The organism is Ruegeria sp. YKSF131, assembly GCF_059612645.1.
In genome coordinates, this window is the sequence record NZ_JBXWQZ010000023.1 from 1 (window position 1) to 53506 (window position 53506).

Here is a 53506-nt window from a genome sequence, read left to right on the forward strand (position 1 = left end):
TTTGGGCCGCCGATCATCATTGCGCGCGCATTCCGATTGCAGCACGTCAGCTGCAAGTTTGGTCTTTCTTGTATTAGCGAGTCTTCCGATCAAAGTCTTAAGTGGCATTGCGGACGTCCCGTTTCCAGTAACCGTGCCACTGCGGGTCGAGTTCGAGCTCCGAGGGGGTCTAGCTCTTGAACATTGAGGTTCAACGTGAGTGGTAACCCGCAGCGACAGGGTGTGGCTAAAGGTATTTCCCGTCACAAGTAGGGGAAAACACGCGGCCTTTGATCGTTTTTGACGCCTCAATCAAGAAAAACTCTCAAAAGCACATAATTTCCTAACGTCACTATTCGACCCGACTTTGCCGGGACTGGGAAAGCTGGGGCCGAAGCTGCGGGAAACCCGCCGTCAGCAGTCGAATCATGCCTGACATCAAACGACCGGATTTGAGGCTGCATCACGACCTTGACCGATTGGGTGTTGCCTGCTCAGGCGTTCCACAGTCGAAGGTTTTATCCGGCGGCAAGCCAAGCCCTGGCGTTCTCGTACTCTTCGGACGGGAAAAACTGTGTCCGGGTCCCTAACACATGGCTGGCGACCTTCTGCGCCATGCGCTGCCAGCTTTTGTCCCCAACGATGGCAGCTCGGTCCAGTTGTCCGATATGTCGGCTGGCCAACCGAAAATGCGCCGCAAGCGCTGACAGCCCTTGCCAGCCGTCAAACTCCCTGAGGTCTATCAGCAGGCGAAACCCTAGCCGGTCCTGTAACACTGCATCCAGATCACGTTCTGCCTGTTTGTACCATTCAGGGTCCAGCTTGCCCAATAGGCTGATCTGAACACATGGACCGCTCAGGTCAGTCACGTGGATCGACCCAAGGGACTCGCGCATCCAGCGTCGGGCCGCCTCAAGCTCGGCCAGATCAAACACCTGAACCGGACAGGGCAGGATGGGGGCCGCCAGACGAACGCTTGTCTGCACCCAACCCTGATCAGCAACAACTGCGATCCGGTCGAAACCGCGCCAATGGCTTAACCCCAGCTTGGTGTCGGACCAGGCTGCGCCCAGATCATACCCCTGGAATTCAGGTTGTATTATCGCCAGTAGCCGAACCGTGTCGTGTTCCGTTAGCGCAGACTCGATGGCGGGAACCAGAGTATTGGTGTAATCGGCGCTGGTCACTTGCCCCGACAACTCGACTTCTATGAGTGCACCGTCAGAATTCGTATGAACCGTCATCATCGGTCAAAACCTCCAAAGCCAAATAATGACAGGACGTTAGGCGGATTCGATCCATTCGGCTACTCCACCGGCGCATTCGGGGCGGAAATAGGCGATCATTCGACCATCCTGCCCCGCCGTCGCCCCTTCGGCCCAAGGAGCAACGCCGTGCAGGCAATGGCGGTGAAGCAAATAGGCCTCTCCCGGCTTTGCAGGCAACTCGATCCTTGGGCAGGTCGCAAACACCTCGCGACGGGCGGATTGGTAGATGTCGGTTATGTCTACTTCGTGCAGGACCTCAGGTGGCATCCCTTCAAGCGCCTGCCTGAACGCGGTCCGCAGAATGTCATGACTGCCGTCCCACACCACCATCGGAGACGCGTCTGAGCTGGCCTCAGTCAGTGGAATGCCCAGAATCCAGGCATGAGGTTCATCAACCCGGCGGCGGCGATCCTGCCCTGTCGGGCGCAAACCGTCCACATGGGCCGCATCCCTGTTTCGACGGTACCGGGTGGCCGCTTCATTCTCGCCCCGGCGCGGGCGCGGATAACCCGGATAAACAACCGAAACCTGCCCCTTGTGCAGCGGTAAATCTCCAAAGTGTTTGTCGATGAACGCCATGGCCTTTCCGGTCAGAGGCCCGGACTGCCCGACCCTGCCCTTCGTGTCATTGGATAGTGCGTCGACACCGATGAACCACGTACCTTCGCAATCCAACCATTCCGCGTGGGCCGGGTCCGTTGTCGACGCCCGTGCGGCAGGCAAAGCGTGGTTCACCCATTCGGCCAAAACCGGATCATACGGGAATTTCACCCAGCCCCGGGCAGAAAAATCGCTCATAAGCCCACGGCCTTGCGCAGCATGTTCAGCGCGACCAGCGTCAGGAACACGGCGAAGACACGTTTCAACGGTTTTGGGTCCATCGCATGGGCCAGCTTTACCCCCCAGGGCGCGGTGATCATTGTCATTGCGACAACGATCCCGAAGGCCACAAGATTAACCGCGCCAATGGTCAACGGGGGGCGATGCTCGGGCGCGATATCTACAAACAAGAACCCAATGACCGAGGGTACGGCGATGATCACGCCAAACCCGGCCGCGGTCGCGACCGCGCGGTGGATAGGGGTGTTATAGAGGCTCATCAGCGGCACACCGAAACTGCCTCCACCGATGCCCATCAGAACGGAAAGAAACCCGACCAGAGGGGACAGGACGGCCCGCTTGATTCCGCCGGGCATTGCGTCGCCCAACCGCCATTCTGCGCGACCCAACCCAAGATAGGCACCGATCACCATGCCCAGAATTCCGAACAGTGCCTGCAAGGCCTCGGTCCGCAGCGCCGATGCGACCAGCACTCCGACAATTGCGCCGACGACAATACCCGGACCCCAACCGCGCAGGATATCCCAATCCACGGCACCCTTCTTGTTGTGGGCTAGAACAGACCGCATCGACGTTACAATGATCGTGGCCAGCGACGTCGCCAGACAAAGCTGCATCAGTTGCGGGCCGCCATAGCCAAGCGTCTGAAACGCATAGAAGAACGCGGGGACCAAAACGATACCGCCGCCCACTCCCAACAGCCCGGCAAGCACACCGGCCAGCGCGCCGATCACAAGCAAAAGGCCCATCATCTGGGCCAGCAACACTGTCTCGGGCATCGTCCCCCCCTTGCCGTTTAAACCTCGACCATCGGCGCAATATGGTCCAGGGCCTGTAGCATGACTTCTGGCCCGGCCCCTTCATGCACGGCCCCTTCGGACAAGGCGCGCCGCCATGCCCGCGCACCGGGGCGCCCCGCGAAGAGACCCAGCATATGCCGCGTGATCTGGTGCAAACGCCCGCCATTGGCAAGGTGCCTTTCAATATAGGGCACCATTTCTTGAACAACCGTCAGCGGATCGCGAACGGTTCCAACGCCAAAGATGCGCCGGTCGGCATCTGCCAGGATATCACCGGGCTGATGATAGGCCGCCCGACCAATCATGACACCGTCAAGACCCGCGTCCAGATGTGCTGCTGCTTCATCCAAGCTGGCGATACCACCATTGATCGATATATGCAGATCCGCAAACGCGGCTTTCATCCGATGCACAAGGTCATAATCAAGCGGTGGAACATCGCGGTTTTCCTTAGGGCTCAGCCCCTGCAACCACGCCTTGCGCGCATGGATCGTTACTCTTTGACAGCCCGCCGCACTGATCTGCTCAAGAAACGCAGGCAGAACTTCTTCGGGCTCTTGGTCATCCACACCGATGCGGCATTTGACCGTGACATCTACATTCGCCGCTTCGCGCATTGCTGCGACGCATTCTGCAACCCGTGCCGGATCTTTCATCAGAACCGCCCCGAAAGTACCAGACTGCACCCTGTCCGACGGGCATCCACAGTTCAGATTGATCTCATCATATCCTGCATCAGCACCCAAACGCGCCGCTTGCGCCAGCTCCTCCGGATCGGACCCACCCAGCTGCAAAGCCACGGGATGTTCCTGCGGTGAATGATCCAACAGATGCAGCGCCCCTCCTCGGACAAGCGCCGGTGCCGTTACCATCTCGGTATACAGCAAGGTTTCCGTGCTAAGCAGCCGATGAAAATACCGACAGTGGCGGTCGGTCCAGTCCATCATGGGGGCAATGCTCAGAGTAGCATGGTGTTGAATGTTATCTCTTCCACGTGCAGTCAACTCAACCATCCTCAAGAATACGAAACCCGCAGCTATCATAGAAAAATCGCCAAAATAAGCCAATTCTTGAGGACTTGGCAAACGAAGCTGATTTGCGGGTTCGGACGTCGTATCAAATCCGATCGCCGCGCTTTCAACACTGGGAAAATCCAGCCGCTCTCTGACTTGCCGCAGACAACGCCATTGGAGAATATGATCAATGGCTTAACAGATGTTTCCGTGATGTTTTCACTGAAGGAAACGCAAGGCGCGAGCTTTGACAGCAAGACCAATTTCGTACTCGCCCAAAAACTATGCCGAGCAGTCACATCTGTCCCAAATATCAAAATTTGATCAAATTTGGTGACAAATCTGATCCATTGAAGTACATCACGGGGAAACAGAATTGACGGAGCCCCCAATGGACCTGAGCGCCTTGCACAGTTTTCGCGTGACTGCATGTGACCTGAACGGTCAGATGCGGGGCAAACGCGTGCCCCCTGAGTATGCGGGCAAGCTGGAGAAAGGCGCCGTGCGCATGCCGTTCTCGGCACTCAATGTCGATCTCTGGGGCGCGGACATTCACGGCAGCCCGCTGGTGTTTGAAACCGGCGATGCGGATGGCGTGCTGCGCCCAACCGACCGGGGCCCGGTGCCTGTGCCCTGGCTTCCGAAAGAAACGGCGCTGGTTCCGATGAGCTTGTATGACGATGCAGGTACCCCGTTTGCGGGTGATCCGCGCCACGCTCTGTCTGCCATTCTTGACCGTTATGCCAAACGCGGCTGGTCGGTCGTTGCGGCGACTGAGTTGGAATTCACACTAATCGATGCTTCGGGTGCGCAACCGCAACCTCCGTTGAACCCGATCACCGGGCGCCGCCTGCTGCATGAATCCGTTCTGTCGGTCGCTGAAATGGATGCGTTTGAGGATTTCTTCACAGATCTCTACGATGGCTGCGCCGCCATGGATATCCCCGCGCAAACCGCCATCTCGGAAAGTGGCGTTGGCCAATTCGAGATCAACCTGAATCATCAGGATGCCATGCGCTGTGCCGACGATACGTGGCTTTTCAAGGCGTTGACACGTGGCCTGGCGCGCAAACACGGGTTTGCCGCAACATTCATGTCGAAACCCTATGCAGATGATGCAGGCAATGGGATGCATGTGCATTTCTCGGTGCTGGACCATCGGGGGCGCAATGTGTTTGACAATGGCGGGCCTGAAGGGACCGGCATTCTGCATTCCGCCGTCGCGGGTTGTGTGGCGGCCATGCCAGGCAGCACGTTGATTTTTGCGCCCCACGGCAACTCTTACACCCGGCTTGTACCGGGTGCGCATGCCCCGACCGGGGCCTGCTGGGCCTATGAGAACAGAACTGCCGCAATTCGCATCCCGGGCGGGGCAACCGCAGCGCGGCGCATCGAACACCGCGTCGCAGGTGGCGACATCAACCCCTACCTGATGCTGACCGCGGTTTTGGGTGCAGCCCTTGCCGGGATCGAAGACGGTCTGCGGCCCCCTGCCCCGATCACAGGCAATGCCTACGATATCGAAGACCTGCCTCAACTGATGCCAGACTGGGCGGCCGCAATTGACAGATTTGAGACCGACCCCCTGGTCGCCCGGCTTTTCCCGGCGGATCTGATCCAGTACCTGATCATGACCAAGCGACAGGAAATTGAACGATTTGAGCGTATCGCTCCTGAAGATCACTGGCTGAGCTATCTCGAAGCGGTTTGACCCCCCTTGCCGCCTCATTCGGACTCAGCTAGAGTTAATTTGATCAAATTTGGTGACACATGAAAATCGGCATATTACAAACCGGCCACACACCAGATGCGTTGCATGGCGAATTCGGCGACTATGATGAGCTGTTTCCTGCACTTCTCGGTGGCAACGGATTTGAGTTCCAGACCTTCGCCGTGGTCGACGGCATATTCCCAAGCGGCGCGGATGACGCAGATGGCTGGGTCATAACCGGTTCGCGCCACGGCGCGTACGAAGACCTGCCGTGGATCGCCCCGCTGGAAGACTTGGTCAGAGAGATACAGCAAAGCGGAAAGCCACTGATCGGCGTATGCTTTGGGCATCAGATCATCGCGCAGGCACTGGGCGGCAAGGTCGAGAAGTTCAAGGGCGGATGGGCCGTCGGACGCACTGAATACGAGTTTGACGGCAACACAGTCTGGCTGAATGCCTGGCATCAGGATCAGGTTGTCGAGTTGCCCGAAGGCGCGCGCGTTCTTGGTCAGAACGCATTTTGCGAAAACGCGATGCTGGCTTATGGAGACACGATCTGGACGGTTCAGGCCCACCCTGAATTCACCAATGGTTTTGTCGCGGGCCTGATGCGCACACGGGGAAAAGGCGTCGTCCCCGAAGACCTGATGCGCGAGGCCGCAAATCGCGAAACCGCCCCGGATGACAACGCCACAATCGCGCGCCATATGGCCGAGTTTTTAAAGAAAGAGAGAGCCTGATGGCTGATTGGACTGATAAACTGCCGGAAGCCGCCAAAGCCTATTTCCACGGACAGCGGCTGGACGAGGTTGAATGTATCATCTCGGACCTTCCCGGAATTGCACGTGGCAAGGCCGTGCCTGCCACGAAATTCGCCAAGCAATCCTATTTTCACCTGCCTGACAGCATATTCTTCCAGACCATCACGGGGGACTGGGGTGAAGCCGCAGGTGACGACGGGTTCATCGAAAAGGACATGATCCTGAAGCCCGACTATTCGACGGCTTCAGCCGCACCCTGGACAGGGGACTGGACGCTGCAAGTGATCCACGACGCCTATGACCGGGATGGTGATCCGATCCCTTATAGCCCCCGTAACGTGTTGAAACGCGTGGTCCAGCTGTATCACAACCGAGGCTGGAAACCGGTTGTTGCGCCAGAAATGGAGTTCTTTCTGGTCGCCCCCAACGTCGATCCCGCACAGGAAATCAAGCCGATGATGGGGCGTTCTGGCCGCCCAGCTGCGGCGCGGCAGGCGTATTCGATGACCGCGGTGGACGAGTTCGGCCCGGTCATCGACGATATCTATGACTTTGCCGAACATCAGGGGTTCGAAATCGATGGCATCACCCAGGAAGGCGGTGCGGGCCAGTTGGAGATCAACCTGCGCCACGGCAACCCGGTCAAACTTGCTGATGAGGTATTCTACTTCAAACGCCTGATCCGCGAGGCGGCGTTACGGCACAATTGTTTTGCAACCTTCATGGCCAAACCGATCGAGGAAGAGCCGGGTTCGGCCATGCATATCCATCACTCGATTATCGACATGGAGACCGGCCAGAACATCTTTTCGGGTCCGCAGGGCGGCGAAACGGACGCGTTCTATCACTTCATTGCCGGGTTGCAGAACCATCTGCCCGCCGGTCTGGCCGTGATGGCACCTTATGTGAACTCGTATCGTCGCTACGTGAAAGACCACGCCGCGCCGATCAATCTGGAATGGGCTCGCGACAACCGCACTACAGGCATTCGCGTTCCACTGTCCGGACCTGAATCGCGCCGTGTCGAAAACCGCATTGCCGGTATGGATTGCAACCCGTATCTGGGCATCGCCCTGTCGCTGGCGTGCGGCTATCTGGGTCTGGTTGAACAAGAACGCCCGCGTCGTCAATTCTATGGTGACGCCTATGAAGGCGAAGGGGATATCCCCCAGGTCATGGGCGATGCGCTGGATATGTTTGACGAAGCCACAGCCCTTCACGAAATCCTTGGCCCCGAGTTTGCCCGCGTCTATGGCATCGTGAAGCGGGCCGAATATGAAGAATTTCTGCAGGTCATCTCTCCGTGGGAACGGGAACATCTGCTGATCAACGTCTGAGACTTTTCGTGAATCTGCTCTATTCCAATGACCGCAAGGGCGAATACCCTGCCAGCTGGTATGCCGCGACGGCGAACCCAACGGAACGCTTTCCTGTTTTGGCCGAAGATATTACGGCGGATGTCTGCGTTGTGGGCGGTGGCTACACAGGCCTGTCCGCAGCATTGCATCTGGCCGAGGCGGGGTTCGATGTCGTTCTGCTTGAAGCCCACCGTGTCGGATTTGGTGCCTCGGGGCGCAATGGTGGCCAGCTGGGCAGCGCGCAGCGGATGGATCAGGAAGACCTCGAGCGTCTTGTTGGCGACCCGGATGCTGCAAAGCTGTGGGACCTAGCCGAAGACGCCAAGGATCTGGTCAAATCACTGATCTCCAAGCACCAGATCGCGTGCGACCTGCAACCCGGCGTCGCGGTTCTGGGTCTGTCAGCTTCAGAACGAAAAGAGCTGCACACCCATGCAGGCCATCTGTCCGACCGTTATCAGTATGACCAGATCAAGCTGCTGGATGAAGACGAAGGCCACAAACTGTGCCCCTCGCCCGCTTACAAGGGCGGGTATCTGGACATGGGGGCCGCTCATTTGCACCCATTGAATTTTGCGCTGGGGTTGGCACAGGCGGCGGCCAAAGCGGGTGTTCGCATTTTTGAGGGCACCGAAGTCATCGATATTGACGAAACCCGGCCTGCACTGATCCGGACCGCCAGGGGGAACGTTAGGGCCGACCATGTTGTGCTGGCCTGCAATGGCTACCTTGGCAATCTCAACCGGACCGTCGCGGCCCGTGTCATGCCCATCAACAACTTCATCGCAGCGACTGAACCCCTTGGCAGCGAGGCCGCGCGGGTCCTGACTCAGGATGTCGCGGTCGCGGATACCAAGTTCGTGGTGAACTATTTCCGCCTCAGCGCCGATGGCCGGCTTCTGTTCGGTGGCGGCGAAAGTTATGGCTATCGTTTTCCTGCGGATGTCGCGGCGAAGGTCCGCAAGCCGATGACCGAAATCTTCCCACATCTGCGCGATGTCAAAATCGACTACGCATGGGGTGGGACGCTGGCCATTACCATGCGGCGGATGCCTTATCTGGTGCGTATCGCACCCAATATTCTGTCTGCTTCCGGCTATTCCGGTCATGGTGTAGGCACCGCGACCCATGCAGGGCAATTGATGGCACTGGCCATTCAGGGCCAATCGGAAGGGTTCGATACAATGGCCCGCGTGCCAACCCTGCCCTTCCCCGGCGGCTCCACCCTGCGCAACCCGCTGCTTGTGCTGGCAATGACATGGTTCGCCATGCGGGACCGGCTTGGGATCTGATCCACGTTACTTGTGACATATTGGTGAATTTCCGCTGGCGCGGCGATTGAGGGCTTGGATTGCCGCCTGAATAGCTTTATCTTTACCAAAGATAGAATTCGGGAATTCCAAATATGACGCTTCCACCAAACGTTCATGACGCCGAACCCATCCCAGAAGCAGCAAAAGAAGCCATCGACGCCCTGATGCAGTCGGGCGACTTGTTTCGCTATACCGCCCCGCAAGATGCCCCGGTGGCTTTGCTGGAGGCTGAGTTTGCCGAACTTCTGGGCACAAAATACGCTCTCGCTGTTTCATCCTGTTCTGCTGCGCTGTTTCTGTCGCTCAAGGCACTGAGTCTGCCGCGCGATGCGCGCGTCCTGATCCCCGGCTTCACATTTGCCGCGGTTCCCTCGTCGGTCATTCACGCGGACTGCATCCCGGTTCTGTGCGAAGTGGGTGAGAATTATCGCATCGACATGGCCGATTTCGAGGGCAAGCTCGACAGCGTTCAGGCGGTGATCATCAGTCACATGCGCGGCCACACATCTGATATGGACGCGATCATGGCGCTGTGCGACACGCGTGACATCCCGGTGATCGAAGACGCTGCGCATTCGCTGGGCACGACCTGGCATGGCAAAAATATAGGCACCATCGGCAAGGTCGGCTGTTTCTCGTTTCAGTCCTACAAGATGATCAATGCGGGCGAAGGCGGTATTCTGATCTCAAACGATGCTGATCTGGTGGCCCGTGCCGTCATCATGTCGGGCGCGTACGAACATAACTGGAAGAAACATAAAGGACCGCACGGCGACAACTCGCCCGAATTGGAAGAGGCCTTCGCCCGCTGGCAGAACAAGTTGCCACTGTATAACCTGCGCTTGAACAACCTGAGCGCCGCTGTGATCCGCCCGCAGATCCCGGAACTGGCCCGTCGTGTCCGCGATGGTCTTGCGAATCACGACTACGTTGCCGGGCGCTTGAATACCTCACCCCATATCAATGTGCCCGCGCCCTTGCCCCCCGAGCAGCGCGCGCCGGATTCTATTCAATTCAATCTGGTTGGGTTGCAGGAACACGAGATTCGCGCATTTGCCGCCGCATCCGAGGCACGCGGTGTCAAAGTTCAGGTCTTTGGCCTGAGCCAGGACAATGCACGCGCTTTCTGGAACTGGCAATTTCTGCCGGAAACGTTCGAGCTGCCGCAAACACGTGACATACTGATGAAAGCGTGTGACGTCCGACTGCCCGTACGCCTGACACGCGCAGAGCTGGACGTGATCGCCGATATTCTGCTGGCCGCGGTCGGCGAAGTGACCGGCCCAATGCCGGTCTACGGCACCTGAGATTAGAACTGACCCACTAAAATGGTGGGCCTTTTCCTCAGGCTCACCTTAATTCAGTTTTGAAAGCTTCTGTTGAAGTTCGGCCAACTGTTTCTTGATATCGTCAAGATCCTCTTTCGGCTCTGACTTCTCGCTTTCCTTCTCTGGCGAGGACCATCTGCCAGACAACCCACCAGTCATAGCCTTCAGAAAGGCCTGCTGCTGTGCTTTCAACGCTTCAAAACCCGGCATCTGGGACATCGGGTTCATGGCGTTCATGTTTTCCATCATCTTGCTTTGGCTTTCGCGCAGCATATCGAACGAGCTTTGCAGGAATTGCGGCATCATGCCCCCGCCAGGCAGCATGTAACTGCGCACAAGATCGTTCAGAACATTGACAGGCAGCACATTCTCGCCGCGGCTTTCATGTTCAGCAATGATCTGCAGCAGATACTGCCGCGTCAGGTCGTCGCCGGATTTCAGGTCGATGATTTGTACTTCGCGCCCGTCACGGATGAATCCCGCGATATCTTCGAGCGTCACGTAATCGCTGGTCTCGGTGTTATACAGCCGACGGCTGGCATAGCGCTTGATCAGCAGCGGTTTTTCTTGGTCCGACACCGGGTACCCTCCCCAAGGATGATGCGTTGCAGCACAGGTTATGCGAGTGCAGCACAAAAAGAAAGGGCAGGTCAATGGACCTGCCCAACGCGATTGCACCTATAGGGAGGGTCGGGTGCGTTTCGCTGACTTTTCTTACTTCGCAGCAGCAGCTTTTTTAGCGGCTGTGGTCACGTCGTTGGTTGCTTTTTTAACAGCGGCGGATGCTTCTTCCGCAGCTTCTTTACCAGCAGCCATCAGCAGTTCGACGGTTTCGGTCTGAACTTTTTTCGCGATTTCTGCGAAAGCGGCCATGTTCTCGGCTGCAACTTCAGCAGACGCGCTTGCGAAATCGGTTGCTGCTTTTGCGTAGTCGGCAGGCTCTGCCTTGGCTTTCGACATCTCGGTCAGTTTGGCCAGCGTGTCTTTGGTCCATTTGCTCGAGATTTCTGCCGATTTCTCTGCTGCTTCCAGAGCAACGCCCGACAGCTTTTCATTCAGCGAAGCGGTCGATTTGAATGCGCCTTCCATTGCGGTTGTGTCCACGGGGAATGCACCCATCATGTCTTTCATGATCGCGGTAAAGTCTTGGGTCTTAGCCATTGTCATAATCCTTTTAGCCAGTCCGGGCCCACCCCGGGTTTCATCAGCTTGAGGACAATATGATTGCTGCAGCGCAGCATTGCAAGTTTTTTCTTGCTGCGCTGCAGAAAAAATCAAGTTTCAGAATGAAATCAGGCGTTTGGTTTTGCCACTACATACGTTCCGGGTGCAGCACCCAGGCTCGGGTGCTTCGAATCGCCAGGTTCACGGGCCGGTACCTGCTTGCCCGACTGTTTCTTAAGCCAGGCATCCCACATGGGCCACCAAGACCCTTCATGAAAATCGGCTTCCTTTAACCAGGTGGCGGCGTCTGTTTTCAAATCCGGGTTGGTGTAATGCCCATACTTTTTCTTGCTGGGCGGGTTCACAATGCCCGCAATATGACCCGACTCGGAAACCACGAAAGTTTTTGATCTCGAGCCCATCTTTTGCACACCGCGATAGCAGTCTTTCCACGCCGCGATATGATCGGTTTCGCATGTGATGGCTATCAGGGGCACATCAACGTCACCGAGCTTCAGCTTATGCCCCAGTACCTCAAAGCCATCGGTCGCGAATTCATTGCGCTGGCATAGCCCACGCAAGTACTCCACCGCCATTTTCGCAGGCAGGTTGGCTCCGTCACCGTTCCAGTACAGCAAATCAAAGGCCGGGGGCACTTCCCCCATCATGTAACTGCGAATGGCCGGGCCATAGATAAGGTCACGTGATCTCAAGAATGACATTGTGCGCGCCATGATCCACGACCGCAGAACACCTTCCTTTTTCACTTCTTCTTCGATTCCGTCGATAAAATCGTTTTGTAGGAAAGGCGTGAACTCTCCCTGATCGGAAAAATCCGTCAATGCGGTGAACAGGGTCGCCGATTTGACCGACTTGTCTCCTCGCTGTTTCAGCAGAGACAGCGTCAGGCTCAGGGTGGTACCTGCAATGCAATACCCCACCGCGTTGACCTGTTTGACCTTGCAAATCTTCTTGGCCGCCTCGATCGCGGTCAGGAAACCGTCCTGAATGTAGTCTTCCATGCCGGTTTCGGCATAGCTTTCGTCCGGATTGACCCAGCTCACTACAAACAGGGTATATCCCTGCTCGGTGATCCATTTGATCATGCTGTTCTGGGCTTTCAGGTCCAGAATATAGAACTTGTTGATCCAGGGCGGGAACAGGACAATCGGTGTCTCACATACAGTTTCGGTCGCCGGCTTGTACTGGATCAGTTCCATCATCCGGTTACGATAAACCACCTCCCCCGGCGTCGTCGCCAGGTTACCGCCGACCTCAAAGGCACTCTCATCTGCCAGTTTGACGACCAGCTCGCCATTGTTGGCCTCAAGATCTGACACAAGGTTTTCCAACCCCTTGATCAGTGACTGGCCCTCGGTTTCGACCGCTTTTTGTAATGCATCCGGATTGGTCGCCAGGAAGTTTGTCGGCGCCATCATATCGACGATTTGCTGCGAGAAATATTGCAGCCGCCTTTTGTCCTTGGCATCCAGATCGTCCACGGACGCAACAGCCTGCGCGATCGCTTGCGCATTGGTCTGGTATTGCTGGCGGATCAGTCGGAAATAGGGATTGGTCTCCCAAAGGGGGTTCGAAAATCGCTTGTCTTCTGTTTTGGGGGCTTCGCCTTCCGCGTCAGACGCAGTCAGCGCTTTCTGCGCCTCGGCAAAGTTCAGCACTGACTTGCCCCAGAATTCTATCTGCTGTTCCAGTAGTTTGGCGGGATTTTGCCAAGCCTCCGCCCAGTAGGCACTTGCTGCTCGTGCGAAAAGCTCTTGATTCGGGCCGTCCAGCGCGGGTGTGTGCGGCCGTTTTACAGCCATGACCTCAATCAGGCGCTTGGACAGCTTCTCGACCTTTTCCATATTTTCTTTAAGGCGTTCAATATGTTCTTCGGATACGTCTGGCATGTGGTCTTCACTAGTTGTCATTTTAACAATTCCCCCCTAACCTCGCTGCTATGCAGAATAACGTCGTGGGTGCTGGGGGGCAAAGCGACGAATGGTCCGAACTCTCAGGCTGACACTCAGGAGGCCCCATTTATGCGCTACATGATGACCTACGACCTGATGGAAACTGCGCGAAACACCAACCAGTGGCTTGGTGCAACCGCCAGCGCGATGGCGTCTTATCCGATGTTTTCCATGGTGCCGAACCCCGCATTCAACTGGATGGCCGCCTGGGGTGAAGTGACCGAGCGTACGTTCCAGCGGATGGTTGCAAAGCCCGATTGGGGTATTCGCACGTTCACCTGCGAAGATGGCAAGGATCATCTGGTTGAAATCACGACCGTTCTGGAACGCCCTTTTGGTGATCTGGTACATTTCCGCATCAATGGCCGAAAAGAACAACCGCGCAAAGTGCTGTTGGTTGCCCCGATGTCCGGTCACTATGCAACGTTGCTGCGGTCGACAGTCAAAAGCCTTCTGGTCAATTGCGAAGTCTACATCACCGATTGGCATAATGCGCGCGATATCCCTGTGTCTGCAGGTAAATTCGATGTCGAAGACTACACGCTCTACCTTGTAGATTTTATGAAAGAGCTTGGACCGGACACCCATGTTGTTGCCGTTTGCCAGCCTGCGCCTCTGACCTTGGCCGCAACGGCATACCTGGCCGAGATTGAACCCAAAGCTCAACCAAGCACCCTGACGCTAATAGGTGGCCCCGTCGACCCGGACGCAACGCCGACCGATGTGACAGACTTCGGTCGTCGCGTCACCATGGGCCAGTTGGAAGAAACAATGATCCAGCGTGTTGGCTTCAAGTACAAGGGCGTTGGACGTATGGTCTATCCGGGTCTGCTGCAATTGGCCTCGTTCATGTCCATGAACGCAGATCGTCACTCCAAAGCGTTTTCCGACCAGATCCAGCGCGTCATGCGGGACGAGGCCTCGGACCAGGATGCCCATAACCGTTTCTATGACGAATACCTGGCCGTGATGGACATGACAGCCGAGTTCTATCTTTCGACGGTCGAGCGGGTCTTCAAAAATCGAGAGATTGCGAGAAACGAGTTCGTGGTCGCGGGTCACAAGGTGGACATCAGTAAGATTACCGATGTTGCGGTGAAGACTGTCGAAGGTGCAAATGATGACATCTCCGCACCCGGCCAGTGTATTGCCGCGCTGGATTTGTGCACCGGCCTGCCGGACAGCAAAAAGGCAAGCCACGTCGAACCCGGTGCCGGTCATTATGGTATCTTCGCAGGCCGCAGCTGGCGCGACAACATTCGCCCTCTTGTGATTGATTTCATGAACGAAAACGCGCGAAAACCAAACCGTCGCGCGGCCAACTCCAACAAGGTAGCCTAACCGACATGAGCGGGTCAGCGCAAAATGGCCTCGCCTTTTCCTGTCTATGCGGCAACTTGCAGGGACGTATTTCAACCCGCGGTGTTAGGCAAGGCACACATGTTGAGTGTTTCTGCAATGATTGCCGAGCCGCTCAACTGTATTTCAAGCAACCGGACCCCGCACCCGGACCTGTCGGGATTTTTCAGATCGCACCGGATGAGATCGAAATCAGCACAGGAAGTCAGTATCTTGCGGCGATGCAACTCAGCCCCAAGGGCATGCTGCGTTGGTACGCCAGTTGCTGTAACGCACCTTTGGCGGCAACGCCCAAAACCGCGAAACTCCCGTTTGCTGGCGTTATCGTCGGCCGGGTTGCGGGTGGTGCTTCGGCGCTAGGACCCGTCACGACACGCGGGTTTGTTCCCCAACCAAACGGAAAGCAAAAGCACGAAAATCCCGGCGCCGCCATTTTTGGCCTGTTGCGCAGGGCCGCCGGATCGCGCCTGTCCGGGCGGTGGAAGTACACACCGTTTTTCGACCGGAATACCGGTGAGCCCGTGGTTATGCCAACTGTCATTTCAAAGACTGAACGCGCGACGCTTTACCAATAATCAAACCGTTGCTGGGCGTCCAACCAGGTTTGCAGCGCCTCATTGACGATGTCGGGCGTCTCCAGTGTCGGCAAGTGACCAGCCTTTTCAATAACCAGCAGTTCCGCTCCGGGTATGAGCTCTGCCATGAAAGAATGCCGTTTGACCGGTGTCATAGTGTCATGCGCACCTCACAGAACCAACGTGGGCACCTTGATGCGACGCAATGCGGCTTGTTGATCCGGGCGGCGTTGCAGAGCACGCATCTGACGCACGAAGGTTTCAACACCCAAATCCTGTGCCATTGCCAACAAGCCGTTCAGGATGGGAATACGCTGCGGGCCCGGTGCCAGCGTGTCGGACCCCACAAGTTTCCGCATGACCTCCTCCAACCGGCCACCCTGCGCGCCAATGATCAGGTCTTCGCGACTGGCAGCCATTTGAGGCGTGTCCGCCTGTGCATCAGTGGCCATCAGGCACAGGCGTGACACACGTTCCGGCGCCCGGCGGATCAGCTCTAACGCCACCACACCACCCATGCTTAATCCAGCCAGTGCAAACCGATGTGGAAGCTGGTCCAGCAGACCCGAGGCGATCTCTTCGATACGCTCACCTGCGGAAATCGGCGCAACGGTTACGGGTCGCGTCCGCGAAATCACCTCGATCTGAGGGCGATACAGTCGGGCATCACACATCAGTCCAGGTAGCAGTACCAGCGGCTCGATCACACGGGGCCTCCATGCGCTCGGTATTCCGAGCCTTTGGGTTTGTAGTCAGGTTGAGAGTTTATCACATTCAAACCAGCGGAACGTCACGGATAGGCGATTGCCCGAAAAGCCGGAAAGTCAGCATAGCGGGACCGCCGTGAAGCTGCACTTTCCTCGGGCTCAGCGCCCGGTTTCAGCAGGCATCCGCGTGGCGCAATGTAGCTGTCAATCCGGCGCTGCGGTTTAGGGCGCCACACCAGATTGAAAGCGCAGAGTTTCGGAAAAAACCAGATCTCGGAGTAATCCAGGTGATCATGCATCCACCATGCCAGATCCCGCCAATCCCTGCCCTGCGCATACTGATCCGCGAACCAGGGAATTACAACAGACGCCCCGGCAATCCTCGCGTCCCCGGCCCCACGATCCCAGATGTGGCATTCCAACGGGTGATCATTTCGGGCACAGTTCAGTTTGTTTTCATTGCCAAACCTGTTTAGCGACGGTGAGCGATAGCCCGAGCGCACGGCGATCCTGCCAAAGGTCTCTTCCAGCGGGTCCAGCAGAGTTTCACAGAACGCACGTCCCGTCTCGATAGCCAGATCCGGGTTGTCTGGAATGTTCTGTTTCTGGTGAAAGTTCCCGATCTCGGAATAGAGGAAATCGCGCATGAAGAAATACCGGGACAGACGAACGCGCCCCAACGTCTCAAGGCTCCACATACTGCCCGGCTTTCGCATCGTCCCTCGACCCGAGGCCGCCATCATTCCACCCCCAGCCCTTTTAGCCAATCCAGAATACCGTCCACAGCCGCGTCGGTCTGCCCTGGAGACATCAGGCGACCGGCAATAACATGGGATGACGGATCATCTTCGGGGGCCATTGTCACCAGTTTAACGGATGCTGGCGCACCCCACGCTTTGGCGACCTCGTGGGTTCGGTCAGGGCGCACCACCTGATCGTTGTCCGAGAACCAGAACAGCACGGGCACCAGGGCATTCGAGAAATCCAGCGCATAGACTTTTTCAACCAGAACGGACATCGGCACGACCGATTCCCACGGATAGACAGTAGACCAATATTTGTTCTTCTCCGGGTCTGACCCCGATACATCGCGTTCGTCCCCCATCAGGACCGGTAACCAATCCCTTGCCCATGGCAAAGTGGGGATCCAGGCCGCAGACGTGTTGACCCCGAAATTAGGTGAGACAAAGACCATGCCGACAACATCTTTGCTGAGGCTGGCATCCAAAGCGGCGGCGGCTGCAAGCGTCGCACCGGTCGACGTTGAGATCACGATGACCTTGTCCCCAACAGCACGTGCGGCTGCCAATCCCTCGGCAGTGTCCAGCATCCAGCCCGAGGCAGTGCCTTCTGCCATGGCTGATCCGGTTCGCCCGTGACCTTGCAAGCGTGTGTAAACCAGATTGGCCCCCAGCGCGTCTGCTACAAGGTCTGGTACTGGCCGGATTTCCTCGGAACTTGCTGAAAAGCCATGGATGTAAAGAACGGAATACGGGGTGCGCCGTTCGTTAAAGCCATCCTGCCAGATCACTCGTTTTTCGACACCCGGAACGATATCGTCAAACGCGGCTTCGGTGCTTTCGAAATAAACCTGTACGCCCTCACCGAACTTGCGCGGATCAAAGCTTGGGCTCAGGTTCACCTCTTCGCGCGGACCAAACCAGTAGATAAGGCCGCCGATGACAATAAACGCAAGGAACAAGCGCCCCAGAAGCCATCCCAAACGCCGCATCACGCGTCTCCCAACACATCCAGAACCGCCGCCTCGATCAAGCCAAGACATGCATCATCCGAGAACCTGTGATCGGCATCCTTGACCAAAAGAAGCTGCATGTCCGGCCCTGTTGCGTGGTCCAGCAACCTAACGGCCGTTTCAGTCGAAACGGCTGTATCCGCTGTTCCCTGTAGGAAACGAACCTTGAACGGCAGGTTCAACGTGTCGCGCAGTACAAGGCGCTGCCGCCCATCTTCGATCATCCGTTTGGTGACGATGTAAGGTTCCATGTAATCGGACGGCAACTCGACATGCCCGACAGTTTCCAGGGCGGCTTTCTGGTCATCGGTGAAGGATGCCCAATAGCCATCTTCCGTGAAATCCGGCGCGGCGGCGATCGTGACCATACCTGCAATCTGGTCCGGCAGGGCCTTGGCCAGCAAAAGCGCCTGCCACCCCCCCATGGACGAGCCGACAACGATCAGCGGCCCCTTGGTCAAGGCATCGACCGCAGCGATAGTGTCCTCATGCCAATCCCCAATGCAGCCATCCTTGAACGCGCCAGAGCTTTCGCCATGACCGGAATAATCAAACCGCAAAAAGGCCCGCCCCCGCGCCTGCGCCCAAGCTTCCAGATGGGCTGCCTTGGTGCCTTCCATATCCGACATAAGCCCACCCAGAAAAACCAGGGTCGGCCCTGAGCCTTCGGTTTTGTGATAGGCCAGTTTTCGCCCTTGTGCTGTTTCCAGAAAATCCGTCGCCGCCATGAAACCCTCTTATGCTTTGGGGAACATCATGCACGGCAGCCCGTTGGTCGCAATTCCCGAATTCGGGGTGTCGTGGCGTCAGTGACCGTACCCTGCGACCCTTGACAGGAATTGCTGCACCTGCCACATCAGCCAGACGCAAATAACCCGCAACCGGGCGTTCAGTGGGCGCCAAACCGACGAGGAGAGCCGAAATGGCCCTGCATTCAAAATCCGTCTCTCTCACTTTCCCAGATGGCAATGCACGTTCCTATGACGCAGGGGTTACGCCTGCGCTGGTGGCTGCCGATATTTCAAGTTCGCTGGCCAAAAAGGCCATCTCGGCCACCGTTGACGGCAAACACTGGGACCTGCAATGGCCGATCGAAGCCGATGCACAGATTGCCATCCACACCATGAAGGATGACGCACAGGCCAACGAGCTGATCCGTCACGATCTGGCCCACATCATGGCCCGCGCCGTGCAGGAAATCTGGCCTGCGACCAAGGTCACCATCGGCCCCGTTATCGAAAACGGCTGGTATTATGACTTCGACCGGGAAGAACCGTTCACGCCCGAAGATCTTGGCCTCATCGAGAAAAAGATGAAAGAGATCATCAACAAGCGCGATCCTGTCACCACCGAGGTTTGGGATCGCGAGCGGGCCATCGAGTTCTACAAGGCCAATAACGAGCCCTACAAGGTTGAGCTGATCGAAGCCATTCCCGGGGACGAGCCGTTGCGCATGTACTGGCACGGCCACTGGCAGGATTTGTGCCGCGGTCCCCATCTGCAACATACCGGTCAGGTTCCCGGTGATGCGTTCAAGCTGATGTCCATCGCCGGTGCCTATTGGCGCGGCGACAGCAACCGCGCGATGCTGCAACGCATCTACGGCGTGGCCTTCACCGGCAAGGAAAAACTGAAAGACCACCTTCATATGCTGGAAGAGGCCGCAAAGCGCGACCACCGCAAACTAGGCCGAGAGATGGACCTGTTTCACATGCAGGAAGAAGCCCCCGGTCAGATTTTCTGGCACCCCAATGGCTGGACCATCTACACCCAGTTGCAGGACTACATGCGACGTCAGCAGCGCAAGGGTGGGTATGTCGAGGTAAACACGCCGCAGGTCGTTGACCGCAAACTGTGGGAACGATCAGGCCACTGGGACAAATATCAGGAAAACATGTTCATCGTCGAAGTCGACGAGGAACATGCCCGCGAAAAGGCCGTCAACGCGCTCAAACCGATGAACTGCCCCTGCCATGTCGAGATTTTCAAGCAAGGCCTGAAATCCTATCGCGACCTGCCGCTGCGCATGGCCGAGTTCGGATCGTGTAACCGTTACGAACCCTCTGGTGCATTGCATGGCATCATGCGGGTGCGCGGGTTCACGCAGGACGACGCCCATATCTTTTCAACCGAAGAACAGATCGAGGCGGAGACCGCCGAATTCATCCGTTTCCTCAGCGTGATCTACAAGGATCTGGGGTTCGAGGATTTTTCGGTGAAATTCTCTGACCGTCCCGAAACCCGCGCCGGATCGGACGAGGTATGGGACAAGGCAGAAGCGGCACTTTTGTCCGCCACCCGTGCCGCCGGGATCGAACCGGAACTGAACCCGGGCGAAGGTGCATTCTATGGTCCGAAACTGGAATTCGTTCTGACGGACGCCATCGGGCGTGACTGGCAATGCGGCACCTTCCAGGTCGATTTCGTTCTGCCCGAACGGCTGGACGCCACCTATATCGGCGCCGACGGGGCCAAACACCGCCCCGTCATGTTGCATCGCGCCACGCTGGGATCCTTCGAACGCTTTATCGGTATCCTGATCGAGGAACACGCAGGCAAATTGCCGTTCTGGCTGGCCCCGCGTCAGGTCGTCGTCGCGTCCATCACGTCCGACGCGGACGACTATGTCGCCAAAGTGGTCGAAACCCTGCGCGCGGCAGGTGTGCGGGCCGAGGCTGACATCCGCAATGAAAAGATCAACTACAAGGTCCGTGAGCATTCGGTCGGCAAAGTGCCTGTAATTCTGGCCGTCGGTCACCGTGAAGTTGACGAGCGCACCGTAAGCGTGCGGCGACTGGGTGAAAAACAGACTCAGGTACAACCGCTTGATGTTGTAACAAAAGAGCTGGCACGCGCCGCCACCCCGCCAGATCTGCTGTAACAAACAGCACCATATCCAAAAAAATCCGACCCCTCTTATGGGGTCGGATTGTAACATTTCACCCTTTCTTCATCAAAAACAATGTATTACGCTACAAGGGGGCAGGCCGCCCCATGACGCGCTTGTGAGACACGGGCTCGTGAATTCAACTCTACCCACCAAGCCACTACCTTTGTCATTGTCACAAGCAGACATACCCAGTCATCAAGAGGATTACCGAGATGTCGAAAACAGCTAAATCCCTGGTTATCGCAACCGCAGTCGCAGCCGCCGTATCGGGTGCCGCAACCACAGCAAGCGCACAGGCAAAAGAAAAGTGCTATGGTGTATCGCTGGCCGGCCAGAACGACTGTGCCGCAGGCCCCGGCACCACCTGCGCAGGCACCTCGACCGTTGATTATCAGGGCAACGCCTGGACCCTGGTTGACGCAGGCACTTGCGCCGACATCGAACTTCCTGCGGAAGCAAACGGCACGCCGCGCAAAGGTTCATTGGAAGCGCTGGAACGCGACCTGCCGGCATAAGATTGGCCTGACGATTTCAAGGGGCGGGCACCATCGCCCGCCCTTTCCCTTTCGTGATCGAGGAACTGGCTCATGTTGGATGACACCCACCGGTCAAACCGCCTGCCTGCAGCGCCGGGCGTAGGTTACAAACCGCAACATTTTGCTCAGATACTTGAACACGCACAGCCTGTTGCATGGCTGGAAATCCATGCCGAGAACTATATGGGCGACGGCGGGCGGCCCTTGGCGCAGCTGCGCCACCTCTCCGAAAAGTTCCCAATCTCGGTCCATGGCGTTGGCCTTTCCATTGGCGGTGAAGGCGCGCTGGACCTTGATCATCTGGCCCGGCTAAAACACCTGGTAGGCTGGCTGAACCCTGCAAGCTTTTCCGAACATTTGGCCTGGTCCACCCATGACAGCCATTTTTACAACGACCTGCTGCCCCTTCCCTATACCGACGAAACTCTTGCGCGGGTTTGTGAACATATCGACCAGGTCCAGCACACGGTCGGGCGCCAGATGCTGCTGGAAAACCCGTCCAGCTATCTGGCCTTCGAGGAAAGCACCTGGTCCGAACCTGATTTCCTGAGGGAGATTGCCAGGCGCACCGGTTGCGGCTTGTTGCTGGACGTAAACAATGTCTTTGTCTCGGCCACCAATCTGGATTTCTCGCCGCAAGGTTATATTGACGCCTATCCGCTTGAAAAAGTGTCGGAAATCCACCTTGGCGGCCATGATGAGGATGAAGACGACCACGGTCATCCGCTGCTGATCGACAGTCACGGACGTGAAGTGGTCGATCCGGTGTGGACCCTGCTGGATTATGTGCTGGAGCGTTCGGGGCCAAAACCCATTCTGATCGAATGGGACACTGATGTGCCGGATTGGCCCGTTCTCCGAAATGAGGCCGTTCGCGCGCAATCCGCACTGGACCGGATACCGGTATGAGCGTTTCGCAATCTGAATTCCGCGCGGCCATGATGGATGCGTCAGCGCCCGTTCCCGGCGGATTGCTGGACGGTGGCGCGCGCCCCGCCGGTCGCCGGTTCAGCGTGTACCGCAACAATGTTGCGGTGTCGCTGACCGAAGCGATGCATCAGGCGTTTCCCGTGATTGCCAAATTGCTAGGGGCGCAGAACATGGATGGGCTGGCCGGGATTTTCCTGCGTCAACACCCGCCCTCCTCTCCTCTGATGATGTTTTATGGCGAGGCGTTTCCTGATTTTCTGGCCGGAATGCCCCAACTTGCCCATCTCGGATATCTGCCCGACGTGGCCCGGTTAGAGATTGCCTTGCGCAAGTCCTACCACGCCGCCGACAGCGAACCTGCACCGGCAGACGTTTTAGCGGTCGAGCCCGAGCAGGTCATGCAGGCCCGGTTGCAGTTTGCACCGGCCATGCAGGTGATCCGCTCGGACTGGCCCATTCACGCTATCTGGCGCTTCAACGTGGAAGCCGATGCCCCGAAACCAGATGCACGGGCCGAGGATGTGTTGATCACGCGCGCTGAGTTCGACCCGACACCCAATCCGCTTCCAGCGGGTGGTGCAGACTGGATCACCTATATGCAGAACGGCGACACAATCGGCGGGGCATTTGAAAAAACGACTGCTGAACTGCCTGAATTTGATCTTGGAACCACTCTGGCGCTGCTTCTGAAGGGTGGTTCAATAACCTCTGTGACTATCGAAAGGCCCAAGACATGACTGCTCTGATCTCAACCTACAATAACACCATGGGAAAACTGGACTTTGCGTCTGGCTGGTTGACCCCTACGCTGGCACGGCTGGTCTTTGTTGCGGTTCTTCTGGTCTATTACTGGAACTCAGCCATGCTGAAGATCGACGGGTCGATCTTTTCGCCTTCGGCAGGTGCCTTTGGTCAGATTTTCCCCAAAGCGGCAGAAGCTGTTCTTTATGACGTGTCCCAAATGACGTTCTTCCAACGCATCGTCATCTTCATGGGAACGGTTGCAGAATTTGTGCTTCCGACGCTTCTTCTGGTTGGACTGTTCTCGCGTCTGGCGGCTTTGGGCATGATCGGTTTTATCTGGGTGCAGACCCTTGTCGACGTCACCGGACATGGCGTGAAACTGGGCAGCCTGTTCGACGCGGCCCCGTCCCTGATGGATCAGCGCACGATGTGGACCTTCCTGATGCTGGTGATCGTCGTCAACGGCGCAGGCCCGATCTCACTCGACCGGATCCTGCGCCTTAAGTAACTTAGAAATGCGCCTTGGGCTGGTCCGGTTTTCCTGCGGCCAGCCCAAGTACTCCGGCGACAGCAGCAAATGTGATCGGGAACATGGTGAAAACACCAAAGCCGAACGCGTAGTACATCGCGGCCGCCGACACCAGCAACAAGACCCCGGCAATCAACGCGCGCGCTGGCGCCATGGCCCCGCCCGCGATTGCCAAGAGGGGCGCGATAATCGAAATGGCTTGCACCAGATCAGGATTGTCGACCTGGCTTAGCATGCCTTCAATTTCACCGACATGGTCAACCACGACCACCTTCGCATAGCCGAAGAACCCGACGATCATGCCGATCAACCCGGCGATTACACCCAATAACATTGCGGCATTACGCATTGAAAATCCTCATTGTTGCTTTCAGGCAGATAGGCACTCGTTCAAGAAATGCCAAGCTGAGCACGGGTTTCAGCCGTCCAGCCCAACAACAGCCTGCCATCCGCTTCGATCAGTGGGCGTTTCATCAGGGCCGGATGCTCTCTCAAAAGCTCCAAAGGGGCCTTGGCACGCTGGGTTTCGTCCAATCCGCGCCATGTCGTCGATCTGGTATTAAGCAAGTCATTGCCGAACTCAGCAAAGGCCCGTGACAGCACCGAATCCGGCACACCGTCGCTGCGTACGTCAAAAAACTTGGCGTCTGGAAGTGATTTCAATGCCTTGCGACAGGTGTCACAGTTTTTCAATCCATAAAGCTGCATGTCTTTGACGCTCCTGCCCTTGCTTCCTTTTTAGGCAATCTTGCCCGTTTCTTGCGGTTATTCTTGATTTTTTACTTCACCGTGCAATGTTGAAAAAGGCGAAACGCACGAATTGGACTGTTCAGCATGCGCTACGCAGTTTTTTTGTGTGGTGACGCTGACCACAGCCCCCACCAATTTGTGGGACAATGCGTAAGTAGAAGGAGACACGGGACATGCCAACCGGCACCGTGAAATGGTTCAATACCACCAAAGGCTATGGATTTATTGCCCCTGACGAAGGGGGCAAAGATGTGTTTGTACATATCTCGGCCGTAGAACGGTCCGGCCTCACCGGACTCGCAGACAACCAAAAAGTTTCGTACGAGTTGCAGGACGGACGCGACGGCCGCCAAATGGCAGCTGATTTGAAACCACTGTAACGACTTCCCGCTAAACACGCGGTAGATCATTAAGGATGACGGCCAATTTCCGGCCGTTATCCATCCCCCACCGGTTTCGTTCCATTACCCTCGCGCGGGCTTGGCGTCGGCGTGGTTATTCCAGTTTTCGCCCGTAGCCACGATGCAAGATGTGCCTGTCGCGTAGGTGACAACCATTGTCCAGTCCCCGCGCTGACTTGCCCAGACTTCCATAACCTGTTCCGGCCCGCGAACACCCGATGCCACGCGCCGAACTGACTTTCCAGTTTCTGGTGCAGCCGGGGCGCCAGTTCGCACAGAACCTCAGCTATGGGGATTTGGTTCGCACAGGTAGGGCAAAACCAAAAACCAGACATAACAGAGCAAGGTTCAAAAAGCGGGCCATGGAACCAATGTAACAATTCCATGACGACACGTATAGACAAAAGCTATGCAGCTTGTCGGTTCTATCTGCGAATGATCGCCTCGAACTCACGCCATTCGCGCGCCGTCATCCCCGAGTTTTCCTGCGTGACCGCCTCTCCTGCCAGCATTCGTTGCAGGCTTTCGACCATCTGGGCAGACAGGTTTACCGCACCCAGCCGATAATCCTCGAACGCCTTATACGCAAACGGCACCCAATCAGCGACGATCTTGCACATCGCCTCGGCATAAACGCGGATTTCATACTGAGCATGTGGGTCGGCACGCAGGCGCAGGAAGTGGAACAGATTATGCAGGTCCACCTTCCAATACCACTGCGTATAAACGTTTGCGGGTAGGTTCATGCGGGCCAGTTCACGGGCAAGCCCCTGTTGCCCGTCCTGGCTGATCATGGACTCGTAGTTGTCATAGCACCGCGTGCTGTCCGCCTTGAGGGTTTCCAATACACGCGCGGCCTCTTCACCTTCCAACGTTGCCCCGCGGCCCTGATTGTTTACTTCGGACTGTGCCGCCACATGTTCAGGGGCAGGGATATAGAACTCGCGATCCAGAATTGAATACCGTGCCGAGTATTCATTCACGTTGGCGGTCCGGTGCCGGATCCACTGCCGCGCCACAAACACCGGCAATTTCACATGCAATTTGACTTCGCACATTTCGAAAGGCGTCGAATGCCAGTGCCGCATCAGATACCGGATCAACCCTTCATCATTCTGAACAGATTTGGTGCCTTTGCCGTATGAAACGCGCGCAGCCTGACAGATGGCGGCATCGTCCCCCATATAGTCGATCACGCGGACAAAGCCATGATCCAGAACCTGATGCGCTGTGTACAGGTGATCTTCCATTCCCGCCGAGACAACTCGACGCGTGGGATGCGATTGCGCGCGTTGCGCGTCGATCTCGGCCTGTTGATCAGGGGACAGCGGCATCGAATCTTCCTTTCTGGCAATGAGTCGCCTGCCACTATATATCGCCGATCCCGGCACAGGAACCGCGATATATGCCGCAGCGGACGCAAAAAACAAATTGCTGCCGAGGGCTCTATCGACACGTCGAGGAGGAGCGCTAAGCTCTTGGCAATGTGAGTCGAAAAAGGATGGCCGAAATGGCGTTGAAATATCTTCACACCATGGTCCGCGTGAAGGATCTTGAAAAATCCATGGCATTTTACGAGCTTCTGGGTCTGAAAGAAACACGTCGGTACGACAGTGAAGCCGGGCGATTTTCTCTGATCTTCATGGCCCCTCCGGGACAGGAAGACGCCCCGATCGAGCTGACGTACAATTGGGACGGTGATGACGAGTTGCCCGCCGACAGCCGTCACTTCGGCCATCTGGCCTACGGTGTCGACAATATCTACGAGGTTTGCCAACATCTTCAGAACAACGGTGTTACGATCAATCGCCCGCCAAGGGATGGTCGCATGGCTTTTGTTCGATCGCCCGACAATATCTCGGTTGAGCTTTTGCAGAATGGCGAAGCACTGGAACCAGCCGAACCCTGGGCCAGCATGGAGAGCAGTGGTCACTGGTGATCCGTTGGCTGATAGCGTTTGGGCTGGTCGTTCAGGCCAGCCCTGTCAAGGCCGAGCAATGCCGCTTGGCGCTGGCCTTGGCGATGGATATTTCCGTTTCAGTCGATGAGGCCGAAGATGTGTTACAGCGGCAGGGGTTAGCCGCCGCATTGATTGCGCCCGAAGTGCAAGAGGCCTTCTTTTCTTCACCTATGCCGGTTGCCCTGGCGGTATATGAGTGGAGTGGCCGCTCAACCCAAAATGTCGTCCTGAACTGGACAATGATCGATGATGTTGGTGATCTGCTGTTCGCATCCAGCCAGGTCAGCCAATCCGCCCGATCTGACAGCGGATCAGCAACAGCTATGGGCTATGCGTTGGCATACGGTGCAACCCTTATGGAGCAAGCGCCGCAATGCTTGTTTCAAACCATTGACCTGTCCGGCGATGGCACGAACAACGATGGCTATGGGCCGCAGATCGCCTATCGGCACTTTCCCTTTCAAAACACTGTCGTGAATGGGCTTGTGATCAACGCAGCCGATTTCGAGGGAGAGCTGTTCCTGATCCCTTTCTTCGAAAATAACGTCCTGCACGGGCCCGGCGCCTTTTTGGAAATTGCCACCGGGTTTGAAGATTTCGAGCGCGCCATGCGAAAGAAACTGAAACGGGAACTGAGCGGCTTGCAGATCGGTGCATTGCGGATTGAAGGCCCATGATACGTCGCGTGATCGTCTTACTGGCTTGCCTGATATCAGGACCTGCCTTTGGCGAATGCCGTCAGGCCCTTGCGCTGGGGCTGGATGTGTCGGGTTCGGTCGACAGCCGGGAATACAGGCTGCAACTGGACGGGCTGGCGGCGGCCCTGAGCCGCCCCGAAGTTGGCCAACTTATGTTGTCGGACGGCGCAACCGCCTTGCGTCTGGCGATCTTCGAATGGAGCGAGCGGGGACATGAACGGATGCTGCTGGAGTGGACAGAAGTACGGTCCCCCGCCGACCTGATCGCAATCAGTGATCGTTTGATCCGCACCTCGCGCAGCGCAGCGCCGCAGGGAACGGCGTTAGGGTCGGCCATGTTATTTGGCTCTTCCCTGCTTGATCAGCAAAGGGGGTGCTGGCGCCGTACGCTGGATTTGTCCGGTGATGGCAAACATAACCTCGGACCGCATCCACGTGATGTGAAAGCTAGTTTACGACATGACGGGATCACAATTAACGGGCTGGTGATCGGTGCCGACGATCCGAAAGAAGGTGATCGGAGATATGTTCAGGTCGGTGAACTATCAGCCTATTATTCAGCCTGGGTCATTTTGGGGCCAAACGCGTTCGTAGAAGTGGCGCTGGGCTTTGAGGCATATGAAGAGGCCATGACCCGCAAACTTCTTCGTGAGCTGGACAGCCTTGTTCTGTCTGACGCCCGCCACTGATCAATAGATATACCGTATCTGATCCGTCCAGTACCGTTCAACGCGACGCAGCGAACTGGTGATATCCTCAATACCGTCAAGCCCAAGCACCCCCCTGCCTTGCAGGCCTTCGGCGTGACGTGCAAACAGCTTGGACACGATATTGCGGATTTCTCTGCCCTGCGGCGTCAGGCGTACGCGAACTGAACGGCGATCAATCTCGCATCTTTGGTGGTGCATATAGCCCATCTCAACCAGTTTCTTGAGGTTATAGCTGACATTGCTGCCCTGATAGTATCCACGGCTTTTCAGTTCGCCTGCCGTAACTTCGTGATCACCGATATTGAACAGCAATAACGCCTGAACCGCATTGATTTCCAATACGCCGACGCGCTCAAACTCGTCCTTGATGACATCCAGCAACAACCGGTGCAGACGCTCCACCAGGACCAGTGCCTCAAGATAGCTGGTTATGAAGCCCTTAGTCTCTGGTGTGGAGACCTGCATTTCCATACTCATCCGACCCTCCGATTCCGTCGCGCTGTTTGACACACGATGAACCGAAAATCCGAAAAATCGGTTAAGCGGAACTTTGCCTTATTTCTGAAAGGTTTGCGCTATGTCTGCAACCAGGCTGGCAAATCGCGCCGGAGGCTGCACCTGCCCCGTAACCCATTGATAAAGGTCCTGATCGTTTTCGTGCAACAGCGCATCATAGATATCCAGACCGTCGGCATCCATGTCGGCCAGATTGCGCCCAGCATAGGCTGACAGGATAATGTCCATCTCTTTGATGCCGCGTCGCATCGACCGCATTTGCATGCGCTTGATGCGCACATCCCGGGGTTCGCTCAATTCTTCTGCTCCAGCATCTGACGCATTTTCTTTTCCAGACGTGCCGCGCGTTCGGAACATGCGCGCATCTCAGCGCGGATGGCGCGCAGTTCGGCCACGGCCGAGGACAGTTCCGTTCCACCTTCGCCCTCACCCACAGGTGCATCCATGCCGTCGCCCTCGCCGGTCAACAACCACATGATCGAGACATTGACCATGCCCGCCATCATCGACAGCCTGTTGGCCCGGGGTTCGGACAGATCGTTTTCCCAATCTGAAATTGTCGCCTTCTTGACCCCAAGACGCCGTGCCAGTTGCGCCTGTGTCATTCCCGCGGCTTCGCGTGCACCGGCCAGACGGTCTCCGAATGTCGCAGAATCCGGACCATACCAGTCGTTTTCATCATTCATTCGGGTCTCCAATTCACTTTATCTATACGGCTTGATCGTCACTCTGACGCACCCTATGACAGTCGGGCTGAACATACAAACCGAGGCCGAGCATGAGTTTTCTGTCTGCGACACTGTCACGCGTCAAACCTTCACCCACCATCGCTATGACAGCCAAGGCAGCCGAGCTGAAGGCCGCCGGGCGTGATGTCATCGGCCTGAGCGCCGGTGAGCCGGATTTTGACACACCACAGAACATCAAAGACGCCGCTGTTGCGGCCATCGCAGCAGGCAAAACCAAATACACCGCGCCGGACGGCATCCCCGAACTGAAACAAGCGGCATGTGCCAAGATGAAACGCGATCATGGGCTGGACTATTCGCCGGCCCAGATCTCGGTCGGGACCGGTGGCAAGCAAACGCTGTACAATGCCCTGATGGCGACGATGAATGACGGTGACGAGGTAATCATCCCTGCGCCGTACTGGGTCAGTTATCCCGATATGGTGCTTTTGGCGGGGGGCACCCCTGTTGTGGTCGAAACGACGCTGGAAAACAGCTTCAAACTGACCGCAGAACAACTGGAAGCCGCCATCACGCCCAAAACAAAGTGGTTCATCTTTAACTCGCCCTCGAACCCGACGGGTGCAGGGTATAGTCGGGATGAACTGAAGGCGCTGACCGATGTACTGATGCGTCATCCGCATGTCTGGATCATGTCGGACGACATGTACGAACATCTGGCCTATGACGGGTTCGAGTTCTGCACCCCGGCCGAAGTTGAACCCGGTCTATTTGACCGGACCCTCACCTGCAACGGGGTTTCAAAAGCCTATGCCATGACAGGTTGGCGCATCGGTTATGCCGCCGGCCCGGTCGAGATCATCGCGGCCATGCGCAAGATCCAGTCGCAATCAACGTCGAACCCCTGTTCGGTCAGCCAATGGGCTGCTGTTGAGGCCCTGAACGGAACCCAGGATTTTCTGGCCCCGAATAACGAGACATTCAGGCGCCGACGCGATCTGGTGGTTCGGATGCTGAACGAGATCGACGGCGTCACCTGCCCAACGCCTGAAGGGGCCTTCTATGTCTATCCGTCTATCGCCGGATTGATCGGGAAAACGACGCCGGCAGGGACGGTCCTTGTAGACGATGAAGCCTTTGCAACCGCCCTGCTGGAAGAAGCCGACGTGGCCGTTGTGTTTGGTGCCGCCTTTGGCCTGTCGCCGAATTTCCGCGTCAGCTATGCTACGTCCGACGCGGCACTGACCGAAGCTTGCAGCCGCATCCAGCGTTTTTGTGCTTCTCTGAGGTGACCATGTCCGCCGAACTGCCTGAGTATTACTTTCGCATACGTGAAAACGGTGCTGCGGTGTTTCGGATCGATACTGAAAACCGTCAGCGTCGGATCGAAATGGATCAGATTGCCGTCATCAATATCCGCAATGGTGAGGTCAAGCCGCACGGGCAGCGGACGCTGTCAGACCGGGATCAGGCCGAGATTGCCCAATGGATGGAAGAGCGCCGGGCCCTGCTGGCCCAGCGCGACATCGACGACATTCATCGCGCGGTCGACTATCTGAATCTGACCACGCAATGGGCTCAGTCCAAGGCAAGCGACACGCAGCTGGAGGATGTGACCGACAGGTTATTGATGGCCATGCACGACCTGCGTACGGTACTGGTGCGAAAAAAGGCAGATCGGCTGGACAAAGACTAAGCGGGCTCGGCCGATATCTGTATCTGCTGTACCGAATACATCCAGAACCGGGTCATGAGAAGCACGGCCGCGAAGGCGAGACCAAGCACCAGGCCCAGCCAGACGCCGATGCCGTCCATATGACGGACAAAGCCGAAATAATACGACGCGGGAATCCCTACGACCCAATAGCTGAGCGCCGCCATGACCATTGGGATCTTGGCATCCTGCAACCCGCGCAGCAGGCCCAGCGCAATCACCTGCGCGCCGTCGACCAGCTGGAACAAAGCCGCCATGGCAAGCAAACCGGTACCGATGGTCAGGATTTGTCCCCGCTGCGGATCATCTGCTTCCATGAACAGGGAAATCAAAGGCTCGGCACAAGTCAGGAACAGGATGATGGTTGCCACCGACATGACCAGCGACATACCAGTCACGGAGATTGCGCCCTTTTCCAAATGCGCCCTATCCCGACGACCCAGCGCATTGCCAGCCCGGATGGTCGCTGCATTTGATAAGCCCAGGTGAACCATGAAGGTGGCCGAAGCCAGGTTCAAGGCGATCCCATGCGCAGCCAGCGGGACCTGACCCAGCCAGCCCATCATCACCGCAGAAGTCGCGAACAGTGAAACTTCGGCCAATGTGGTCAAGCCGATGGGCACACCCAGCTTCCATACGCTGGCAAACATTTCCCAATCCGGTCGCCAGAACCGTTGGAAGAGGCTGTGCTCCGGCAACGTCCGGACCACGTAGATAACGACCGCAATCAGCGAAACAACTTGTGTCGTAATCGAGGCGATTGCCGCCCCTGTCACGCCCAGTTCGGGGGCGCCCCAGTTGCCAAAGATCAACGCATAATTGGTCAGCCCGTTCACAGCCGCCGCCGCAATTGTGATCCATAAAACGATCTGCGTTCGCTCCAATGCCGCAAGATAGCTTTTCAACACCATCACAATGAGGGCCGGAAACAATCCCCAACCGGCGACTCTCAGGTATTCGGCTGCGGTTGCAGCGACTTGCGGTTCCTGCTTCATGGCGATCAGGATCGGATAGGACCACCACAGCAAGGGCATGACAACCACGGCATACAGCAACGACAACCACAGACCCATCCGGGTCGAGCGGCGAATGCTGGTTTCGTCCCCTTCCGCCGCTGCTGTGGCCACCATGGGCATGACTGCCCAGCCAAATCCCGCGCCAAACAAAAACAACACGAAGTAATAACTGTTGGCCAAGGTAACGGCCGCCAGCGCCTCGACCCCGTACCAACCCAGCATGATGGTGTCGGTCAAACCGATCGCGTATTGCGCCAGATGACCGCCAACCAGTGGCAGGCCAAGAACGGCAATAGCCCGAAAATGGGCCGGGTATGTCATCACCTTTGTCATCGCTCCAGCCATATGCGCGGCTTTGGCGCGGGACAAGAGCGGATCGGCAAAATTTCAGATTGAGACTTTGGTGCCCGTCCTTTCCCTGTGGCCGGGCATTTTGATGCTCAACGGGCGTCGGGATGCAACGCGGTGCCCAGAATATGCTCGGATCGGTGAATAACGTGATGCGCCTGCCCTACGATCAGCGGATCAGGCTCGCACACGATATCGTGATCCTTGCCAGGGTAATCCAGCGAGGACAGGAAGTGACGCATACAGTTCAGGCGCGCGCGTTTCTTGTCATTCGACTTGATAATCGTCCAGGGTGCATCAGCCGTATCCGTGTAAAAGAACATGGCCTCTTTCGCCTCGGTATAGTCATCCCACTTGCTGAGGCTCGCCTTGTCGATCGGTGACAGTTTCCATTGCTTCAGGGGGTCGGTTTCGCGGCTTTTGAAACGGCGCTGCTGCTCTTGCTGTGTAACCGAGAACCAGTATTTGTATAGCTGAATGCCCGAGCGCACCAGCATCCGTTCCAACTCGGGCGTTTGCCGCATGAACTCAAGATATTCGTTGGGCGTGCAGAACCCCATGACCCGCTCCACACCCGCGCGGTTGTACCAGGACCGGTCATAGAACACCATTTCGCCTACGGTCGGCATCTCCTGAATGTAGCGCTGGTAGTACCACTGGCCTTTCTCTTCCCAGGTGGGTTTGTTCAATGCAACGACACGGGCCTGACGCGGGTTCAGGTGCTCCATGAACCGCTTGATCGTACCCCCTTTGCCTGCGGCATCGCGCCCTTCGAACAACAACACAAACCGCTGCCCCGTTTCCTGCGCCCACAGTTGAACCTTCAAAAGCTCGGCCTGCAGATTGGCTTTTTGCGTCTCATAAACCGACCGGGCCATTTTGCGGCCATAGGGGTATTTCCCACTTTCAAATGCCTGCCGGATTTTCTCGGGGCTGGGCGCTGAGGGGTCGGTGTCTTTGGCGAGCGTGGTCTTGATCTGGGTGGGTTCTGCGTTGGTCGTGGCAATGGCGTCCATACATCCTGTCCTTTTCTACTGTCCCGAACGGTGGCTAGCAGAAAGCTCGGAAATGCGCTTTGATTGGTATCAAATAAATGCCTCAAAAACCCATAGTTTCCAGCGCGGATCACTTGTTCCAATGCAAACGTCTTTTTTCAAGCTGAACGGCTATTCTTTCTACGTCAGGACATGGGGCGACAAAGCCGCGCCACCGTTAGTGATGCTGCATGGTTTCCCCGAATACAGCGGCGCCTGGGCTGGTCTTGCGCCTCATCTGGCAGAACGCTTTTATTGTATTGCTCCGGACCAGCGCGGTTATGGCCAAAGCTGGTGTCCCGAAGGGGTGCAGAACTATACCCTGTCGCAACTGGTCACGGACATAGCGGCGCTGATAGAATCCTGCGGTGCGCCTGTTGCGCTGCTGGGTCACGACTGGGGCGCATCGGTAGCTTACGGCGTCGCCATGTTCCGCCCGGAACTCGTTGATCGGCTAATCATTGCAAACGGCGTACATCCGGGGCCGTTTCAACGCGCCATGGCCTCGGGTGGCGCACAATCCATAGCCTCGCAATATATCAATCTGCTGAGGGCACCTGATGCCGTGCAAAAACTGTCCGAAAACAACTTTGCGATGCTGGAACAGTTCTTTCGCCATGGTATGGGGCTGGACTGGTTGACCGAAGCTCGCATGGCCGACTACCGCACTGAATGGGCCCGTCCCGGTCGGCTACAGGCGATGCTGAACTGGTATCGTGCTTCTCCGCTCGTTGTCGCCAAACCCGGTGTCCCCGCGACAGACCTGCCCGACCTGCCGCTCGACCGGTTGCGTGTCAGGTGTCCACACCTGTTGCTTTGGGGGCCGGATGACAAAGCCCTTTTACACGAATCCACTGAGGGGCTCGAGGCGTTTGCCACCAACCTCACCCGTGTCACGATCCCCGGCACCGATCATTGGCTGCATAATCAAAACCCGCAGGCCGTGGCGCAGGCCGTTCTGGAATGGACAGGCCAGACGTAACCAGGCCCTGCCCGTGTGCAACGGCCAGTCGGGCGGCCTTTGTCGCAGCGCCAACGACATCTTTAGCACCTTACCGGTGCCCCCAGTCGTCAGGGTTGTCAGAGTTGTTCGGCGACAACCCCAACTCATCACCATCGGTTGAGCACCCAAGCCCCAGAACCGTCCGGTTTGCATATGAAAAATAGGAGCAGACCTGATTGATCTCGAGGATTTCTCCATCATCCCAACCTGCGTCGCGCAGGGCGCTGACATCCGCCTCGACCAGATCGCCCGGCGCTTCGGTCAGCTTGCGGGCATAATCCATCGCAGCCATTTGCGCCGCATCCAGCGGTGCAGCCAAGGGATCGCGCGCCTCAATCGCTGCCCTGATCGCGTTGCCGCGCGCCGCGTCACCCAGCAAGCGTTGAAGACCCGCAAAGTGATGCTCGACGCAATAGCTGCACCGGTTCAGCGAGCTGACCCAAACCCCCAGCACTTCCAGAAACCATTTCGGTATCTTGTTGCCTGAATGATGCAGCACCGCCTTGTACATGGCCATATGGCCTTCCATCGAATGCGGGCGAAGGCTGTGTGCCATCATGATGTTGTCTACGTTATTGTTCGGCCCGGTCACGCGCTCGTAGAGTTTCTTCAACTTTCCAGTCGCTTCTTCGAACGGAACGGTTCTGATCCAGCTCATTTATTCACCTCTGCTTTACCGGGATCAAAGGACTGATTATCTGCACAGATTGCAAGCGGCTTGACAGAAAATCCACAACACCTCGCGTCCCTCTTCCCCCGGACCACATCACCTGCCATAATGGCGGAAACCCAAAAAACAAGAGCAGCACCCATGCCCGAAGATCTGTTGACGCCCAGCGCCACTTCTACCTATGACGCCTCCTCGATCGAGGTGCTCGAAGGGCTGGAACCGGTTCGCAAACGCCCCGGCATGTATATTGGCGGCACGGATGAGCGTGCGCTGCACCATATGTTGGCCGAGATCCTCGACAACTCGATGGACGAGGCTGTGGCAGGCTATGCCAACCGGATCGAGGTCGAGCTGCATTCCGACTACGCCCTGACCGTCCGTGACAACGGGCGCGGTATCCCGATCGACCCGCATCCGAAATTTCCGGGCAAGTCCGCGTTGGAGGTGATCCTGTGTACCCTGCACGCGGGTGGCAAGTTCTCAGGCAAGGCCTATCAGACCTCGGGCGGCTTGCACGGTGTCGGTGCGTCGGTGGTGAACGCGCTGTCTGATTCGATGGTCGTGCAGGTGGCGCGGGACAAAACTCTCTATGAACAACGTTTCTCGCGCGGTATCCCGCTTGGCCCGGTCGAAAAGGTTGGCGCGGCCCCGAACCGGCGCGGTACAACGGTGACCTTCCACGCCGACCCGGACATCTTTGGCCATCACAAGTTCAAGCCCGCGCGGCTGTTCAAATCCATCCGCTCCAAGGCTTATCTGTTCTCGGGCGTCGAAATCCGCTGGAAAACCGCCATCGATGACGGCGAAACCCCGCTTGAGGCCTCGTTCCACTTTCCCGGCGGCCTGTCGGATTACCTGAAAGAGACAATGAACGGCTCGTCCACCTATGCCGAGCAACCCTTTGCGGGCACCGTCGATTTCAACGAGAAATTCGGCACCCCCGGCAAAGTCGAATGGGCCATCAACTGGACACCGTCGCGTGACGGGTTCATCCAGTCCTATTGTAACACCGTTCCCACCCCTGAAGGCGGCACCCATGTGGCCGGTTTCTGGGCTGCGATCCTCAAGGGGATCAAGGCCTATGGCGAGTTGATCAACAACAAGAAGGCCGCGCAGATCACCCGCGACGACCTGTTGACCGGTGGCTGCGCGCTGGTGTCGTGCTTTATCTCTGAGCCGGAATTCGTGGGCCAGACCAAAGACCGTCTGGCCACGGTCGAGGCGCAGCGGCTGGTCGAAAACGCGGTCCGCGACCATTTCGACAATTGGCTGGCGGCTGGTACGAAATCCGCCGGCGCGATCCTCGACTTCCTCATCCTGCGGTCTGAGGAACGCCTGCGCCGTCGGGCCGAGAAGGAAACACAACGCAAGTCCGCCACTAAGAAACTTCGTCTTCCCGGCAAGCTGGTGGACTGTTCCAGTTCAACACGCGACGGCACGGAATTATTCATCGTCGAGGGCGATTCTGCGGGCGGCTCGGCCAAGATGGGCCGCGACCGCAAAACGCAAGCCCTGTTGCCCCTGCGCGGCAAGATCCTGAACGTGCTGGGCGCGGCCAGCTCGAAACTGGGCACCAATGCCGAGATCAGCGATCTGACGCAGGCGCTGGGTGTGGGCCTTGGCACCAAGTTCAACGTCGACGACCTGCGCTATGACAAGGTCATCATCATGACCGACGCGGATGTGGACGGGGCGCATATCGCGTCCTTGCTAATGACGTTCTTCTTCACCCAGATGCGCCCGATGATTGACGCGGGCCACCTGTATCTGGCCTGCCCGCCTTTGTACCGCCTGACCCAGGGCGCCAAACGCGTCTACTGTCTGGACGAGGCCGAGCGCGACGAATGGCTGAAGAAAGGTCTGGGCGGCAAGGGCAAGATCGACGTGTCCCGCTTTAAGGGTCTGGGCGAAATGGACGCCAAGGACCTGAAAGAGACGACGATGGACCCCAAATCCCGGAAATTGATCCGGGTCACCATCGACGAGGACGAACCCGGCGAGACCGGCGATCTGGTCGAGCGTCTGATGGGTAAAAAACCTGAACTGCGGTTCCAATACATTCAGGAGAACGCGCGGTTTGTGGAGGAGTTGGATGTTTGAGTAACCTAAATGCTTCATGAGTATTTATCGCGTCTCGCGCGCGAGTACGTCTTTGAGCGTGCTAAAAGTTTCTCTGGGAGTAACTTTGGAAATTTTGTACGGCACGACATAGCGATAGAAGCAAAGAAGCGTCTAGTCTTCCTGCCATACGAATTGGAAGTTAAAGCAAGTGTCGGGCAATCACGATGGGCTTCGGTACCGTGGTTGGCTTTCTTCGATCCGCTCGTAACCGACACTGCAACTCGCGGTTACTATGTCGTTTACCTTATTAACGCTCAAACTGAAGAGATAGTGCTTTCGCTCAATCAAGGCACGACCGAAGTTTACCGAGAGTTCGGAGAAAATGACAAAGGGCGGAGCATTCTCGCACGTCGAGCAGTGGATATAACAGAAAGAATTCCTGAGTTTTTTGAAAGATTTGACAGTGATAGCATCGATCTGGGCTCGACGGAAAAGCTTCCAGCCGGGTATGTTGCTGGTCACGCGTTTGGCAGGGTCTACCAAGCAGATGCGATTGATCCCAACCAGTTTTACGAAGACCTGGAAATGATGCTTGCAGCATACAAGGTGCTTGTAGACCGAGGAGGTAGAACTCCTGTCGACACCATGATGGAGGAGTCTGGGTCAACTGACATCCACGAGACCAGGAATTATGTCCTTTCTAAAAGAATTGAACGCGCAAAGAATGTACGGTTACGGGTTTTGGAACGTCGCGGAATTGAATGCGAGGGTTGCGGTTTAGCGCCAATTGAACATTATCGTTATGAAGGCCCAATCAAGAACGTTCCACTTGATGTTCACCATGCAAAACCAATTCGAGAGCTCTCAGAAGGTGAAACTCGCAGGTACAAAATTCCAGACGACTTCCTAGTACTATGCCCAACCTGTCACCGAGTGATTCATAAACAGAAGGATGTAGGCGATATTGAACAACTCAGGAGTAAAATCAGCTTTATTCATGCGAAAATAATTACTTAACCAAAAATTTTCGATGGATGCGCACAGCAGTTTTTTACTGCCTCTAGATGACTGCTCGTATTCACCCTACCTAATTAGATTCCTAATGCGTGCCTAAAAAGTAACCTGCACTCGTTCAACCTGCCTCGCATCAAGCATTGACTGGGCGGAAGACACCACAACACCACACGCGCCCTCAAAAAACCAAAATCTACTGCAATTCAAATTCCTTCGGTTTACTAATCAAACAAAGATCCGGCTTCCCTGTGACAAGCCGGCTCGCATTTAACGATTAAGGATTTGCAATGGCCCGCCTTTATGACAGTCGAAAACGTGTTCTCGTAACCGGTGGGGCCGGGTTTTTAGGCTCGCATCTGTGCGACCGGCTTCTGGATCAGGGGCATGAGGTTTTGTGCGTCGACAACCTGTTCACCGGCACCAAGCGCAATATCGACCATCTGCACAGCAACCCGCGGTTCGAGTTCATGCGCCACGATGTGACCTTCCCTCTGTTCGTGGAAGTGGACGAGATCTATAACCTCGCCTGCCCCGCCTCACCCGTGCATTACCAGCACGATCCGGTGCAGACGACCAAGACCAGCGTGCATGGCGCGATCAACATGCTGGGACTGGCGAAACGTCTGAAATGCAAGATTTTTCAGGCCTCGACGTCTGAGGTTTACGGCGACCCGACGATCCATCCGCAGACCGAAGACTATTGGGGCAACGTCAACCCGGTTGGTCCGCGCTCCTGTTACGACGAGGGCAAGCGGTGTGCCGAGACGTTGTTCTTCGACTATCACCGTCAGATGGGGCTCGAGATCAAGGTCGCCCGCATCTTCAACACTTACGGGCCCCGAATGCACCCCGCCGACGGGCGCGTCGTGTCGAATTTCATCATGCAGGCCCTGACCGGCGAGGCGATCACGATCTTTGGCGACGGCACGCAGACCCGGTCATTCTGTTACGTGGATGATCTGATCGAAGGCTTCATCCGCCTGATGGATACCGGCAAGGAGGTCACCGGCCCGGTCAATCTGGGCAATCCCAACGAGTTCTCGATGAACGAGCTGGCCAGCGAAGTGCAGGCGCTTGTTGGCGCGGAAACCCCTATAAGTTTCAGGGAGTTACCTGAGGACGACCCGAAACAACGTCAGCCCGATATCACGCTGGCGCGGACCCTGCTGAACTGGGAGCCTACGGTGCAGCTGAAGGAAGGGTTGGACGCAACGATCCGGTATTTCCGGACGCTTCAGTCAGAAGGCGCAGCCGGATAACGCGTCTCGCTATGGCTCGGGGACCGGATCAAACCGCCGTGCCGATCAGCGCGACGCCAATGGCCATGAGGACAGCGGCACCCAGGCGTCGCATCCAGTTGCCTTCCTTCAGGAAAATGAACCCGATAAGCGCCGCAAAGATGACCGAGGTTTCCCGCAGAGCCGAAACCGCCCCCAGCGGCGCAAAGTTCTTGGCGTAAAGCACCAGACCATACGCCGTCATCGAAACCAGCCCGCCCAAAAGGCCCGTCATCCATATTCTGACGGGCAGGTCTTTCAGGGTGGCGCGTTTCCTGACCCCGATAAACCCTGCAATGAACAGGTGCAGAAAGGCCCCCCACGCCCAATAGCTGAGCGTATTGCCGGACAGCCGCACCCCGACCCCGTCAACAACCGAATAGATCGAAATGCAGAACCCGGTGCCCAGCGCAAATCCCAGCGCGCTGCGCCCGACGCCCGAACGCAGCGCGGCCCAGCTGCTCAGCTGAATGCCAACCGCGATCAGGGCGATCCCGCCCCAGGCCTGCCAGGGCAGAACTTCGCCCACCAGCACCATCGCCCAAAGCGAGGCCAGTGCCGGAACAATCCCGCGTGCAATCGGGTAAACCACACTCAGGTCGCCATGCTGGTAGGCCTTGCTCAGCATGAAGTAATAGCCGAAATGCACGACGGTCGAGAGCAGGATATAGACAAAGCTCTGCGTGTTCGGCAGGGGCAGGACCATCACCATTACCGCCGCTGGCAAGACCTGACCCAACGCGACCAGACCCAGCATCGTGGTGCGGTCCGTCGCCGTTTTCACGATGGCGTTCCATACGGCATGCAGCAACGCCGCCGACAGAATAATCAGAGTGACGAACAGGGTCATGCCCGACCTTTCCCGCAGAATACGCGCAACAAGGGTCTTGGGCCCTATTCACTTGGGCGTGGTGTCTGCCAAAACCGGGATTTTTGTCAAGCCGGATTCCAGTGGTCAAAATACCGCCACCGTTGGGAATGTGTCCGCAAGCCGTTTCCGGTCTCGTCCTGCGCCTTTGTGCCCGGTAAGAAGTTACAACTGCACGTGATCCCGGTTGCAGGACGCGCATCAGGTTCTAAGATCGGGCACATGAGTTTTGTGACAGACAACCAATTGCCCCTGCTTATCCTGTTTTTTCTGTCAGGATCGATCGGCACCGCCTTTTTGTTCCGCAAACCAGCGGGGCACCGGGCGTGGAAACTGGCCGATCTGGTCTGGGTCGTGCTGGGTGGTATCGGCGCATTGGTGGCTGTTCTGGCAGGGCTTTATACGTCGGACAGTTCGCGACTGGATCGTCAGATTGATGTGGCCTACGCGGCAACATTGGCGTTCGACAGGGATGCCGCACGGTTTCGTCTGCGTTTCTGCGACCCTGCTTACGATCCTGACACGGCAGTGCTGTGCGACAAGGTTGAATTTCTGTCGGCTTCAACTGCCAGCAACTCGGAATTGCCCCTGTTCATCGCCGTTACCAACGAAGTAGCCCCCCTGCAGGGCCTGCACTTCCTGTTCGGAAGTCAGGCCAAGGATGATATGGACGAGCTACGGGATATGACGGCCAAAGCCGATGCTTTCGATATCGACCAGTTCCTCGTATTCACGTCCCTGGACGACAAAACTCAGGTAGCCATCGACAACATGCGCCGTAAGGTGCCCGCGATTGCCGGAGATTATCAGATCCTGGCACAAAGCTATGACGACCTGATCGAGCAGGTCGGCAAGTTGAAAAACGAATGGGAATACCTGCAGGCCAACGCCCATATTCTGGTGCTGCAAATCGTGGCGCTTTGTCTTGTTAGCTTTGCGGCCCCATTTCGATTGGGAAAATCTTTGGTCGAGTTACGTACGAAGCTCAACGCCGATAGCCCCGCGCCAACACCTGTGGATCAACTCCCAGAAAATAGCGCAGAAGTGTCCACAAGTTCCGCGTGCCCCGCCGAAACCAACCTGCCTGTTCGTAGCGCTCCGCGCTCGTAAAGGCGCGCGACTCGAGTATTGCGATCCGTGGCAATACGCGCACCAGCGCCACATCTTCCATCAAGGGTTGGTCCGGATACCCGCCAGCCGCCAGATAGACATTACGCTGAACCAGCAACCCCTGATCTCCGTACGGTAAACCGAACAGCCTGCTGCGCAAATTGGCCCATCCGGCCACCCAGGCTGGCGCAAGCCCACGCGCGCGAAAAGCCAACCGAAACGCCGCTGGTGCGTTGGATGGCAGATGGGCGCTTACGCTCTTGGCCCATCCCTCTTGCAACACGGTATCTGCATGAAGGATCAGAAGCCAGTCTCCATCAGCATGCGCGCACCCCCGGCGCAATTGACCGCCGCGCGATGGCTCACCTCTAATGACATGCGCGCCAACATCTTCTGCTATTCTCAACGTCTGGTCAGTTGAGCCTGCATCGCTGACGATCAGGTCCCGGATCAGCCCGGAATGCACCCCTTCCATCAGGGCTTCAAGGCACGCAGGCAAGGAATCGGCGGCATTCAAGGTTGGAATCACTACAGTGACGGGTGCGGGCACGTCCGATAACCTCTGGTCTTGGCTGCGAGACTTCCTATATCACGAGGCCAAAGGCAATGACGAGGACCAAGCCATGCCCACCCGCCGCATCCTGCGCCTGACTGGCTCGGACACCGAAAACTTTTTGCAGGATCTTGTAACCAATGACGTTCAGGGATTGGGCAATGGGTTGGTCTATGCCGCACTGCTTACACCACAGGGCAAGTATCTGGCAGATTTCTTTCTGAAACGCGATGACGTTGGGGTGCTGCTGGACGTGGCCGAGCCACTTGCAGATGACCTGATCAAGCGCCTGAACATGTACAAACTCCGTGCGGATGTGGTGATCGAAGGCACGGATCTGCATCTGCAGCGCGGCACAGGTCCAGCACCGGACACCGCCCTGCCCGACCCCCGTCACGCGGATATGGGTTGGCGTGACTATTCGACAGCCCCAGATGGCGATGACGGAACCGACTGGGACGCGCTGCGCGTTCGACACTGCATCCCCGAGGCTGGGGTCGAACTTACGCCAGACAGCTATATCCTCGAATCCGGGTTCGAGGCGCTGAATGGTGTGGATTTCAAAAAGGGTTGCTATGTCGGTCAGGAAGTGACTGCGCGCATGAAACACAAGACCGAGTTGCGCAAAGGCTTGCGGCGGGTCTTTGTCGAAGGATCGGTTCCGGCGGGGACTGAGATTACCGCAAACGGCAAACCCGTCGGCACCCTGTTCACGCAATCAGGCGGCCAAGGAATCGCGTATCTGCGCTTTGACCGTGCGAATGCAGACATGATGGCCGGAGACGTCGTGGTTCGCCTGACGGACCAAGCGTAACTTGTTGCCAAATCGGCACGGCCTTATCCGCCGTATGTTTCATAAAGTTTGAACCCGTTACCCAGCCCTGCCAATGTGTCGTCACAGGGGCAACACGGATACCCGCATGTTTCAGCTTTATTCCGCGATTTGGCGCGCCAGCGCCGGGCGGCAGATTATCCTCATCCTGTTATCCATTGCCATTGCGGCGCTTGCCGCTGTTCCGCTTGAATTTCAGCGCGATATCGTCAACCACCTTACGTCCAATGATCTTCACGTCGAAAAGCTGGTTCTGCTGGGCATCGGCATGATGATTGTCATCCTGCTGAGCCTCGCCCTGAAATGGGTTCTGGGTTTTCGCGCAGGGATATTGGGCGAAGACATGATCCGGCTGATCCGGCAACGCTTGCTCTGGCGCGCTACTGACCTGAAAGAAACGGGTGAAAACCTGCGCAAGGGCACCATGACGACCGCCATCTCGGCCGAAGCCGAGGAGTTGGGCAAGTTTGCCGGGGGCGCATTCTCGGACCCGGTGGTTCAGGTCGGAACGCTGATCAGCGTGATCGGGTACATATCCTCAACGCAGCCAGGCCTTGGCCTTATCGCGTTTTCCATGATTGTTCCGCAGATCATTATCGTTCTGGTGTCGCAACGCAAAGTGAACACGTTCGTCGCCGAACGCGTCCGCCTTTTGCGCAGCGCCACTGATAGGCTGACCACCGAGGATATCGATGCCGTCGAGCGGGATATCAATGCCCTGTTCGACGACATCTATGACACACGACGGCGCATGTTTCTTTGGAAGCTTTCGGCCAAGTTCCTGTTGAGCGTGATCAATGGCGCCGGAACCGTCGGTATTCTGATGTTGGGCGGTTATCTGGTGCTGCACGGCAAATCCGATGTCGGCACAGTGGTGGCCGCGACCAGCGGGCTTGGTCGGATACAGGGCCCGACCGCGTTCCTGATCGCCTTTTACAGACAAGTCAGTGCCAACCGCATCAAATACGAACTTATGTTGGAACTATTCGGCCCGGACCCCGCGCATTACCGGTACCGCAACAGTGCATAAAAAAGACCGCGCAGCGGCTGTCTGCGCGGTCTGATATTAAAAGCGACGAAACGTCACGCGCGTTCGGAATATTCCATGGTTTCGGTGTTCACGATGATCATTTCATCCTGACCGATGAACGGCGGCACCATGACTTTCACGCCATTGTCCAGAATTGCAGGCTTGAACGAGTTCGCGGCGGTCTGACCTTTTACGACCGGCTCAGTTTCGACGATCTTGCAGGTCACTTTCTGCGGCAGCGTCGCGTTCAGCGCTTCACTTTCGTAGAATTCGACAACAATCGTCATGCCATCTTGAAGGAACGGACGACGCTCGCCCAGCAAATCCGCTGGCAATTCAATCTGTTCGTATGTTTCGGCATCCATGAAGACCAGCATGCCATCGGTTTCATACAGGAACTGCTGATCCTTCTGCTCAAGGCGCACACGCTCAACCTTGTCAGCTGAGCGGAACCGTTCGTTCAGTTTTGAACCATTGCGCAGGTTGCGCAGTTCGACCTGCGCGAAAGCGCCGCCCTTGCCGGGCTTCACATGGTCAACCTTGACCGCGGCCCAAAGGCCGTCGTTATGCTCAAGCACATTGCCGGGGCGAATTTCGTTCCCATTTATCTTGGGCATTACATAAATCCTTCACAAACGGTTGATGCGTCAGTTGCGCCTCCTATATCTGGCGGGAACATACCTGACAAGACAACCAAACCTAGTGCTGCAGGTGCAGCGAGATATGCAAGTGACGCAACGCAACTATGCATATTAGCTGTATCCGAATCGCACTTTATCGGTCATAAGGACCGTCACGCCGAAAATTGCAAGAGCAAGAAAAACAAGGAAGACGAGATGAGAGATTTCGTTGACGGCACTGCCTTTAACAACGAACAAGGCAATCGTGCTCGCAAACTTTTCGCGGCCGTTGTGTTGGCTGCACTCGATGACGCTATTGCCGATGACAAGAAATATGGCAATGGCCCGGAACAAATCGCCCGTTGGGCGCGCTCGCGCGATGGACGCGAAGTGCTGTCTTGCGCGGGAATCGACCCGAACGAACGGGTTGTCAGCGGACTGATGGAGTTCGTTGGCCGTGGCGTGCGGACCTCGGTCGCGCTGTCGCGTGAAGAAAGCGAGCGTCGCAATGCCGCTCAGCAGGCTGAAGCTGCCTGATCCAAGGTTGTTTCAACTCAGAAAAAACGCGCTCTGCCATCAGAGCGCGTTTTTCTATGCGTATACCGCCACGATCCCGATCCCGGGCGTCAAGGTGTGTTCGGGGCTTCCCCTGCCCGCCCAAATCAGGTCATCTGCGCCTTGACAGGTAGGAGACAATCCATGGTTCGCGCCATCATGATTCAAGGCACCGGCAGCAATGTCGGAAAATCCGTTCTGGTGGCGGGGCTTGCGCGAGCTTTTACACGGAGAGGTCTTCGGGTTGCGCCCTTCAAGCCGCAGAACATGTCGAACAATGCTGCTGTTACGGAAAACGGTGGGGAAATCGGTCGCGCACAGGCCCTTCAGGCACGGGCGGCAAGGCGGGCGACGCATACGGATATGAACCCTGTATTGCTGAAACCTGAAACAGATACCGGCGCACAGATCATCGTTCAGGGGCAGCGCGCGGGCACCATGAAAGCCGGTGATTATCGCAAGGATAAATCCAGGCTGCTAAGCGCCGCACTGGAAAGCTTTGACCGACTGTGCAGCAATGCGGATCTGGTTCTGATCGAAGGTGCGGGCAGCCCGGCCGAAACCAACCTGCGCAAGGGTGACATCGCCAATATGGGCTTTGCCTGCGCTGCGAATATACCTGTTATACTTGTCGGCGACATTCACCGCGGCGGTGTGATCGCACAGATCGTTGGCACTCAGGCGGTTCTGGATGAGGGTGATCTTGCGCGAATTCGGGGCTTCGCCGTCAATCGGTTCAAGGGTGATGTGTCCCTTTTTGACGAAGGGCGCGATGACATCGCCTCTCTTACCGGGTGGCCCTGTCTGGGGGTTGTGCCATGGTTTCACGACGCTTGGAAGCTTCCGGCCGAAGATATGATGGACATCCGCTCTCACACAGGCGGCACATGCAAGGTTGTTGTGCCACAGCTTGAACGGATGGCGAATTTCGACGACCTTGACCCCTTGTCTGCCGAACCCGGAGTGAGCGTCGAGATCATTCCGGCCGGACGCCCATTGCCGGGCGATGCCGATCTGGTTTTGCTACCGGGCAGCAAGTCCACCATCGGAGATCTGGCCTATTTCCGCGCACAAGGCTGGGACATCGACCTGTTTGGCCATGTCCGGCGCGGCGGGCATGTTCTGGGTCTCTGTGGCGGCTTTCAAATGCTGGGCAAGACCATCTCCGACCCCGATGGCGTGGACGGTCGACCGGGTAAGGTCGAAGGGTTGGGATTGCTGGATGTAGACACGGTCATGGGAGGACAAAAGCAAGTTGTCCTGCGTAAGGCCCATGCCTTGCCGGACCGCGAGCCAGTCACCGGATACGAAATCCACATGGGCCATACAGACGGGCCGGATTGCGCCAATGCATGGCTTGAGGTCGAAGGCCGCCCCGAGGGCGCGGCCAGCGCAAACGGGCGGATCAAGGGAAGCTATCTGCACGGTATCTTTTCGTCCGACGCATTCCGGGCGCGGTATTTGTCAGCGTTAGGCGTGACCTCGGACCTGTCCTATGAAGATGGCGTCGAGCAGGCGCTGGACGATCTGGCCGATCATCTGGAGCGCCACATGGACCTTGACCTGCTGCTCAGCCTCGCGCAGCCCCCGCACCGCAGCTGAGAGTTACTCCAGATCCTGAGCCGCAAGAGCGCGGGCGATCTCTCGTCTGACCATCTTGCGCACATTTCTTGTAATTCGCTCGCCCATCGTTCCTTGCAGCTCGGTTCGGACAACCTCTGCGATCAGGGTGCGCAGAGCGTCCTCGTCCATGTCGATCGTCCTGACGTTTTCGTCGGAATCAGGTTCTTCGGCATCGACATCAGACACAACAGCCTGAGACGACCGGATGAATTCCGCCTGATAAGGTGCACCTTCGTCCTGCTGAGCCGCCTCTGGTTCATCGTCTCCAGCAGCATCAATCGACATCGCAGCGGCAAATTCTTCTTCGACATCCCATGGCAGCGCATGTGACGGTGTGCCCGAATATGCATCCTGGCTGTCACCGTCCGGTTCCCACTGGTCTTCTGTTTGTGCAATGGCCGCTTCCAACGCTTCGATCTTTGCACTCAGGCTGATTGCAGCATCATCCGACGGGGCGTGTTTCGTCTCGGCTGCTTCTGGCTTGTCCTCGTCGGCGTTCGCGGGTTGACCCGTCTGAACGATGTCACAGGTTCGCAGCAACATCGGCTTGGCGGCATCTGTAACTTCGGCTTTGGATACAGCTTTAGCGGGAATCACTCCTAACTGATCTGGTGTGCTGATCCGCAAAGCATCGGTAAGCACCAGCCGCCCCGGCTTGCGTGCCTTAGTCGTTTGATCCGAGACGGATTTATCACGACTGTCTTCACTGACCAGACGTTTGACCGAAGACAGAACGTCTTCGATCCCTGCTTTCACGACATTATCAGACATTGTTCTCTACCGCTCTATCCTTGGATCAAGTGTAGCCAAACAATCCGTGCCTCACAACAAATAGTATTGGCGATCAGTCCCGGCGCAACGCTTTGAGAACACGATCCAGATCCTTGCTTTGCTTGCTGACCTGTGCAGGTGCATTCTTGACCAGGTTGTAATACAAAGTCGGATCATAGATTTGCACCGCCAGCCCAAGACGCTCGGCTGTCAGAAGGCCCTGCGCCTGCAATAACTGATAGGCAGCCCGCGACCGTTCGGTGCGCGAAGCAACTTCCGCCAGCTGTGCATCCAGCAAATCCTGCTGTGCATTCAATACATCCAGAGTTGTTCGCGCGCCCAGAGTCGCCTCTTCCCGGATGCCATCAAATGCCACCTGCGAGGCGTTAACGCGCTCGGTTGACGCCCTCAAACTGGCGCTGGCCGCCTGAAACGCCGCATACCGGTCGGTCACACCCTGCGTGATGTTCTTTTGAACGTTCAGAAGATTCGCACGCGAGGCATCGCGGCTGGCCATCGCGCGGCGCACATTTGCCGCCAACCGGCCACCTGCGTAGATGGGTTGACTGAAGTTCAGCGACACGGTCGCGTCGTTCACATAGTCATTATTGTCATAGCGCTCGGACACGCCAGCATCGGCATTCAGGCTGACATTCGGCCCAAGGTTGGCCCGCTGTTGCTGCACGACCAGATCGAACGCCCTGACCTGATGCTGTGCCGACAGAATGGCCGGGTGGTTGCGTTGCGCCAGGTTCACAGCTTCAGCTTCGGAACGCGGCAGATTGGGCAGGCTCGGCTGGCCAGCCGTTCGCCCCGGTGCCTTTCCGACCGCGTTCACGTATTCGGCCTGGGCAATGCTCAATTCACCGCGTGCCACAGCCAGATCCGCCTGAGAGCTTGCCAGCTGCGCTTCGGACAATGCGACGTCCGTCCGGGTTACTTCGCCCACTTCGAAGCGGTCATTCGACGCCCTAAGTTCCTCTGCCGACACATCCACGTTGTTCTGGCGGATCGCCACGGTCTCTTCCTGCAACAGGACGCCCAGATAGGCATTTGCTGCGCGGATAAGAACCTGTTGTTCGATATCGATCAGGGTTTGCCGGGTCGATAGCACCGTTTCCTGCGCCGACTGCTTGCCCAGCACCGACGCGCCGCCATCATACAAAAGCTGGCTCAGCGTCAGGCCCGAAAAAAACCGCGACGGCTCGTTTGTCGTCACGACGTTATTGACCCGCGAACGGGTGTAATCCTGGCTGACCTGCACGGTCCAGTTGATGATTGGCCGCAACGCAGAAAGCGCAATGGCCACATCTTCATCCGCCGCGCGCAGCAACGCCCGGTTCTGCTCAAGCAAACCACTGGTGTTATACGCGCCGATGAACGCATCCGTTATGTTGTCTGCCCACGCTGCACGCCCTGGCATCACGCTCATGGCAAGTCCTGCGGTCACAGCAAACGCCCTGACCAGCTTACCTGTCGCCGAACCACGCATACCAAAATCCTCTCAAACGAAATTACACTGCCCTACAGGCAGTTTGCGGCCTTCTTTTCAACTAATCAAGGCGATAGAAAAATCTATCGGCGGACTATAGCGAAAATGCACACTCTGCCGAAAAACCTTCCAGAACCGGCGCATTGGCATTGAACACATCACGCCAACTGACGCGACCACCGGTTTTTCGACCGATCCGCACGGTACCCAGGTTGCCGTTGACAAACAGACACACGATCCGACCGTGGTCCTTGAGTTGATCCAACAGGGCATCGGGCACCTGCTCGACACCGCCCTGCACCATGATCGCATCATAGGGGCCGTGTTCCGCCACACCCTGTTCCAGCGCGCCAACGTGGATGATGGCGTTGTGCACGTCAGCTTCGGCCAAGAGGTTTTGCGCCTCGGCTGCAAGGGTTTCGTCGCATTCAACACCCACAACCAACTCAGCCATCCGTGCGGTGACAGCCGTGGAATATCCCATTGCCGGAGCGATATCGAGGACCATCTCATCCTTGGATATGTTCAGCACGTCCAGCATTTTAGCCAGGGTCCGCGGCTCCAGCATGCTGCGCCCGCCACCCAGATCAATCAGGCCGTCCACATAGGCCGCTTCACGTTGCGAATCGGGTACGAAGCTCTCCCGCGGAACACTCAGCATAGCCTCAATGATCGGGAACTTGGTGACGTCAGAGGGGCGGATCTGTGTATCAACCATTGTGCGGCGCCGGGCTGCGAAGTCAGTCATTGGATATCTCGTCTCATTCCCAAAGATGTCGGGCTTGTGCCATATCCTGAACCTTCCAGCAACGCCCCTGTTGCCGCAACCTGAATCGTGATCACCTTCTTGGGCATGGACTTCGGCAAATTTCAGTCTTGCCGGCAAATTCGCACGCAATCCACTGGACGCCCCCGAGGAAAGCTGTTAAAAACCCAGTTACACCACAGCAAGTATTTGATTTTACTTGAAAAGGCGAGTTGGCGGAGTGGTGACGCAGCGGATTGCAAATCCGTGTACACCGGTTCGATTCCGGTACTCGCCTCCATTTAAAAACAATCACTTAGCCGAATTCTTGTAGCTATACGTGAATTTCAAACACGGATATTTGAAATTATAGCGCCGAGCCGCCCCTGCCGCTCTAACTCGCAACGAAAGCGCATGTGTGAAAAATCGAGGCTATTGCCTTCTCTTGACGGGCAAACAAAGGACCAACACACAGACTTCTTAAGCAATATCTCAGCATCCCTGCCGTTGATCGAGAAACAAACGAATGTCCGGTGCAGGACAAACCTGCCATCAGGGAAGCTCCATTGGCCCGACATTTGATTCAAAGCAACGCACGGCGCTGCCTGTCGTGATAGAGTTGTAAGCTCCACAACGTTATCCCTTTCTTTTTTTGGGATTTTTCGAAGGACGCCAAAATGCATATCGAAGTCAGTACAGATAACAGCATCAAGGGGAGTGAAGCCATCACGGCCCAAATTACGGGATTGGTACAGAACGACCTGGCCTACCTTGCAGAACATATAACCAGAATCGAGGTCCATCTCAGTGATGCCAACGCCGACAAGTCCGGCCCAGATGATATAAAATGTGTTCTGGAAGCACGGCTCAAAGGCCAGCAGCCTATGGCCGTCACGGATTCGGCCTCGAGTTTAGAACAGGCATCGAGGGGCGCAGCCGGCAAGATGAAAAGCGCACTAGAAAGCACTCTCGGGAAACTAACGGACCGTCGCTAACATATTCGGCATCAATCTTTCATTTCACCGATCGATCTACACCCTCGGGCAATAAGGCATCTGACAATGATGGAGTTAGATTATGACAGACGAAGACAAGCTTTGGGCACTTGAAGAGCGGTTTTGGACGGAAGGCGCTGACAATGCGCGGAAGATGACGACAAAGGGCGCCGTATTTGTTCTCCCTTATCCGCCGGGAATACTTCAAGGCGACACTGTGTGGCGCGAGAGCTTAGTCGCGCAGAGGTGGCGGTCCGTCGTATTTTCGGAGCGCTACTATAAACAAGAAAAGAATGTTACCGTTTTGGCCTACCGTGTCTCAGCAGAACGCGGGGACACACCGATCTACGAAGCCCTTTGCACTTCCACCTACCTGCGGGATGAAGGCAAATGGCTTCGAGTTTTGCACCAACAAAGCCCCATAGCATAACTGTTCCACGGCCGCTGTACAGGCTTGCTGTGCGACTGCGACGTTCCGAACGGTCAACGTCCGATTAGGGCACAGGACGAAGACTTGCTGCCGGTTGAGTACTTCCACGTGGTCTTCACTCTCCCATAGCCGACGTCCCTGTCGGTCGTGGAGGCATGCCCTCGTTTTCAGCAGCATGGATTGACGCCATGTCACGTGCACCTAGACGCGCCGGGTTCCGGTCCAGGACATCCCTGTCAGACTGGGGCGTCCGGCGCCCCGAATAGAGATGTCGCATATGTGCTGCAGAGACCCCGTCGGCCTCCATCACGAGGCGCACCATCGGATCAGCCAGCATTTCCTCAAGGAAGAAGTCGGACAACGCTCTGCCCGTCAGCTTGTCCCTGGCGCGGGCATAGTCCAGATCGGCAAGGGAAAGGGTCAGAGACCGCGCAAGCCCCGGATGCGATGTCCGGGGATGAAGTTTCACCAGGACTGAGGCTTTCCAGGCTGCAGGATTCTGTTGATCCGGGGGTGAAACCAACTCCGTTTCGATCTCGTACTCTCCCGCCGGGAGCGTCTCGTCAAAGCCTGGAACGGTGAACGGTCGGGAAAAAACCGCAACGGTCTTGCTCGTCAGTTCTTCCATTGGCGTGATCCTCTCCCTTGTTGCTGCGGGTGGTCCGCGCCCCAGTTAAGAATGGGGCGCGTGGCCTGTGAACGTCTCAAGATGTCTTGGATTTCGCTAGCGCATCCTCGCCGGCGGCCTTCGACTCGTTCTCCTTGGCTGGGGTCTTCGCGGTCTCCGCGGGCTTCGGCTTCATTGCGGCCGCAGCCCTGGCGGTCAGGTCCTTGAAGGACATATCATCGATCCTTTGATTGGCCGACGCCAACTCCTCGTCCATGTCGGACCGGGATGCCTGGCATCGGTACTACCTATATGGGGGCTGACGACCCGATTTACGATGGCGCGCCGCCAAGAAGACAAAGATCACACCAGATCGTCAGTCCAAACCTTGAACTCCGTCAGCGTGTTCTGACCAAATGTCTGGGTCAGAGGGACGTCAGCGGCATCGCGGCCCCGCGCGATCAGAATTCTCGCAAACTTAGGCTTGTTGTTCCGCGGGTCGAACATGTGCCATTCACCAGCGAGAAAGACCCCCATCCACGCCGCAAAGTCCCCGGGCGGATGAGGCAGAGGTTCACCGATGTCGCTCAGATATCCGGTGCAGTAGCGTGCCGGAATATTCATGCAGCGGCACAAGGCGATGGCGAGGTGAGCAAAATCACGGCAGACGCCCTGTCGCTCGGCCATTGACTGCGATGCGGTGCGCGTCGCTTTCGCCTGCATGTAGTCGAAGCGGACATGCCCATGCACGAAATCGCAGATCGCCTGAACGCGTGACCATCCCGGGTCCGTGGTCTCGAAAAGACGCCACGCCTCCTCCGAAAGAAGATCGGTATCGCAATACCGGCTGCCCCGAAGAAACACGAGGGTCTCGAAAGGCAGATCCTGGACCGCGTGCTGCTGCGCGCCAGGGGACGCGGGATCGGGTCGGCCATAGTCGCGGAAGATGCCATCCGTTGACAGCGCGAAGTCGCCCGCCGGAGCCAGGAGGCGCGTACACCAGTTGCCGAAGCCGTCGCGGTAGCTTTCGAGCGGCACGCTTGGCGACGTCACGAGGTAATCGGCACGCTCCAGATCGCCAAAGCGCGAGTAGTGGACGTTCAGCATCGCAATCAGCGGCGTCGGCTGCGGGAAGCTGTATCGCAGACGACACCCGATGCTGACCCGCATGCCAGACACACGGCCGCGCCTGGTCATGTCATGAGTATCTTGCAAGGATGAGCGTTCCGAGGCATCGGGCCGGTGCCATCCTGCGCAAGGACGGGGAAGGCCAGGGACGCTATCACTCCAGCCACGATGGCCAGCCTCGAGATCAACCTTGCCAGCGGGTGTCTCATCGCCGCTTGCTCCTTGGCGGACCAGAGTCCGCCGGTTGCAGCGCGAGTCTTCGATAGCCCAAGCGTGAGCGTTCCAGTCAGCCGTCGCGTGGGCGCGGGCGGCGGCGGGGAGCCCCTGGAATTCGATCTGGATGGCATTCCTTCGTTCTCGGCCACCTGGATCGCGAAGTCCGGCGGAACTGTCCGATGAGTACGACCGGTCATCGGGGCGACAACTTGTGCAGGGCCGCAGCGGCAAGAGCATGTTCCTTCTGGTGGTAGTCGCCGCGGAACTTGCCATCGACCTCCACCTCCCAGATGCCGTTCCTTTCGCGCACCTGAACTCCACCGCGGTGCGGTGGCCAGTTCATGGAAGCCCCCTTTTCTCCTCTGCCTTTCGCCGACACGGGTTTCTTGTCGGTCAATTTCGACTCCTTCGCGATGGGCGCGCGCTCCTCTCCGAGAAGCATCACGGCGCGAATGAATTCTTCCGCGTAGTCGTCGGTTTCGCGGTGGTCATGCTCGTGCCGGGTCAATCTCATCGGTTCTACGAACCGTTCTCGGAGG

The 53506-nt window shown here is 57.0% G+C and carries 62 protein-coding genes and 1 tRNA gene (1 of these 63 cut by a window edge); 31 read left to right on the forward strand and 32 right to left on the reverse strand.

What is annotated here, in order from left to right; translation table 11 throughout:
- Nucleotides 1–497: 497 nt before the first annotated feature.
- The 4 genes from AC2FLZ_RS10235 to dusA are packed head-to-tail and all read right to left on the reverse strand — an operon-like array spanning nucleotide 498 to nucleotide 3834.
- Complete coding sequence (locus AC2FLZ_RS10235) at nucleotides 498–1223, reverse strand: SpoIIAA family protein (RefSeq protein ID WP_480896687.1); 726 nt, start codon at nucleotides 1221–1223, stop codon at nucleotides 498–500.
- 39 nt (nucleotides 1224–1262) lie between these two features.
- On the reverse strand, nucleotides 1263–2045 hold the full coding sequence (locus tag AC2FLZ_RS10240) for a hypothetical protein (RefSeq protein ID WP_480517557.1): 783 nt from the start codon (nucleotides 2043–2045) through the stop codon (nucleotides 1263–1265).
- On the reverse strand, nucleotides 2042–2866 hold the full coding sequence (locus AC2FLZ_RS10245; protein ID WP_480545360.1) for a sulfite exporter TauE/SafE family protein: 825 nt from the start codon (nucleotides 2864–2866) through the stop codon (nucleotides 2042–2044). Before AC2FLZ_RS10245 ends, AC2FLZ_RS10240 begins: the two co-directional genes overlap by 4 nt.
- Before the next feature lie 17 nt (nucleotides 2867–2883).
- Nucleotides 2884–3834 (reverse strand): tRNA dihydrouridine(20/20a) synthase DusA, encoded by a 951-nt coding sequence (dusA, locus tag AC2FLZ_RS10250; protein WP_480517561.1) that lies wholly within the window; start codon nucleotides 3832–3834, stop codon nucleotides 2884–2886.
- 24 nt (nucleotides 3835–3858) lie between these two features.
- Between dusA and AC2FLZ_RS10255 the strand changes: the two genes are divergently transcribed.
- From AC2FLZ_RS10255 to AC2FLZ_RS10280, 6 genes are all read left to right on the forward strand, one after another.
- Complete coding sequence (locus tag AC2FLZ_RS10255) at nucleotides 3859–4224, forward strand: hypothetical protein (RefSeq protein ID WP_480517563.1); 366 nt, start codon at nucleotides 3859–3861, stop codon at nucleotides 4222–4224.
- A gap of 67 nt (nucleotides 4225–4291) precedes the next feature.
- Entirely contained in the window at nucleotides 4292–5611 is a 1320-nt protein-coding gene (locus AC2FLZ_RS10260; protein ID WP_480517565.1) for a glutamine synthetase family protein, read from the forward strand.
- A 59-nt stretch (nucleotides 5612–5670) separates the two neighbouring features.
- Nucleotides 5671–6351 carry a type 1 glutamine amidotransferase gene (locus AC2FLZ_RS10265; protein ID WP_480473448.1) on the forward strand — a complete coding sequence of 227 codons (681 nt, stop codon included), beginning with the start codon at nucleotides 5671–5673 and terminating at the stop codon, nucleotides 6349–6351.
- Nucleotides 6351–7709 (forward strand): glutamine synthetase family protein, encoded by a 1359-nt coding sequence (locus AC2FLZ_RS10270; protein ID WP_480621997.1) that lies wholly within the window; start codon nucleotides 6351–6353, stop codon nucleotides 7707–7709. Before AC2FLZ_RS10265 ends, AC2FLZ_RS10270 begins: the two co-directional genes overlap by 1 nt.
- 8 nt (nucleotides 7710–7717) lie before the next feature.
- The gene (locus AC2FLZ_RS10275) at nucleotides 7718–9022 is read left to right on the forward strand and encodes an NAD(P)/FAD-dependent oxidoreductase (protein WP_496882157.1); all 1305 of its coding nucleotides are present in this window, start codon (nucleotides 7718–7720) and stop codon (nucleotides 9020–9022) included.
- 113 nt (nucleotides 9023–9135) lie between these two features.
- Complete coding sequence (locus AC2FLZ_RS10280) at nucleotides 9136–10350, forward strand: DegT/DnrJ/EryC1/StrS family aminotransferase (RefSeq protein ID WP_496882158.1); 1215 nt, start codon at nucleotides 9136–9138, stop codon at nucleotides 10348–10350.
- A 48-nt stretch (nucleotides 10351–10398) separates the two neighbouring features.
- Here the strand turns inward: AC2FLZ_RS10280 and phaR are convergent, their stop codons facing one another.
- The 3 genes from phaR to AC2FLZ_RS10295 all read right to left on the reverse strand — a co-directional run bounded on the left by phaR (nucleotide 10399) and on the right by AC2FLZ_RS10295 (nucleotide 13466).
- Nucleotides 10399–10950 carry a polyhydroxyalkanoate synthesis repressor PhaR gene (gene phaR, locus AC2FLZ_RS10285; protein ID WP_480473452.1) on the reverse strand — a complete coding sequence of 184 codons (552 nt, stop codon included), beginning with the start codon at nucleotides 10948–10950 and terminating at the stop codon, nucleotides 10399–10401.
- Between the two features lie 135 nt (nucleotides 10951–11085).
- Nucleotides 11086–11532, reverse strand: coding sequence for a phasin family protein (locus AC2FLZ_RS10290; RefSeq protein ID WP_209503426.1), 447 nt, complete (start codon nucleotides 11530–11532; stop codon nucleotides 11086–11088).
- Between the two features lie 131 nt (nucleotides 11533–11663).
- On the reverse strand, nucleotides 11664–13466 hold the full coding sequence (locus AC2FLZ_RS10295) for a PHA/PHB synthase family protein (RefSeq protein WP_496882159.1): 1803 nt from the start codon (nucleotides 13464–13466) through the stop codon (nucleotides 11664–11666).
- 111 nt (nucleotides 13467–13577) lie between these two features.
- Between AC2FLZ_RS10295 and phaZ the strand changes: the two genes are divergently transcribed.
- Both phaZ and AC2FLZ_RS10305 read left to right on the forward strand, forming a co-directional pair.
- Nucleotides 13578–14849: a polyhydroxyalkanoate depolymerase gene (gene phaZ / locus AC2FLZ_RS10300; RefSeq protein WP_480553820.1), complete on the forward strand. Its 1272-nt coding sequence runs from the start codon at nucleotides 13578–13580 to the stop codon at nucleotides 14847–14849.
- 5 nt (nucleotides 14850–14854) lie between these two features.
- A complete protein-coding gene (locus AC2FLZ_RS10305; protein WP_496808677.1) occupies nucleotides 14855–15442 on the forward strand; it encodes a DUF6151 family protein in 588 nt (195 codons plus the stop codon).
- Here AC2FLZ_RS10305 and AC2FLZ_RS10310 read toward each other — a convergent pair.
- From AC2FLZ_RS10310 to AC2FLZ_RS10330, 5 genes are all read right to left on the reverse strand, one after another.
- Nucleotides 15433–15570, reverse strand: a complete 138-nt coding sequence (locus AC2FLZ_RS10310; RefSeq protein ID WP_496882160.1) for an alpha/beta fold hydrolase — start codon at nucleotides 15568–15570, stop codon at nucleotides 15433–15435. The two genes, AC2FLZ_RS10305 and AC2FLZ_RS10310, sit on opposite strands and share 10 nt — an antisense overlap.
- A gap of 42 nt (nucleotides 15571–15612) precedes the next feature.
- The gene (locus tag AC2FLZ_RS10315) at nucleotides 15613–16149 is read right to left on the reverse strand and encodes an alpha/beta fold hydrolase (protein WP_496882161.1); all 537 of its coding nucleotides are present in this window, start codon (nucleotides 16147–16149) and stop codon (nucleotides 15613–15615) included.
- A gap of 83 nt (nucleotides 16150–16232) precedes the next feature.
- Complete coding sequence (locus AC2FLZ_RS10320) at nucleotides 16233–16847, reverse strand: hypothetical protein (protein ID WP_496814346.1); 615 nt, start codon at nucleotides 16845–16847, stop codon at nucleotides 16233–16235.
- A 41-nt stretch (nucleotides 16848–16888) separates the two neighbouring features.
- A complete protein-coding gene (locus tag AC2FLZ_RS10325) occupies nucleotides 16889–17881 on the reverse strand; it encodes an alpha/beta hydrolase (RefSeq protein ID WP_496882162.1) in 993 nt (330 codons plus the stop codon).
- A complete protein-coding gene (locus AC2FLZ_RS10330; RefSeq protein WP_496882163.1) occupies nucleotides 17881–18630 on the reverse strand; it encodes an alpha/beta hydrolase in 750 nt (249 codons plus the stop codon). The genes AC2FLZ_RS10325 and AC2FLZ_RS10330 overlap by 1 nt, the downstream gene beginning before the upstream one ends.
- Before the next feature lie 194 nt (nucleotides 18631–18824).
- Here AC2FLZ_RS10330 and thrS point away from each other — a divergent pair, with 194 nt between their 5' ends.
- From thrS to AC2FLZ_RS10355, 5 genes are all read left to right on the forward strand, one after another.
- Nucleotides 18825–20783, forward strand: a complete 1959-nt coding sequence (gene thrS / locus AC2FLZ_RS10335; protein WP_496882164.1) for a threonine--tRNA ligase — start codon at nucleotides 18825–18827, stop codon at nucleotides 20781–20783.
- Nucleotides 20784–21004: 221 nt separating this feature from the next.
- Nucleotides 21005–21307 (forward strand): BufA1 family periplasmic bufferin-type metallophore, encoded by a 303-nt coding sequence (locus tag AC2FLZ_RS10340; RefSeq protein ID WP_267365389.1) that lies wholly within the window; start codon nucleotides 21005–21007, stop codon nucleotides 21305–21307.
- Between the two features lie 72 nt (nucleotides 21308–21379).
- Nucleotides 21380–22237, forward strand: coding sequence for an MNIO family bufferin maturase (bufB, locus tag AC2FLZ_RS10345; protein ID WP_480553826.1), 858 nt, complete (start codon nucleotides 21380–21382; stop codon nucleotides 22235–22237).
- On the forward strand, nucleotides 22234–22995 hold the full coding sequence (locus AC2FLZ_RS10350) for an HvfC/BufC family peptide modification chaperone (protein WP_480553827.1): 762 nt from the start codon (nucleotides 22234–22236) through the stop codon (nucleotides 22993–22995). Before bufB ends, AC2FLZ_RS10350 begins: the two co-directional genes overlap by 4 nt.
- Complete coding sequence (locus AC2FLZ_RS10355; protein ID WP_480473462.1) at nucleotides 22992–23510, forward strand: DoxX family protein; 519 nt, start codon at nucleotides 22992–22994, stop codon at nucleotides 23508–23510. Before AC2FLZ_RS10350 ends, AC2FLZ_RS10355 begins: the two co-directional genes overlap by 4 nt.
- Nucleotide 23511: 1 nt before the next feature.
- On the opposite strand, the gene AC2FLZ_RS10360 is transcribed toward AC2FLZ_RS10355, so the two are convergent.
- Both AC2FLZ_RS10360 and AC2FLZ_RS10365 read right to left on the reverse strand, forming a co-directional pair.
- Nucleotides 23512–23880 (reverse strand): hypothetical protein, encoded by a 369-nt coding sequence (locus tag AC2FLZ_RS10360; protein ID WP_480473463.1) that lies wholly within the window; start codon nucleotides 23878–23880, stop codon nucleotides 23512–23514.
- A gap of 41 nt (nucleotides 23881–23921) precedes the next feature.
- Nucleotides 23922–24239 (reverse strand): ArsC/Spx/MgsR family protein, encoded by a 318-nt coding sequence (locus AC2FLZ_RS10365; RefSeq protein ID WP_480473464.1) that lies wholly within the window; start codon nucleotides 24237–24239, stop codon nucleotides 23922–23924.
- Nucleotides 24240–24454: 215 nt separating this feature from the next.
- On the opposite strand from AC2FLZ_RS10365, the gene AC2FLZ_RS10370 reads away from it, so the two are divergent.
- Entirely contained in the window at nucleotides 24455–24661 is a 207-nt protein-coding gene (locus AC2FLZ_RS10370) for a cold-shock protein (protein WP_008758035.1), read from the forward strand.
- 84 nt (nucleotides 24662–24745) lie between these two features.
- Here AC2FLZ_RS10370 and AC2FLZ_RS10375 read toward each other — a convergent pair whose 3' ends face one another.
- Together AC2FLZ_RS10375 and thyX are read right to left on the reverse strand one after the other, a co-directional pair.
- Entirely contained in the window at nucleotides 24746–24874 is a 129-nt protein-coding gene (locus AC2FLZ_RS10375) for a hypothetical protein (RefSeq protein WP_480492915.1), read from the reverse strand.
- A gap of 233 nt (nucleotides 24875–25107) precedes the next feature.
- Nucleotides 25108–26016 carry an FAD-dependent thymidylate synthase gene (thyX, locus tag AC2FLZ_RS10380; RefSeq protein WP_480517585.1) on the reverse strand — a complete coding sequence of 303 codons (909 nt, stop codon included), beginning with the start codon at nucleotides 26014–26016 and terminating at the stop codon, nucleotides 25108–25110.
- Nucleotides 26017–26192: 176 nt separating this feature from the next.
- Here thyX and AC2FLZ_RS10385 point away from each other — a divergent pair, with 176 nt between their 5' ends.
- The 3 genes from AC2FLZ_RS10385 to AC2FLZ_RS10395 are packed head-to-tail and all read left to right on the forward strand — an operon-like array spanning nucleotide 26193 to nucleotide 28029.
- Complete coding sequence (locus tag AC2FLZ_RS10385) at nucleotides 26193–26621, forward strand: VOC family protein (protein WP_209503395.1); 429 nt, start codon at nucleotides 26193–26195, stop codon at nucleotides 26619–26621.
- Complete coding sequence (locus AC2FLZ_RS10390; protein WP_480517587.1) at nucleotides 26618–27319, forward strand: DUF1194 domain-containing protein; 702 nt, start codon at nucleotides 26618–26620, stop codon at nucleotides 27317–27319. Before AC2FLZ_RS10385 ends, AC2FLZ_RS10390 begins: the two co-directional genes overlap by 4 nt.
- Nucleotides 27316–28029, forward strand: a complete 714-nt coding sequence (locus tag AC2FLZ_RS10395) for a DUF1194 domain-containing protein (RefSeq protein ID WP_480473468.1) — start codon at nucleotides 27316–27318, stop codon at nucleotides 28027–28029. Before AC2FLZ_RS10390 ends, AC2FLZ_RS10395 begins: the two co-directional genes overlap by 4 nt.
- Here the strand turns inward: AC2FLZ_RS10395 and AC2FLZ_RS10400 are convergent, their stop codons facing one another.
- From AC2FLZ_RS10400 to AC2FLZ_RS10410, 3 genes are all read right to left on the reverse strand, one after another.
- A complete protein-coding gene (locus tag AC2FLZ_RS10400) occupies nucleotides 28030–28527 on the reverse strand; it encodes a MarR family winged helix-turn-helix transcriptional regulator (protein ID WP_480473469.1) in 498 nt (165 codons plus the stop codon). It lies immediately after the preceding gene.
- A 78-nt stretch (nucleotides 28528–28605) separates the two neighbouring features.
- Nucleotides 28606–28830, reverse strand: coding sequence for a succinate dehydrogenase assembly factor 2 (locus tag AC2FLZ_RS10405; RefSeq protein WP_480476785.1), 225 nt, complete (start codon nucleotides 28828–28830; stop codon nucleotides 28606–28608).
- A gap of 29 nt (nucleotides 28831–28859) precedes the next feature.
- Nucleotides 28860–29252: a helix-turn-helix domain-containing protein gene (locus AC2FLZ_RS10410; protein ID WP_480473470.1), complete on the reverse strand. Its 393-nt coding sequence runs from the start codon at nucleotides 29250–29252 to the stop codon at nucleotides 28860–28862.
- A gap of 92 nt (nucleotides 29253–29344) precedes the next feature.
- On the opposite strand from AC2FLZ_RS10410, the gene AC2FLZ_RS10415 reads away from it, so the two are divergent.
- Together AC2FLZ_RS10415 and AC2FLZ_RS10420 are read left to right on the forward strand one after the other, a co-directional pair.
- A complete protein-coding gene (locus AC2FLZ_RS10415) occupies nucleotides 29345–30547 on the forward strand; it encodes a pyridoxal phosphate-dependent aminotransferase (RefSeq protein WP_480473471.1) in 1203 nt (400 codons plus the stop codon).
- Nucleotides 30548–30549: 2 nt separating this feature from the next.
- The gene (locus tag AC2FLZ_RS10420) at nucleotides 30550–30951 is read left to right on the forward strand and encodes a hypothetical protein (protein ID WP_480473472.1); all 402 of its coding nucleotides are present in this window, start codon (nucleotides 30550–30552) and stop codon (nucleotides 30949–30951) included.
- Here the strand turns inward: AC2FLZ_RS10420 and AC2FLZ_RS10425 are convergent.
- Together AC2FLZ_RS10425 and ppk2 are read right to left on the reverse strand one after the other, a co-directional pair.
- Nucleotides 30948–32318, reverse strand: coding sequence for an MATE family efflux transporter (locus AC2FLZ_RS10425; protein WP_480476787.1), 1371 nt, complete (start codon nucleotides 32316–32318; stop codon nucleotides 30948–30950). The genes AC2FLZ_RS10420 and AC2FLZ_RS10425 overlap by 4 nt on opposite strands.
- Nucleotides 32319–32425: 107 nt before the next feature.
- Nucleotides 32426–33349: a polyphosphate kinase 2 gene (gene ppk2 / locus AC2FLZ_RS10430; protein ID WP_480473473.1), complete on the reverse strand. Its 924-nt coding sequence runs from the start codon at nucleotides 33347–33349 to the stop codon at nucleotides 32426–32428.
- A 121-nt stretch (nucleotides 33350–33470) separates the two neighbouring features.
- On the opposite strand from ppk2, the gene AC2FLZ_RS10435 reads away from it, so the two are divergent.
- Nucleotides 33471–34349: an alpha/beta fold hydrolase gene (locus tag AC2FLZ_RS10435; protein ID WP_496882165.1), complete on the forward strand. Its 879-nt coding sequence runs from the start codon at nucleotides 33471–33473 to the stop codon at nucleotides 34347–34349.
- Between the two features lie 70 nt (nucleotides 34350–34419).
- Here AC2FLZ_RS10435 and AC2FLZ_RS10440 read toward each other — a convergent pair whose 3' ends face one another.
- On the reverse strand, nucleotides 34420–35028 hold the full coding sequence (locus AC2FLZ_RS10440) for a carboxymuconolactone decarboxylase family protein (RefSeq protein ID WP_480517598.1): 609 nt from the start codon (nucleotides 35026–35028) through the stop codon (nucleotides 34420–34422).
- A 153-nt stretch (nucleotides 35029–35181) separates the two neighbouring features.
- Here AC2FLZ_RS10440 and parE point away from each other — a divergent pair, with 153 nt between their 5' ends.
- From parE to AC2FLZ_RS10455, 3 genes are all read left to right on the forward strand, one after another.
- Nucleotides 35182–37140 (forward strand): DNA topoisomerase IV subunit B, encoded by a 1959-nt coding sequence (gene parE / locus AC2FLZ_RS10445; RefSeq protein ID WP_496882166.1) that lies wholly within the window; start codon nucleotides 35182–35184, stop codon nucleotides 37138–37140.
- Between the two features lie 9 nt (nucleotides 37141–37149).
- Nucleotides 37150–38118 (forward strand): MrcB family domain-containing protein, encoded by a 969-nt coding sequence (locus tag AC2FLZ_RS10450; RefSeq protein ID WP_496882167.1) that lies wholly within the window; start codon nucleotides 37150–37152, stop codon nucleotides 38116–38118.
- A 284-nt stretch (nucleotides 38119–38402) separates the two neighbouring features.
- Nucleotides 38403–39374, forward strand: a complete 972-nt coding sequence (locus AC2FLZ_RS10455; protein WP_480553836.1) for a UDP-glucuronic acid decarboxylase family protein — start codon at nucleotides 38403–38405, stop codon at nucleotides 39372–39374.
- Nucleotides 39375–39402: 28 nt separating this feature from the next.
- Here AC2FLZ_RS10455 and AC2FLZ_RS10460 read toward each other — a convergent pair whose 3' ends face one another.
- Nucleotides 39403–40242: an EamA family transporter gene (locus AC2FLZ_RS10460; RefSeq protein ID WP_480553837.1), complete on the reverse strand. Its 840-nt coding sequence runs from the start codon at nucleotides 40240–40242 to the stop codon at nucleotides 39403–39405.
- 1003 nt (nucleotides 40243–41245) lie between these two features.
- Nucleotides 41246–41920, reverse strand: coding sequence for a TIGR04283 family arsenosugar biosynthesis glycosyltransferase (locus tag AC2FLZ_RS10465; RefSeq protein ID WP_480484216.1), 675 nt, complete (start codon nucleotides 41918–41920; stop codon nucleotides 41246–41248).
- A 73-nt stretch (nucleotides 41921–41993) separates the two neighbouring features.
- Here AC2FLZ_RS10465 and ygfZ point away from each other — a divergent pair, with 73 nt between their 5' ends.
- Together ygfZ and AC2FLZ_RS10475 are read left to right on the forward strand one after the other, a co-directional pair.
- Entirely contained in the window at nucleotides 41994–42737 is a 744-nt protein-coding gene (gene ygfZ, locus AC2FLZ_RS10470) for a CAF17-like 4Fe-4S cluster assembly/insertion protein YgfZ (RefSeq protein ID WP_480484217.1), read from the forward strand.
- Nucleotides 42738–42843: 106 nt separating this feature from the next.
- Complete coding sequence (locus AC2FLZ_RS10475) at nucleotides 42844–43785, forward strand: ABC transporter transmembrane domain-containing protein (protein ID WP_496714842.1); 942 nt, start codon at nucleotides 42844–42846, stop codon at nucleotides 43783–43785.
- Between the two features lie 53 nt (nucleotides 43786–43838).
- Here the strand turns inward: AC2FLZ_RS10475 and efp are convergent, their stop codons facing one another.
- On the reverse strand, nucleotides 43839–44402 hold the full coding sequence (gene efp, locus AC2FLZ_RS10480) for an elongation factor P (RefSeq protein WP_209503361.1): 564 nt from the start codon (nucleotides 44400–44402) through the stop codon (nucleotides 43839–43841).
- Between the two features lie 219 nt (nucleotides 44403–44621).
- Between efp and AC2FLZ_RS10485 the strand changes: the two genes are divergently transcribed.
- Together AC2FLZ_RS10485 and AC2FLZ_RS10490 are read left to right on the forward strand one after the other, a co-directional pair.
- On the forward strand, nucleotides 44622–44942 hold the full coding sequence (locus tag AC2FLZ_RS10485; RefSeq protein ID WP_037310273.1) for a DUF6280 family protein: 321 nt from the start codon (nucleotides 44622–44624) through the stop codon (nucleotides 44940–44942).
- A gap of 162 nt (nucleotides 44943–45104) precedes the next feature.
- The gene (locus AC2FLZ_RS10490; protein ID WP_480553839.1) at nucleotides 45105–46562 is read left to right on the forward strand and encodes a cobyric acid synthase; all 1458 of its coding nucleotides are present in this window, start codon (nucleotides 45105–45107) and stop codon (nucleotides 46560–46562) included.
- Between the two features lie 3 nt (nucleotides 46563–46565).
- Here AC2FLZ_RS10490 and AC2FLZ_RS10495 read toward each other — a convergent pair whose 3' ends face one another.
- The 3 genes from AC2FLZ_RS10495 to AC2FLZ_RS10505 all read right to left on the reverse strand — a co-directional run bounded on the left by AC2FLZ_RS10495 (nucleotide 46566) and on the right by AC2FLZ_RS10505 (nucleotide 49594).
- Nucleotides 46566–47354, reverse strand: a complete 789-nt coding sequence (locus tag AC2FLZ_RS10495; RefSeq protein ID WP_496714840.1) for a hypothetical protein — start codon at nucleotides 47352–47354, stop codon at nucleotides 46566–46568.
- A gap of 73 nt (nucleotides 47355–47427) precedes the next feature.
- Nucleotides 47428–48846 (reverse strand): TolC family outer membrane protein, encoded by a 1419-nt coding sequence (locus AC2FLZ_RS10500; protein ID WP_480517616.1) that lies wholly within the window; start codon nucleotides 48844–48846, stop codon nucleotides 47428–47430.
- A 94-nt stretch (nucleotides 48847–48940) separates the two neighbouring features.
- On the reverse strand, nucleotides 48941–49594 hold the full coding sequence (locus AC2FLZ_RS10505; RefSeq protein ID WP_480603117.1) for a protein-L-isoaspartate O-methyltransferase family protein: 654 nt from the start codon (nucleotides 49592–49594) through the stop codon (nucleotides 48941–48943).
- A 224-nt stretch (nucleotides 49595–49818) separates the two neighbouring features.
- Here AC2FLZ_RS10505 and AC2FLZ_RS10510 point away from each other — a divergent pair.
- The 3 genes from AC2FLZ_RS10510 to AC2FLZ_RS10520 all read left to right on the forward strand — a co-directional run bounded on the left by AC2FLZ_RS10510 (nucleotide 49819) and on the right by AC2FLZ_RS10520 (nucleotide 51016).
- Nucleotides 49819–49892: transfer RNA gene (locus AC2FLZ_RS10510), tRNA-Cys, on the forward strand.
- 376 nt (nucleotides 49893–50268) lie between these two features.
- Nucleotides 50269–50586 (forward strand): HPF/RaiA family ribosome-associated protein, encoded by a 318-nt coding sequence (locus tag AC2FLZ_RS10515; protein WP_496716891.1) that lies wholly within the window; start codon nucleotides 50269–50271, stop codon nucleotides 50584–50586.
- 82 nt (nucleotides 50587–50668) lie between these two features.
- Entirely contained in the window at nucleotides 50669–51016 is a 348-nt protein-coding gene (locus tag AC2FLZ_RS10520; protein ID WP_157707882.1) for a hypothetical protein, read from the forward strand.
- Nucleotides 51017–51131: 115 nt separating this feature from the next.
- Here the strand turns inward: AC2FLZ_RS10520 and AC2FLZ_RS10525 are convergent, their stop codons facing one another.
- From AC2FLZ_RS10525 to AC2FLZ_RS10535, 3 genes are all read right to left on the reverse strand, one after another.
- Nucleotides 51132–51644 carry a hypothetical protein gene (locus tag AC2FLZ_RS10525; protein ID WP_496821965.1) on the reverse strand — a complete coding sequence of 171 codons (513 nt, stop codon included), beginning with the start codon at nucleotides 51642–51644 and terminating at the stop codon, nucleotides 51132–51134.
- Between the two features lie 76 nt (nucleotides 51645–51720).
- The gene (locus AC2FLZ_RS10530; protein WP_496808654.1) at nucleotides 51721–51900 is read right to left on the reverse strand and encodes a hypothetical protein; all 180 of its coding nucleotides are present in this window, start codon (nucleotides 51898–51900) and stop codon (nucleotides 51721–51723) included.
- Between the two features lie 86 nt (nucleotides 51901–51986).
- On the reverse strand, nucleotides 51987–52793 hold the full coding sequence (locus AC2FLZ_RS10535) for a transglutaminase-like domain-containing protein (protein ID WP_496882169.1): 807 nt from the start codon (nucleotides 52791–52793) through the stop codon (nucleotides 51987–51989).
- 231 nt (nucleotides 52794–53024) lie between these two features.
- Here AC2FLZ_RS10535 and AC2FLZ_RS10540 point away from each other — a divergent pair, with 231 nt between their 5' ends.
- Nucleotides 53025–53150: a hypothetical protein gene (locus AC2FLZ_RS10540; protein ID WP_281178064.1), complete on the forward strand. Its 126-nt coding sequence runs from the start codon at nucleotides 53025–53027 to the stop codon at nucleotides 53148–53150.
- A 10-nt stretch (nucleotides 53151–53160) separates the two neighbouring features.
- Here the strand turns inward: AC2FLZ_RS10540 and AC2FLZ_RS10545 are convergent, their stop codons facing one another.
- Nucleotides 53161–53506, reverse strand: the 3' portion of a protein-coding gene (locus AC2FLZ_RS10545) for a hypothetical protein (protein ID WP_496808653.1). The gene runs 134 nt beyond the window's last position; only the last 346 of its 480 coding nucleotides appear in the window; the start codon falls outside the window, past its right edge; its stop codon occupies nucleotides 53161–53163.

Excerpts from the sequence above, each read along its gene's own strand:
- AC2FLZ_RS10235 (WP_480896687.1), bottom strand. The coding sequence starts at position 1,223 with ATGACGGTTCATACGAATTCTGACGGTGCACTCATAGAAGTCGAGTTG.
- AC2FLZ_RS10240 (WP_480517557.1), bottom strand. The coding sequence starts at position 2,045 with ATGAGCGATTTTTCTGCCCGGGGCTGGGTGAAATTCCCGTATGATCCG.
- AC2FLZ_RS10245 (WP_480545360.1), bottom strand. The coding sequence starts at position 2,866 with ATGCCCGAGACAGTGTTGCTGGCCCAGATGATGGGCCTTTTGCTTGTG.
- dusA (WP_480517561.1), bottom strand. The coding sequence starts at position 3,834 with ATGATGGACTGGACCGACCGCCACTGTCGGTATTTTCATCGGCTGCTT.
- AC2FLZ_RS10260 (WP_480517565.1), top strand. The coding sequence starts at position 4,292 with ATGGACCTGAGCGCCTTGCACAGTTTTCGCGTGACTGCATGTGACCTG.
- AC2FLZ_RS10265 (WP_480473448.1), top strand. The coding sequence starts at position 5,671 with ATGAAAATCGGCATATTACAAACCGGCCACACACCAGATGCGTTGCAT.
- AC2FLZ_RS10270 (WP_480621997.1), top strand. The coding sequence starts at position 6,351 with ATGGCTGATTGGACTGATAAACTGCCGGAAGCCGCCAAAGCCTATTTC.
- AC2FLZ_RS10280 (WP_496882158.1), top strand. The coding sequence starts at position 9,136 with ATGACGCTTCCACCAAACGTTCATGACGCCGAACCCATCCCAGAAGCA.
- AC2FLZ_RS10290 (WP_209503426.1), bottom strand. The coding sequence starts at position 11,532 with ATGGCTAAGACCCAAGACTTTACCGCGATCATGAAAGACATGATGGGT.
- AC2FLZ_RS10295 (WP_496882159.1), bottom strand. The coding sequence starts at position 13,466 with ATGACAACTAGTGAAGACCACATGCCAGACGTATCCGAAGAACATATT.
- phaZ (WP_480553820.1), top strand. The coding sequence starts at position 13,578 with ATGCGCTACATGATGACCTACGACCTGATGGAAACTGCGCGAAACACC.
- AC2FLZ_RS10305 (WP_496808677.1), top strand. The coding sequence starts at position 14,855 with ATGAGCGGGTCAGCGCAAAATGGCCTCGCCTTTTCCTGTCTATGCGGC.
- AC2FLZ_RS10310 (WP_496882160.1), bottom strand. The coding sequence starts at position 15,570 with ATGGCAGAGCTCATACCCGGAGCGGAACTGCTGGTTATTGAAAAGGCT.
- AC2FLZ_RS10320 (WP_496814346.1), bottom strand. The coding sequence starts at position 16,847 with ATGTGGAGCCTTGAGACGTTGGGGCGCGTTCGTCTGTCCCGGTATTTC.
- AC2FLZ_RS10325 (WP_496882162.1), bottom strand. The coding sequence starts at position 17,881 with ATGCGGCGTTTGGGATGGCTTCTGGGGCGCTTGTTCCTTGCGTTTATT.
- AC2FLZ_RS10330 (WP_496882163.1), bottom strand. The coding sequence starts at position 18,630 with ATGGCGGCGACGGATTTTCTGGAAACAGCACAAGGGCGAAAACTGGCC.
- thrS (WP_496882164.1), top strand. The coding sequence starts at position 18,825 with ATGGCCCTGCATTCAAAATCCGTCTCTCTCACTTTCCCAGATGGCAAT.
- AC2FLZ_RS10340 (WP_267365389.1), top strand. The coding sequence starts at position 21,005 with ATGTCGAAAACAGCTAAATCCCTGGTTATCGCAACCGCAGTCGCAGCC.
- bufB (WP_480553826.1), top strand. The coding sequence starts at position 21,380 with ATGTTGGATGACACCCACCGGTCAAACCGCCTGCCTGCAGCGCCGGGC.
- AC2FLZ_RS10350 (WP_480553827.1), top strand. The coding sequence starts at position 22,234 with ATGAGCGTTTCGCAATCTGAATTCCGCGCGGCCATGATGGATGCGTCA.
- AC2FLZ_RS10355 (WP_480473462.1), top strand. The coding sequence starts at position 22,992 with ATGACTGCTCTGATCTCAACCTACAATAACACCATGGGAAAACTGGAC.
- AC2FLZ_RS10360 (WP_480473463.1), bottom strand. The coding sequence starts at position 23,880 with ATGCGTAATGCCGCAATGTTATTGGGTGTAATCGCCGGGTTGATCGGC.
- AC2FLZ_RS10365 (WP_480473464.1), bottom strand. The coding sequence starts at position 24,239 with ATGCAGCTTTATGGATTGAAAAACTGTGACACCTGTCGCAAGGCATTG.
- AC2FLZ_RS10370 (WP_008758035.1), top strand. The coding sequence starts at position 24,455 with ATGCCAACCGGCACCGTGAAATGGTTCAATACCACCAAAGGCTATGGA.
- AC2FLZ_RS10375 (WP_480492915.1), bottom strand. The coding sequence starts at position 24,874 with ATGGAAGTCTGGGCAAGTCAGCGCGGGGACTGGACAATGGTTGTCACC.
- thyX (WP_480517585.1), bottom strand. The coding sequence starts at position 26,016 with ATGCCGCTGTCCCCTGATCAACAGGCCGAGATCGACGCGCAACGCGCG.
- AC2FLZ_RS10385 (WP_209503395.1), top strand. The coding sequence starts at position 26,193 with ATGGCGTTGAAATATCTTCACACCATGGTCCGCGTGAAGGATCTTGAA.
- AC2FLZ_RS10395 (WP_480473468.1), top strand. The coding sequence starts at position 27,316 with ATGATACGTCGCGTGATCGTCTTACTGGCTTGCCTGATATCAGGACCT.
- AC2FLZ_RS10400 (WP_480473469.1), bottom strand. The coding sequence starts at position 28,527 with ATGAGTATGGAAATGCAGGTCTCCACACCAGAGACTAAGGGCTTCATA.
- AC2FLZ_RS10405 (WP_480476785.1), bottom strand. The coding sequence starts at position 28,830 with ATGCAAATGCGGTCGATGCGACGCGGCATCAAAGAGATGGACATTATC.
- AC2FLZ_RS10410 (WP_480473470.1), bottom strand. The coding sequence starts at position 29,252 with ATGAATGATGAAAACGACTGGTATGGTCCGGATTCTGCGACATTCGGA.
- AC2FLZ_RS10415 (WP_480473471.1), top strand. The coding sequence starts at position 29,345 with ATGAGTTTTCTGTCTGCGACACTGTCACGCGTCAAACCTTCACCCACC.
- AC2FLZ_RS10420 (WP_480473472.1), top strand. The coding sequence starts at position 30,550 with ATGTCCGCCGAACTGCCTGAGTATTACTTTCGCATACGTGAAAACGGT.
- AC2FLZ_RS10425 (WP_480476787.1), bottom strand. The coding sequence starts at position 32,318 with ATGACAAAGGTGATGACATACCCGGCCCATTTTCGGGCTATTGCCGTT.
- ppk2 (WP_480473473.1), bottom strand. The coding sequence starts at position 33,349 with ATGGACGCCATTGCCACGACCAACGCAGAACCCACCCAGATCAAGACC.
- AC2FLZ_RS10435 (WP_496882165.1), top strand. The coding sequence starts at position 33,471 with ATGCAAACGTCTTTTTTCAAGCTGAACGGCTATTCTTTCTACGTCAGG.
- AC2FLZ_RS10440 (WP_480517598.1), bottom strand. The coding sequence starts at position 35,028 with ATGAGCTGGATCAGAACCGTTCCGTTCGAAGAAGCGACTGGAAAGTTG.
- parE (WP_496882166.1), top strand. The coding sequence starts at position 35,182 with ATGCCCGAAGATCTGTTGACGCCCAGCGCCACTTCTACCTATGACGCC.
- AC2FLZ_RS10450 (WP_496882167.1), top strand. The coding sequence starts at position 37,150 with ATGCTTCATGAGTATTTATCGCGTCTCGCGCGCGAGTACGTCTTTGAG.
- AC2FLZ_RS10455 (WP_480553836.1), top strand. The coding sequence starts at position 38,403 with ATGGCCCGCCTTTATGACAGTCGAAAACGTGTTCTCGTAACCGGTGGG.
- AC2FLZ_RS10460 (WP_480553837.1), bottom strand. The coding sequence starts at position 40,242 with ATGACCCTGTTCGTCACTCTGATTATTCTGTCGGCGGCGTTGCTGCAT.
- ygfZ (WP_480484217.1), top strand. The coding sequence starts at position 41,994 with ATGCCCACCCGCCGCATCCTGCGCCTGACTGGCTCGGACACCGAAAAC.
- AC2FLZ_RS10475 (WP_496714842.1), top strand. The coding sequence starts at position 42,844 with ATGTTTCAGCTTTATTCCGCGATTTGGCGCGCCAGCGCCGGGCGGCAG.
- efp (WP_209503361.1), bottom strand. The coding sequence starts at position 44,402 with ATGCCCAAGATAAATGGGAACGAAATTCGCCCCGGCAATGTGCTTGAG.
- AC2FLZ_RS10485 (WP_037310273.1), top strand. The coding sequence starts at position 44,622 with ATGAGAGATTTCGTTGACGGCACTGCCTTTAACAACGAACAAGGCAAT.
- AC2FLZ_RS10490 (WP_480553839.1), top strand. The coding sequence starts at position 45,105 with ATGGTTCGCGCCATCATGATTCAAGGCACCGGCAGCAATGTCGGAAAA.
- AC2FLZ_RS10495 (WP_496714840.1), bottom strand. The coding sequence starts at position 47,354 with ATGTCTGATAATGTCGTGAAAGCAGGGATCGAAGACGTTCTGTCTTCG.
- AC2FLZ_RS10500 (WP_480517616.1), bottom strand. The coding sequence starts at position 48,846 with ATGCGTGGTTCGGCGACAGGTAAGCTGGTCAGGGCGTTTGCTGTGACC.
- AC2FLZ_RS10505 (WP_480603117.1), bottom strand. The coding sequence starts at position 49,594 with ATGACTGACTTCGCAGCCCGGCGCCGCACAATGGTTGATACACAGATC.
- AC2FLZ_RS10515 (WP_496716891.1), top strand. The coding sequence starts at position 50,269 with ATGCATATCGAAGTCAGTACAGATAACAGCATCAAGGGGAGTGAAGCC.
- AC2FLZ_RS10520 (WP_157707882.1), top strand. The coding sequence starts at position 50,669 with ATGACAGACGAAGACAAGCTTTGGGCACTTGAAGAGCGGTTTTGGACG.
- AC2FLZ_RS10525 (WP_496821965.1), bottom strand. The coding sequence starts at position 51,644 with ATGGAAGAACTGACGAGCAAGACCGTTGCGGTTTTTTCCCGACCGTTC.
- AC2FLZ_RS10530 (WP_496808654.1), bottom strand. The coding sequence starts at position 51,900 with ATGGACGAGGAGTTGGCGTCGGCCAATCAAAGGATCGATGATATGTCC.
- AC2FLZ_RS10535 (WP_496882169.1), bottom strand. The coding sequence starts at position 52,793 with ATGCGGGTCAGCATCGGGTGTCGTCTGCGATACAGCTTCCCGCAGCCG.